Source organism: Paraburkholderia elongata (assembly GCF_013177735.1).
GTDB lineage: Bacteria > Pseudomonadota > Gammaproteobacteria > Burkholderiales > Burkholderiaceae > Paraburkholderia > Paraburkholderia elongata.
This window is the reverse complement of sequence record NZ_WOEZ01000094.1, coordinates 1-57,671: the sequence shown is the minus strand read 5'-3', so window position 1 is coordinate 57,671 and position 57,671 is coordinate 1. Positions and strand designations below refer to the sequence as shown.

Below are 57,671 nucleotides of genomic sequence, written 5' to 3'. Positions count from 1 at the left end.
CTTTTTTTTGTGCCTCTAAAGCGCACTCACTTAAGCGTCCCTTAAGCGGCGAGCGGGTAGTTTCCTTTGGCTTAGCAAAAAGAGAAAATCCTGCGATTCGGCCAACAGAAAAGTCTCTTTCAAGGTGCACCTGCATTTCGCAACGTCATTCGATTGACATATCCAGCCGCTAAAGTGAAACCGCCGGTTTATACGGTTTTTACTGTACTGGTGCGGTAGAGGGATGTTGCTTACTTGACAAAAAAGAAATGCATTTAATCAGGACACCTTTAAAATGAAAAAGACTTCCATTGCTTTGATGATTTCGGCTGTGATGGCACTTTCGGCGTGTGGCGGAGGCGTTGACAATCCGAGCCCGGCAGCAACAACGGCAGCGGCTACGCCGGTTCCGAACACGGCAACCGCCACCGGTTACTCGCTCGCGGTATTCGCAAAAGCACCCTCGGCAACACAGAAGCCGGATTCGATCGTGCAGATGGGTTCCAGCATATTCATCGGCTATCAGAACGCCGGCGAAGTGAAGGATGGCTCGGTGCCCGGCATCACCAACCAGGTCGTACAGTACGACTTGAACGGCAACGCTCAGAAAACCTTTACGGTGCCGGGCCATGTGGACGGTCTGATGGCGCGCAGCGACACGAATACGCTATGGGCGATGGCGAATGAAGACGGCAATCCTGAGCTGACTATCATCAACCTTGCCACAGGCGCGCAGAAAACCTATCAGGCGACGGTCAATCCCACCGTGCACGGCGGTGGTTACGACGATATGCAACTCATCAACGGTGTCGTGTACGTGAGTGCTTCGGCGCCCACCACGCCAGGCGTAGGACCGACCGTCGTTGCGCTCACGCTGAACGCCAATGGTTCCACCTTCGACGTGACGCCGGTACTGGCCGGCAACGCCCAGGCTATCGACTTGACGCCATCGGTGGGCGGCGCGGCGAACCCGACGTTCAATCAGCCGGTGACGCTGACCCTGACCGATCCGGATTCGTTGGCCATCGACCCGTCGGGGAAGCTCGTGCTGGATAGCCAGGCGGACGGCAAGCTCGTGTTCATCAGCAATCCTGGGCCCAGCCAGAGCGTGAGTGTCCTGACGCTCACGCTGTACAGCGATAAGGATGGTCCGATCTACCCGGTGGACGATACGCGCTTTGTCCCGGCGCCGGGTTCGACGGGCAAGACATTCATGCTGTTCACCGACGCAAACAACACGACGTACCGCGTCGATGCGCCGTTTAAGCAGGGTGATGCGTACAGCGCAGGCCAGGGGCAGGTGATGCAACTGGACGTGAAGTCCGGTCACCTCACGCCCGTCGTGGCGGGTATCGGCAGCGCATCCGCGCTGCAGGATCCGCACGGTATGCTCTTCGTCGCTCAGTAAAGGGCACGCATGAGTAGCACGCAATAAGCAGCACGCACGGCCGCCTCAGTGAGTTTCCTGAGGCGGCCGGCCACACAACGGGCCCGCTACCGGCGGGACGTCACCGCCACTTCGCTTGTCTCAATCCCCTTCCCAGCCATGGCGCTCGTGCCATTCGCGCTCGTGCTCCTCATGCTCATGGTGGCGCCACTGCCGCTCACGCCATTCCTGCCGCTCATGCCATTCGCGGGCACGCCAGTCGTCGCCGTAGCCGTAGCCATATCCGACGACCGGCGGGGGCGCATAGACGACTGGAGGAGGCTCAACGTAGACCGGCTGGGCAGGCACGAAAACCGGCCCGGGAATGCCAATGCCGATGCCCACGTCGACGTGGGCGGAAGCGACTGTGGAAGCCACTAGTATCGCGCCGCCGAGAATCACTGATAATAGGTTCTTGCGCATGTTTTTCTTTTCGCCCGATGGTTGCAGGCGATGACAGTGAAGATGCTGCGCAGTTTAGGCAGGGCCGCGGTTTGCAGGTGCAAGAGGGATGCTAGATTGGTAACACGGAGTAACGGCGAGCAGCCTTAAGGTTGCCCTAATGATTTCTGTGCACCATGAGCCGGCTAGACCTCCGGTTTCCCTCCGCGGCGTGCAACCCGCGACGCTGTTTTCGGCTCGAACCGGCAATCGATAGCCAGGTCGTGCCGTTTCAAATTTTGCCGACTGGCATCCACGATGTAGCGGGGGACGCAATGGGTATTTTCGCTGGTATTTCTGCTGGTTTTTCTGCCGAGGTTTGGTCGCTCGCGCGCCTGTGTTGCATGTATCCACTACTGGCCGGCCTTGCGATCTGGTATTTTGCGCGGGCGGACCGTCTGTTGCAGGTTGTTCGCGCGCGATATTGAGCATCGACCATTGAGTATCGGGTCCAACCCGCGGGTGCGTAATGGCGCCCGCTGAACGACGGTGTGCTTGCTGCACCGCCGCAAGTTTGCCTGCCGCTTCCCCCACACAGCCGTTTTTTCCGCCGGATCACCGCCACTTGCTCTGGCGCGACACGCCCGGCTGACCACCCCAACACCCCGCAAACCCTTGTCCAACAGGGCTTTGCCTGCCGCCTGCCGGCACCCGTGCGACGACGGTGTCGCATTTCCACATGTGGTTGTCGCAAATAGTCGGCTAGGCGTACTTTTTTCTGGCAACTATGTATGCACAGCGCGGACGGACGTCCGCCACTGCAGCAACTGTCTTGCATGGGACCGGAGTAAGCACTAAAGCGCTAACTCCGGTCGACAGCTTTGCATGGGACCGGAGTAAGCACTAAAGCGCTAACTCCGGTCGACAAAGGAGAGCATTCAATGAATTCCCCCAAGGTCGTGGTCGAAGGGCTGTGCAAGGTGTTCGGCACCAACCCGAAACAGGCGATCGGCATGCTGGCAGGCGGCGCAACGAAAGAAGAAGTTTTCGCGCGCACCGGTCAGATAGTCGGCGTCCATAACGTATCGTTCGAAGTCAAGGAAGGCGAGATCTTCGTGCTGATGGGCCTGTCCGGCTCCGGCAAGTCGACGCTGATTCGCCTGATCAATCGTCTCGTCGAGCCAACGGCCGGCAAAGTGCTGATCGACGGCCGCGACGTGGCCAGCGTGCCGCGCGCGGAACTGACGGCGCTGCGCCGCAAGGACATGAGCATGGTGTTCCAGTCCTTTGCGTTGATGCCGCAGCGTACGGTGCTGTCCAACGCGGCGTTCGGGCTGGAAGTGGCGGGCATCGGCAAGAAGGAGCGCGAGAAGCGCGCCATGACGATGCTGGAGCAGGTCGGTCTCGCGCCGTTCGCGGAAAAGCTGCCGGCCCAGCTGTCCGGCGGCATGCAGCAACGCGTGGGACTTGCGCGGGCGCTGGCAGTCAACCCGTCGCTGATGATCATGGACGAGGCGTTCTCCGCGCTCGATCCGCTCAAGCGCAAGGAAATGCAGAACGTGCTGCTCGATCTGCAACGCGAGCAGCAGCGCACCATCCTGTTCGTCTCGCACGATCTGGAAGAGGCGATGCGCATCGGCACCCGGATCGCGATCATGGAAGGCGGCAAGGTGGTGCAGGTCGGCACGCCGCAGCAAATCATCACCAATCCCGCCGACGACTATGTGCGCGCGTTCTTCGAGGGCATCGACACCAGCCGCTATCTGACGGCCGGCGACCTGATGCAGACGGACGCGGTGCCGCTCATGCAGCATTCGCCGCAGATCGACGCCTCGAGCGTGGCCGCGACGCTCAACGGCAGCGCTGATTACGCGTTCGTGCTTGACGCCGAGCGCAAGATTCGCGGCTTCGTGTGCCGCGATGCGATGGGCAGCGCGTCGCCGCAGCTCAATCACATCGAGTGCATCCGCCGTACCACGCCTTTGGACGACGTCGTCGAACGCGTGGTGGCGAGCCGTGCGCCGCTCCCAGTCGTCGAAGCGGACGGCTCCTACTGCGGTTCGGTCAACAAAACGAACGTGCTGAACGTTCTCACGCGCCATCGAGGTTCCCATGTCTGAAGTCATTCCACTTGGCGCCTGGGTCGATCACGGCGTTCACTACCTGCTCGACCACGACGCACAAACCTTCGATTCCATTGGCAAGGTCATCGAGAGTTTTGCCGCGCTGATCGAGCACGGGCTGCAAGCGGTCCCGATGTGGGCGCTGATGGCGTTTTTCGTCGGCATTGGTTTGTGGCGGGTGGGCTGGCGTTTCGCGCTGTTCACGTTGCTGGCGATGCTGCTGATCTACGGCACCGGTTTCTGGGATCAGATGGTGATCACGCTCGGTCTCACGCTCTCGGCGACCTTGATCAGCCTGCTGCTTGGTGTGCCGCTCGGCATCTGGACAGCGAAGAGCCGTACCGTCGAAATGATGGTGCGCCCCGTGCTCGACTTGATGCAGACCATGCCCGCGTTCGTCTACCTGATTCCGGCCGCGATGCTGTTCGGTCTCGGCCGTGTGCCGGGGATTCTCTCCACGGTGATCTTCGCGATGCCGCCTGCTGTGCGCCTCACGTCGCTCGGCATCAAGCATGTGAATCGTGAAATCGTCGAAGCAGGGCAGGCGTTCGGCTGCACGCCCTTGCAATTGCTCTACAAAGTGCAGTTTCCGAACGCGCTGCCGTCGATCATGACCGGCGTGAACCAGACCATCATGATGGCGCTTTCGATGGTGATCATCGCCTCGATGGTCGGCGCGGGCGGCCTCGGCAACGACGTGCTGGCGAGTATTCAGCGGCTCGATATCGGTCTCGGCTTCGAAAGCGGCCTCTCGGTGGTGATGCTTGCGATCATTCTCGACCGCATCACGGAAAGCTTCGGCCGCTCGCCAGGCACGGCGCGCGCGCCGCTGCTGTCGGGCTTGCGCAGCTTAATGAAGGTGCGGAAGGTGCGCCGGGCGCCGACGGCGCAGCACAGCTGAGCTGCGTATGAAGCGCGACGCGTTTCCCCCTGTCGAGGCCCCATCCGAATCGCCGCTGTCCGGGCTCGCGCACTACGGCTTTCTGACGCTGCCGAACTTTTCGATGATCGCTTTTACGAGCGCGGTCGAGGTGCTGCGCATGGCCAACTACGTGGGCCGCGCGCAGCACTACAGGTGGTCGGTGATTACGCCGGACGGCGAGCCGGCGCGAGCGAGCAACGGCATCACCGTGAAGCCGACCACGACGCTGGCCGAAGCGGGCATGCCGGACGTGCTGATCGTCTGCGCCGGCTGGCATGTGCGCGATTACGTGGACGATACGGTCGTTACATTGCTGCAGGACGTTGCGTCGAAAGGCATTCCGCTTGGCGGCATTTGTACGGGACCGTACGCGCTGCTGGCTGCAAACCTGCTCGACGGTTATCGCTGTACCGTGCATTGGGAAGATATGTCGCCACTGCACAAGAGTTACCCGCACGTGCGTTTCGCCGATGAACTGTTCGTGATCGACCGTGACCGGATGACCTGCACCGGCGGCACCGCGCCGCTCGATCTGATGCTGAATCTGGTCGGCATGCGCCTCGGCCATGCAGTCGCGGCGCAAGTGTCCGAGCAGTTCATTGTCGAGCGGATTCGCGGTTCGACGGATTATCAGCATATTCCCGTCGACGCGCGCGTTGGTTTCTCGCGAGCGGAATTGATCGAAGTGGTGCGGTTGATGGAAGCGAATATCGAAGAGCCGTTGTCGCTCGATGAACTCGCGCGGCTCGTGCATCTGTCGCAACGTCATTTGCAGCGCATGTTCAAGATGTTTCTGAGCGTATCGCCGACGCACTATTACCTGACCCTGCGTTTGCGTCGTGCGCGCGAACTGTTGCGCAATACGGATGCGTCGATCGCGCGGGTAACGGCTGTGTGCGGTTTTCATTCGCCGTGTCATTTCAGTAAGGCCTATCGCGCGCAGTTTGGTCACGCACCGAGCGTCGAGCGGCGTTTATCTGCGTGAATGAGTTAGCGTAAATGAGTCTGTGTGAATGAGTTGTCGTCTTTGAGTTGGCATCAATGAAGTCCGTGTAAAAAATCGCGCCTTGCAAATCCGCTTAGTAAAACCAGTCAAGCTTCAATCACCCTGAGGGAACGCCATGAAACGTTTGTGGGCTGCGTCGTTGTGCGCGCTGTCGGTGTCGTCTGTCTTTGCCACGGAACCTGCCACCTGCCGGGACGTCCGGTTCGCCGACGTCGGCTGGACCGATATCGCGGCAACCACCGGTCTCGCCTCGACGGTGCTCGAAGGGCTCGGCTACAAGCCGACCAAAACCATCGCCTCGGTGCCGATCACCTTCGCGGGTGTGAAGAGCAAGCAAATCGACGTGTTTCTCGGTTACTGGTCGCCGACCATGGATCCGATGATCGATCCGTTCAGGAAGGCTGGCCAGCTCACCGTGCTGCCCACGCCAAACCTGACCGGCGCTAAATACACGCTGGCCGTGCCGGACTACGCGTACCAGGCAGGCATCAAAACCTTCGCCGACATCGCGAAGAACTACGACAAGCTCGACGGCAAGATCTATGGCATCGAACCGGGTAACGACGGCAATGCGTTGATCAAGAAGATGATCGATAGCAACCAGTACGGGCTTGGCAAGTTCAAGATGGTGGAGTCGAGCGAGGCGGGCATGCTGGTCGAAGTGAATCGCGCGATTCGCGAGAAGAAGCCGATCGTGTTTCTCGGCTGGGAACCGCATCCGATGAACGTGCAGATGAAGATCGATTATCTGTCCGGTGGCGACGACGTGTTCGGCCCGAACTACGGCGAAGCCAAAGTGATGACGGTCGTGCCGACCGATTATTCGGCACGTTGCCCGAACGTCGCGAAGCTGGTGTCGAACCTGCACTTCACGACCGATATCGAGAACCACGTGATGCTGCCGATCATGAACAAGACGGATCCGAACAAGGCGGCGCGGGATTGGCTGAAGGCGAATCCGGGGGTGCTCGACAAGTGGCTGGCGGGCGTGAAGACCTTTGATGGGAAGGATGGATTGCCGGCGGTGAAGGCTTATGTTGCCGGGCAGTGAGGTCTGAGGGTTTAGCTTTCGCGCCGTTTCGGCGGCGCGAAAGCGGGGCTGCTAGAGCTGCCCTGCAAAAGTTGACCGGTAAACTCAGCCATCAAACCAGGGCTGCAAAACCCGGACAACAAACACCGCGCTCAGATCGCCTGAGCCCGCCCCGGAAAGGTTTCGTCATAGCCTGAACCGTCATCCACTTCCGCCGCCGTACCACGTTGCTCACGGTACATCATCGGCGGCAAGCCGAACTGCTTGCGGAATTCACGGCCCAGATGCGAGGCGTCGGAAAAGCCGCAACTCGACGCGATATCCGCCACGGTCTTATCCGAACTCGTCAGCAGCCACGCGGCGGTGCGCAAACGCACCTGCTTTGCATAGGCCTGCGGCGCCTTACCGGTTTGCGCCTTGAAGAGCCTTTCGAGCTGACGCGGCGACAGATCGAGCTTGCGCGCCAGTTCATCGAGCGACAACGAACGCCCCACATGCTGCTCCATTAGCAGAATCGCGCGCTTCACCTTCGGATGCGCGGCGGGCGCCAATCCCGGCGGATGCGGTTGCGGCGCATTACCCTTCTGCATATCGTCCACCAGCAGAATCCGCAGCGCCTTTTGCACCGTGGCCGTTTCAAAGTGGCGCAACAGAATCGCGGCCGCCACATCGATCGACGCCCGTCCACCCGAGCACGTAATGCGCCGACGGTCGATCACGAACAGCCTATCTGCCACCAGTGCTTCCTCATTGACCGCCGGAAAGCGCTCGATGAAATCCCAGTAGTGAAACCAGCTCACGCAGATGCGGTGGCCTTCCAGCACGCCCGCGCGCATCAGCGAAAACACGCCGGTGCACATGCCGACCAGCGTTGCATCGGTGGCGGCGGCGCGGCGGATGAAGGCCAGCGTCGCGTCGCTCGCGGCCGGCCCGGAATGCAGCAGGCCGCCGACCACGACGACGTAATCGAACGGCTCGGCGTTTTCGAACGTCTCCCACGGCGTGATCTGGATCCCGCAACTCGCGCGTACCGGGGCGAGGGTTTCCCCTATCACGCTCCACGAACAACGCACGGGCTTGCTGAAGTCGCCTTCGTCCGCGGACAGGCGCAACAGGTCGACGAAGCCCGAGAACGCCGTCAGCGTGAAGTTCGGCAGCAGGATGATGCCGAAGCGGATGCGCTGCTTCGACGGGCCGTCGATCGATTGAAGGGGAAGCGGTTCAGCGGAATTCATGCATGCAGCCAGCAAGGGAAGGGGTTAAATCAAGCATAGCACCGGGGATAGCGACCGATTCAGCGGTAGCACCAGCATCGCCAGCCGCAACATCCGCGCCTGTCGCAAATGCGTCAGAAGTCGTCGCAAATCCGCCGCCGTGCTTGGCCGGCGGCCTGATTGACGCCACTATCCCACTGTCATGCCGTTTTTATTCTATCGGTCCAATTTGACGTGCGGTGCAATAGGGGCTAGTTGAAGCCAAACCCGGCAACCTAGGCATCGCAACGTATAAGGCACGCCATGAACGTCAGCGTCTTCGATCTGTTCAAGATCGGTATCGGTCCTTCCAGCTCGCACACCGTCGGGCCGATGATCGCCGCTTGCCGCTTCGCCTCGCATATCGAAGACGCCAATCTGCTGGGCTTCGTGCGCCGCGTCAAGGTCGAACTGTTCGGCTCGCTCGGCGCGACCGGCAAGGGACACGGCACGGACAAGGCGGTGCTGCTCGGCCTCGAAGGCAATCTGCCCGATCTGATCGACCCCGACGTAATCGAGCCGCGTCTGCAGGCGATTCGCGAAACGAAGCAACTGGTGCTGCTCGGCAAGCACCCGGTCAAATTCGACGAGCGGGAACAACTCGGCTTCTTCCGCAAGCTGATGCCGGGTGCGCCGGGCTCGAGCATCGTGCATCCGAACGGCATGCGTTTTCAGGCTTTCGATGAAAACGGCCAGCTGTTGGTGGAGAAAGAGTATTACTCGATCGGCGGCGGCTTTGTGATCAATCGTGAAGGCGACCGCGTCAATGGCCTGCGCGCCGGCGCGGAAGTGCCACATCCGTTTCGGACCGGCGACGATCTGATGCGTGTGTGCCGTGAAACCGGTTTGTCGATCGCAGAGGTGACGCTGCGCAACGAATGCGCGTCGCGTACCGAACAGGAAGTACGCGAGGGGCTGCTGACGATCTGGCGCGTCATGTCCGCCTGCGTCGAACGTGGCTGCAAGGTGCGTGGCGAGCTTCCCGGCCCGATGCACGTGAAGCGCCGCGCCGCCGACCTGTGCGCGCAATTGCGTTCGCGTTCGGAAGAGTCGCTGCGTGATCCGCTGTCGATGCTCGACTGGGTCAATCTCTACGCGATGGCCGTGAACGAAGAAAACGCTGCAGGCGGCCGTGTCGTCACGGCACCGACCAACGGCGCGGCCGGTGTGATTCCCGCGGTGCTGCATTACTACGTGAAGTTCATGCATGCGTCGAACGATGAGGGCATCGTCACGTTCCTGCTGACGGCTGCCGCGATCGGCATCATCTACAAGGAAACCGCCTCGATCTCGGGCGCCGAAGTGGGCTGCCAGGGCGAGGTGGGCGTGGCCTGCTCGATGGCTGCAGCGGCGCTCGCCGCCGTGATGGGCGGCACGCCGACGCAAGTGGAAAACGCCGCCGAAATCGGCATGGAACACAACCTCGGCATGACCTGCGACCCGGTGGGGGGCCTCGTGCAGATTCCCTGCATCGAACGTAACGCTATGGGCGCGATCAAGGCGCTGAACGCCGCGCGCATGGCGATGAAGGGCGATGGCCAGCACTACGTGTCGCTCGACAACGTGATTAAGACCATGCGCGAAACCGGCGCGGATATGAAGACCAAATACAAGGAGACGTCGCGCGGTGGCCTCGCCGTGAACGTCATCGAATGCTGATCGAGTCAGGAAGCAAAGAGTATCAACAGTACCCAAAGGACCAACAATGAGCCGCTATTCGATATTCAGCCTGTTGCGCAACGGGATGTCGTATCACGAGAACTGGGAGCGTCAATGGAAGAGCCCGGAGCCTAAGCGTGAATACGACGTCGTGATCGTCGGCGGCGGCGGGCATGGTCTCGCCACTGCCTATTACCTCGCGAAGGAGCATGGCGTGCGCAATATCGCCGTGCTGGAGAAAGGCTGGATCGGCGGCGGCAATACCGCGCGCAATACGACTATCGTGCGCTCGAATTATCTGTGGGACGAATCGGCCGCGCTCTACGAAAAGGCGATGAAGCTGTGGGAAGGTCTGTCGCAGGACCTGAACTACAACGTGATGTTCAGCCAGCGCGGCGTGATGAACCTTGCGCATACGTTGCAGGATGTGCGCGACACCGAACGGCGTGTGAATGCGAACCGGCTGAACGGTGTGGATGCCGAATTCCTGACGCCTGAGCAAATCAAGGAAATCGAGCCGACCATTAATCTGAATAGCCGCTATCCGGTGCTCGGCGCGTCGATCCAGCGTCGCGGCGGTGTGGCTCGGCATGATGCGGTGGCGTGGGGTTTTGCGCGCGGCGCGGATCAACATGGTGTGGACATCGTTCAGAACTGCCAGGTCACCGGTATTCGCCGCGACGGTAGTCAGGTGGTCGGCGTGGATACCACGAAGGGGTTCATCAAGGCGAAGAAGGTCGCGGTGGTCGCGGCAGGCAATACGTCCACGCTCGCCGATATGGCCGGCATCCGCTTGCCTTTGGAGAGTCATCCTTTGCAGGCTTTGGTCTCAGAGCCGATCAAACCGGTCGTCAACACGGTGGTGATGTCGAACGCGGTGCACGCCTACATCAGCCAGTCCGACAAGGGCGATCTGGTGATCGGCGCGGGCGTCGATCAATACACAGGCTTCGGTCAACGCGGCAGTTTCCAGATCATCGAAGGCACGCTCGAAGCGATTGTCGAGATGTTCCCGGTGTTCTCCCGCGTGCGGATGAACCGCCAGTGGGGCGGCATCGTCGACGTGTCGCCGGATGCGTGCCCGATTATCAGCAAGACCGACGTAAAGGGGCTTTATTTCAACTGCGGCTGGGGCACGGGCGGCTTCAAGGCGACACCCGGATCGGGCTGGGCCTATGCGCACACGATCGCGAGGGACGAGCCTCATCCGCTGAATGCGCCGTTCTCGCTGGACCGTTTTTACACCGGTCACCTGATCGACGAGCACGGCGCCGCCGCCGTCGCCCACTAACGCTGAGGAGAACCAGATGCTGCTGATCGAATGCCCGTGGTGCGGGCCACGCGCCGAAACCGAATTTTCTTGCGGCGGCGAAGCGGACATTGCACGTCCGTTCGATACCGACAAGCTCACCGACAAGGAATGGGGCGACTACCTGTTCATGCGCAAGAATCCGCGTGGCGTGCATCGCGAGCAATGGATGCACACGCAAGGATGCCGCCGCTGGTTCAAGGCGCAGCGCGACACGGTGAGCTACGAGATTCAGGGCTACGAGACGTTCGAACGTCCGCTGCTCACGATGGACAGCAATGAGGCTAACGCACAAGGCAAGGCACACGAGGGCAAGGCACCATGAGCCAGAAAGACCGACTCCCCAGCGGCGGGCGCATCAACCGCGCGATCGTACTGAACTTCACGTTCAACGGGCGCAAGTATCAGGGCTATCAGGGCGACACGCTCGCCTCCGCGTTGCTCGCGAACGGTGAGCACTTCGTGGCGCGCAGCTGGAAATACCACCGGCCGCGCGGCATCGTGACGGCGGGTGTGGAAGAACCGAATGCGATCGTCCAGCTCGAAACCGGCGCGTACACGGTACCGAACGCGCGTGCGACTGAAGTGGAGTTGTATCAGGGACTCGTCGCGACCAGCGTGAACGCGAAGCCGAGTATCGAGAAAGACCGCATGGCGATCAACCAGAAGTTCGCGCGCTTCATTCCGGCTGGCTTCTACTACAAGACCTTCATGTGGCCGCGCAAGTTCTGGCCGAAGTATGAAGAGGTGATCCGCGACGCAGCCGGCCTCGGCAAGGCGCCCGAGCAAACCGATGCGGACCGCTATGACAAGTGCTTTGCGCATTGCGACGTGCTGGTGGTCGGCGGTGGCCCGACGGGTCTGGCGGCCGCGCATGCGGCGGCATTGTCCGGTGCACGCGTGACGCTGATCGACGATCAGCCGGAACTTGGCGGTTCGTTGCTGTCGTGCCGCGCGGAAATCGACGGCAAACCGGCGCTGCAATGGGTCCACAAGATCGAGGACGAGCTGCGGCAGATGCCCGATGTGAAGATCCTGTGCCGCAGCACCGCATTCGGTTACCAGGACCATAACCTCATCACCGTCACGCAGCGGCTCACGGAACATCTGCCGGTATCGCAAAGAAAGGGCACGCGTGAACTGATGTGGAAGATCCGCGCGAAACGCGTGATTCTCGCAACAGGCGCGCATGAGCGGCCGATCGTGTTCGGCAACAACGATCTGCCGGGCGTGATGCTGGCTTCGGCTGTGTCGACATATCTGCATCGCTACGCGGTACTGCCGGGCCGCAATGCTGTCGTGTTCACGAACAACGACGACGGTTATCAATGCGCGCTCGATCTGAAAGCGGCCGGTGCCCAGGTGACGGTCGTCGATCCGCGTGCGGGCGAATCGAAGGGCACGCTGCCCGCGCTCGCACGGCGCTACGGCGTCAAAGTGATGAACGGTGTGGCCGTGACGGCGGCGCACGGCAAGCTGCGGGTTGCATCGGTCGATGTGGCGTCGTATTCGAACGGACAGGTCGGTGCGAAGCGGAGCGAGCTGCCCTGTGATCTGCTCGCGATGTCCGGCGGCTGGAGCCCGGTGCTGCACCTGTTCGCCCAGTCGGGCGGCAAGGCGCACTGGCATGACGAGAAGGCTTGCTTCGTGCCGGGCAAGGCGATGCAGGCGGAAACGAGCGTCGGCGCGTGTGCCGGCGACTTCACGCTGGGACAGGGTATTCGCTTTGCCGTCGACGCCGGTGTCGAGGCGGCGCGCGCGGCTGGCCACATCGTTGCGCGGCCAAATCCGGTGCAGGTGGCTGAGATTGCCGAAGCGAAGATGCAACCGCTATGGCTCGTCGGCGGCCGCGAACTCGCGACGCGCGGGCCGAAGCAGTTCGTCGACTTCCAGAACGACGTGTCGGCGGCCGATATTTTCCTGGCAGCGCGCGAAGGCTTCGAATCCGTCGAGCACGTGAAGCGCTATACGGCAATGGGTTTCGGCACCGATCAGGGCAAGCTCGGCAATATCAACGGCATGGCGATTCTCGCGCAGGCACTCGGCAAGACGATTCCCGAAACCGGCACGACGACGTTCCGTCCGAACTACACGCCGGTCACATTCGGCACGTTTGCCGGCAGCGAGCTCGGAGAGTTTCTCGACCCGGTACGCAAGACAGCGGTGCACGAATGGCACGTGGGAAACGGTGCGGCGTTCGAGGACGTCGGCAACTGGAAGCGCCCCTGGTACTACCCGAAAGCTGGCGAAGACATGCATGCCGCGGTGGCGCGTGAGTCACTGGCGGTGCGCACGAGCGTCGGCATCCTCGACGCCTCGACGCTCGGCAAGATCGACATTCAGGGCCCCGATTCCGCGAAGCTGCTGAACTGGGTCTACACGAATCCGTGGAGCAAACTGGAAGTCGGCAAATGCCGCTATGGCCTGATGCTCGACGAAAACGGCATGATTTTCGACGACGGCGTGACCGTGCGTCTCGCCGACCAGCACTACATGATGACCACCACCACCGGCGGCGCAGCGCGTGTGCTCACGTGGCTCGAACGCTGGCTGCAAACCGAGTGGCCAGACATGCGCGTGCGGCTTGCTTCCGTGACGGATCACTGGGCGACCTTCGCCGTGGTCGGTCCGAACAGCCGCAAGGTCTTGCAGAAGGTCTGCCCGGACATCGACTTTGCGAACGCGGCGTTCCCGTTCATGAGCTATCGCGAAGGCACCGTGGCGGGGGCGGCGTCGCGCGTGATGCGGATCAGCTTCTCGGGCGAGTTGGCTTATGAAGTGAATGTCCCCGCGAACGTCGGTCGCGCGGTGTGGGAGGCGCTGATGGCCGCTGGCGCGGAATTCGACATCACGCCGTATGGCACGGAAACCATGCACGTGCTGCGTGCAGAGAAGGGCTACATCATCGTCGGGCAGGATACGGACGGATCGATGACGCCGTATGACCTCGGCATGGGCGGGCTGGTCGCGAAGTCGAAGGACTTCCTCGGCAAGCGTTCATTGACGCGAACGGACACGGCGAAGGCGGGGCGTAAGCAACTGGTCGGGCTGCTTTCGGATGATCCCTCGTTCGTGATTCCCGAAGGCTCGCAGATCGTGGCCGGTCCGTTCCAGGGCGATACCGCACCGATGCTCGGCCACGTCACGTCGAGCTATTACAGCCCGATCCTGAAGCGCTCGATTGCGATGGCGGTGGTGAAGGGCGGTCTCGACAAGATCGGCGAAACGGTCACGATTCCGGTCGCGAGCGGCAAGCAGATTGCAGCCAAGGTCACCAGCTCGGTGTTCTACGACAGCGAAGGAGCACGTCAACATGTGGAATGAAACAAAAGAGACGGTGTCGGCGATGAATCGCGCTGTCGGCAAGCAAACCGGTGTGTGGCAGGAGTCGCCGCTGGTGGGTGCGGATGCGCTGCTGAAGAAGCATCAGGCGACGGCGTCGGCGGCGTTCCGATTGAGCGAGCGGCCGTTTCTGGAACTGGTGAACGTGCGTGGTGACACGCGCGACGCAGCGTTCGTGAGCGCGGTGGAAAGCGTGATCGGCTGCCGGCCGCCCGAGAAGGCGAACACCATTGCGCGCGGCAATGGCTACGACATGCTGTGGCTCGGTCCCGACGAGTGGCTGGTGCGCTCGGCTATGGCGCACGATGCGACCCGTACCGCGCCGTTGCAGACGAAGCTCGGCGCGGCATTTGCGGGCGTGTTCGCGTCGGCGGTGGATATCGGCAGCGGCTATACGGTGCTCGAAATTAGCGGCACGCGCACGCGTGAAGTGCTGGTGCGCGGTTGCCCGCTCGATCTGCACCCGAAATTATTCGGTGAAGGGCAGTGCGCGCAGACCCACTATTTCAAGGCATCGATGACGCTGTTGCCGACCGGCGCGGACAGTTTCGATATCGTCGTGCGCCGCAGCTTTGCGGACTACTTCGTCAAGATCATGCTCGATGCGGCCGAGCCGCTGATGTCGTGAAGCGCGGCGAGCGGTGTCTTGCTGAGGCACTGCTCGCGGCTCTTCCGGCCGCTGACTGACATGACGTCGACACGTCTAGCCACTGCGCGTCTTACTGAACGCGCGTGCCAACAGGGCGATGCCCACGCCGCGCTTGCGCTGCTCGATCAGAGCATCGTGTTGCGACACCGGCGCATCGCATTGATCCGCTATCTCCTCGCGCAGCAGTTGGGCGCACCGCTGCAGTCGCGGCATCACGAATACGTTGAGAAGATCGCCGCTCGTTTGAGTGCGGATGCGCTCGCGCGCATTGCTGGTGCTGCGCGTGCTCGGTTGCGACCGTAAAGCTCGATTTCGTACATGCACCGCTTCGATCATGAAGCGCTGTTTCGCCCTTACACGGCTTCGACCCGAAAGTGCGCCTCTCGCGCGTATGCGTGCGCGCGCGAAAGACTGGAACGACGGCCCCGTTCCATCCCGATGACGTATTTCTTCTATGTGGCCGAATTATGTCGGCGTCTACTGAAATGCACTGATCGGAACGTCCACGCGGCAGCCGCCGCATCAACGAGGGCATAACATGTCTACCGCTTTTCAGCCTCGCGCGAGCGCAGCCGCCAGACTCGAGCGACTGCCGTTCTCCGGATATCACCGGACCATCTTCATCATCATCGCGATCGCATTCTTTTTCGACTCGGTCGATCTCGGCACAATGACCTTCGTGCTCGGCTCGATCAAGAGCGAATTTCATTTGTCGAGCGCGACGACGGGGCTGGTCGCGAGTGCGAGCTTCTTCGGCATGGTAATCGGCGCGGCTGTGGCTGGATTGCTGGCTGATCGCTTCGGGCGGCGCCCCGTGTTTCAGTGGAGCATGGTGCTATGGGGCCTCGCGTCGTATCTGTGCTCGACCGCGCAGAGTGTCGAAGCGCTCATTTTCTTTCGCGTGCTGCTCGGTTTCGGCATGGGCATGGAGTTTCCCATCGCGCAGACGCTCTTGTCCGAATTCGTGCCGGCAGCGTCTCGAGGACGACTGATCGCGCTGATGGACGGCTTCTGGCCGCTCGGTTTCATCACGGCGGGCGTGGTGTCGTATTTCGTATTGCCGGCGTTCGGCTGGCGCACGGAGTTCGCGTTGCTGGCGATTCCTGCCGTGTTCGTGCTTATCGTGCGCCGCGTCGTGCCGGAATCGCCGCGCTGGCTGGAACATCGCGGACGCCTCGCGGAAGCGGACAAGATCCTTGCCGAGGTCGAAGTGAAGGTCATGAAAGCGGCCGGCCTGAGCCAGTTGCGCGCGCCTGTGACGCTGCAGGAACCACCGGCCGCGAAGGGCACGAGCGCGTTTCGCGAGATCTGGAGCGTGGCCTACCGGCGCCGCACGATCATGGTGTGGACGCTGTGGTTCTTCGCGTTGCTCGGATTTTATGGCCTGACGTCCTGGCTCGGCGCGTTGATGCAGCAAGCGGGTTTTGCGGTGACGAAGTCGGTGCTGTATACGGTACTGATTTCGCTCGGTGGGATACCCGGGTTTATTTGCGCAGCGTGGCTGGTCGAACGCTGGGGACGTAAGCCGACGTGCATCGCGTCGCTGGCCGGCAGCGCGGTGATGGCCTATGTCTACGGACAAACCGCGCTGCACGCACAAACGCCGACGTTGCTGATCTGCGCCGGACTTGCGATGCAGTTTTTTATGTTTGCGATGTGGGCGGGGCTTTACACCTATACGCCTGAGCTTTATGGCACGGGTGCGCGGGCTACAGGATCAGGCTTTGCATCGGCGATTGGCCGCGTGGGCTCCTTGATCGGCCCTTACGTGGTCGGTGTGGTGTTGCCGATGTTCGGGCAAGGCGGCGTGTTTTCGCTCGGCGCGATGTGTTTTGTGATCGCTGCTGCGGCGGTGTGGATCATGGGGATCGAAACGCGTGGGCTGGCGCTGGAGACCTTGGTGTCTGAAGCGGTTGAGCCGGACGCGCAGGGGGTGTTGAGCCCTGCGCGTGAGTGAATGCTCGGCGGGTATTACACCGCCGCTGGTTCACGTTTCCTTGACGCCGCTCCGTGTGCCACGAAGTAAGGCGTCTCCACCCGCGCCAGCGCCTCCCGTCCGCGAATCCGATCGGCGATCTTCTCCGCCAGCATGATCGTCGGTGCGTTCAGATTGCCGGTTGTGATCTGCGGCATGATCGACGCATCGACCACGCGCAGCGCTTCCATGCCATGCACGCGGCCCTCGCTATCCACCACCGCCATATCGTCATAACCCATCTTGCATGAGCACGACGGATGAAACGCCGTCTCCGCACGGTTGCGCACGAAGGTGTCGAGTTGTTCGTCGGTTGTGAGTTCAGCGCCCGGATTCAGCTCACGCCCGCGATAACGATCGAGCGCCGGCTGCCGCATGATCTCGCGCGTAATGCGGATACCGTCGCGGAATTCGCGCCAGTCGAGCGGATCGGCCATGTAATTGAACAGGATGCTCGGATGCGCGGCAGGATCGCGTGACGTGAGCTTCACACGGCCACGGCTTGGCGAGCGCATCGAACCGACATGCGCCTGGAAGCCGTGCATTTTGATCGCGTTCGACCCGTTGTAGTTGATCGCGACGGGCAGGAAGTGATACTGGATGTTCGGCCACAGATCATCGTCGCGGGTACGGATGAAGCCGCCCGCTTCGAACTGATTGCTCGCGCCGATACCCGTGCCGTTAAGCATCCATTCAAGTCCGATGGCAGGTTGATTCCACCATTGCAACGCGGGATACAGCGAAACCGGCTCCTTGCATTCGTACTGGATATACATCTCCAGATGGTCCTGTAGATTCTCGCCGACGCCTGGCAGATCGTGCACGAGTGGCACGTCGAGTTCACGCAGCCACGTCGAGCGGCCAACGCCTGAGCGTTGCAGCAATTGAGGCGAGGCAATCGCGCCGCTGCACACCAGCACTTCGCGGCGTGCATGCGCAGTCACCGCATTGCCATGATGCTGATACGCGACGCAAACCGCACGCTTGCCCGAGAACAGCACGCGATCGGTCATGGCATGCGTCACGATGGTCAGATTCGGACGCGTCTTCGCGCGATCCAGATAACCGCGCGCGGTGCTGGCGCGTCTGCCGTTCGCCGTGACCGTGCGATCCATCGGGCCGAAGCCTTCCTGCTGATAGCCGTTCAGATCATCGGTGCGCGGAAAGCCCGCCTGCACGCCGGCCTCCACCATCGCGGCGAACAAGGGATTGTTGCCGGGCTTGCTCGTCGTCACATGAACCGGGCCGTCGCCGCCGTGATACGCGTTCGCGCCGACATCGCGTGTTTCGGCTTTGCGGAAGTACGGCAGACAATCCAGATAAGTCCAGTTTTCCAGACCAGGACGCCCGGCCCAGCCGTCGTAATCGAGCGCATTGCCGCGGATGTAGCACATGCCATTGATCAGCGACGAACCGCCGAGCCCCTTGCCGCGTCCGCACTCCATGCGACGGTTGTTCATATGCGGCTCCGGGTCGGTTTCGTACGCCCAGTTATAACGCCGCCCTTGCAACGGATAGGCGAGGGCCGCGGGCATCTGCGTGCGAAAATCGAAACGGTAGTCGGGGCCGCCTGCTTCGAGGAGCAGCACGGTCACGTCCGCGTCTTCGGTCAGGCGCGAAGCGAGCACGTTGCCCGCTGAACCCGCACCGACGATGATGTAGTCGTATTCGTTCGAAGCCATCGCCACCTCTCCTTAGAACACCGGTTGATACGGGCCGAGTTCGACCTGCACGGACTTGATGCGCGTGTAGTGTTCGAGCGTGGTGATGCCGTTCTCACGGCCGACGCCCGATTGCTTGTAGCCGCCCACCGGCATTTCCGCGGGCGACTCACCCCACGTATTGATCCAGCAGATACCCGCTTCGAGACGATGAATCACGCGATGCGCGCGCGCCAGGTTCTCGGTTACGACGCCCGCGGCAAGACCGTAAGCGGTGCTATTCGCGCGAGCGATCGCTTCGTCTTCGTCGTCGAAAACGAGAATGCTCATCACCGGGCCGAAAATTTCTTCGCGCACGATACGCATGTCGTCATGGCAGCCGGTGAAAACCGTCGGCTCGACGTACTGGCCGTTGCGGAAGTGGCCTTCCGTCAGCCGCTTGCCGCCGGCAATTAGCCGCGCGCCTTCCTGCACGCCGCTTTCGATGTAGCCGAGCACTTTCTGCAATTGCGCGGCGCTGACCAGCGGGCCAAAGTTGGTGTCGGCGTCAGTGGGCGCGCCGACGCGAATCCGCTTTACGCGCTCCAGCACCAGCGTTTCGAACCGTTCCAGCACGCTACGCTGCACGAATACACGTGTGCCGTTTGTACAAACCTGACCGGAGCTGAAAAAATTGGCGCTCATCGCAATGTCGGCGGCGCGTTCGAGGTTGGCGTCGTCGAAGACGAGCAGGGGGGATTTGCCGCCCAGCTCCATCGTCACTTCTTTCAGCGACGATGCGCCTGCCAGCGACATGACCTTCTTGCCCGTTTCAACGCCGCCGGTGAACGAAATCTTCTCGATGTCGGGATGCGCGGCGAGCATGGCACCCACGCGTCCGTCGCCTTGTACGACGTTGAACACGCCGGCCGGCACACCGGCTTCGGTATAAATCTCAGCGAGTTTCAAAGCGGACAGTGGCGTGATTTCGCTCGGCTTGAAGATCATCGCATTGCCGGCCGCCAACGCGGGCGCCGATTTCCAGCACGCGATCTGGATCGGGTAATTCCACGCGCCGATACCTGCGCACACGCCCAGCGGTTCACGCCGCGTATAAACAAACGACGAGGGTCGCAACGGAATCTGTTGTCCTTCGATGGCAGTCGCAAGTCCCGCGTAATACTCGATCACGTCCGCGCCGGTGACGATATCGACCGCCCGGGTCTCCGCGATCGCCTTGCCCGTGTCGCGTGTTTCGAGCGCGGCGAGTTCGTCATTGCGGTCGCGCAAGATCTCGACCGCGCGGCGCAGAATGCGCGAGCGCTGCATTGCCGTGAGCGCGGCCCACTCGCGTTGGCCGTCACGTGCGGATTGCACCGCGCGATCCACGTCGGCCGCCGAGGCTTGCTGCACGGTTGCGAGCGTTTCGCCGGTGGCGGGGTCGAGCGTGTCGAAAGTCTCGCCACTGGTCGCGTCGACGTAGCCGCCGCCTATATAGAGACGTTGCGTTGCGAATACCGCCATGACTTGCTCCTTTTCTGAAAATGTCGCTGCTCTGGTTGCGTTCTAGTTGCGTGCTTCCAACAGCAGATCGATGTAGTCGTTTGCCACGCGCAGTGCAGCCTTCGTATCGAAGGGCTCACCGGACAAAGCGCCGCGCAGCCATAGCCCGTCGATTAGCGCCGCCAGGCCGCTTGCCGCACGGCGTGCCGCAGCACGCGGCAGTGCTTTAGAAAAATCCGCGCACAGGTTCGAGTTCAAGCGCCGCGTGTTCACGTATTGAAGCCGCCGCAATTGCGGCTTGTGCATGCTCTCGGACCAGAAGGCGAGCCACGTTTTCATGACCGGGCTGCTGGTCTGCTCCGCGTCGAAATTCGCTGCGACGACCGCGCGCAGTTTCGAGCGGGGATCCGCCTTCGCCGCACGGCGCCGTCTTGACGTGGCTTGCCACAGATCGCGCAGCACGTGGCGCATGGTGGCTTCGAGCAAACCGTCCTTGTCGCCGAAATAGTGGCTGACGATGCCGGTGGAAATGCTCGCGCGCTGCGCGACCGAAGCGAGCGTCGCACCGGCGAGACCGGTCTGGTCGATGGTCAGCAGGGTTGCGTCGATCAACTGGGCGCGGCGGATTTCGCGCATTCCAAGTTTGGGCATGGTGCTAGAGGCGGCAGGCGCAGGCAGGCCACCCAAGTGTTCGATGGGCCATGTTAGTTTTTTTATGTTGAACGGTCAATCAATAAAAAATTGGCGGCATCAACGTGCGCGCGGGTTGCACCTTGCGTGTCGGTTCCTGCCAAACCGGTGTCGTGTTCGGTACATGTCCTTTGCTTCAGCGGGCGCTACGCTCGTTAAACGGCGTGCCACATCGAGTCGGGCGCGTCGCTCACAGGACATGGAGACAGGCAAATGAGCAGCAATCGCGGCGTCGTGTATCTAGGGCAGGGCAAGGTGGAAGTGCAGTCGATCGACTTTCCGAAGATGGTCGATCCGCGTGGCCGGTCAATCGGCCACGGCGTGATCCTGAAGGTGGTAAGCACGAATATTTGCGGCTCCGATCAGCACATGGTGCGCGGCCGCACGACCGCCGAGGTCGGCCTCGTACTCGGCCATGAGATCACCGGCGAGGTGATCGAGGTGGGCCGCGATGTTGAAACGTTGAAGATCGGCGACTTGGTGTCGGTGCCGTTCAACGTCGCCTGCGGACGCTGCCCGACCTGCAAGGCGCAGCATACCGGCGTGTGCCTGAACGTGAATCCGTCACGGGCGGGTGGGGCTTATGGCTACGTCGACATGGGCGGCTGGATCGGCGGTCAGGCTGAGTACGTGCTGGTGCCGTACGCCGACTTCAATCTGCTGAAATTCCCCGACCATGCTCAGGCGATGTCGAAAATCCGCGACCTGACGTGCCTGTCCGACATTCTGCCGACCGGCTATCACGGCGCGGTGATGGCGGGCGTGAAGCCCGGCGCTACGGTCTACATTGCAGGGGCGGGACCGGTGGGGATGGCGGCGGCCGCTTCCGCGCGCTTGCTGGGCGCGGCCTGCACGATCGTCGGCGATATGAATGAGGCGCGACTCGCGCATGCGCGCAAGATGGGTTTCCAGACTATCGATTTGTCGAAGGACGCCACGCTCGGCGAACAGATCGAACAGATTCTCGGCAAACCCGAAGTGGACTGCGCGGTGGACTGCGTCGGCTTCGAGGCGCACGGTCACGGCAGCAGCGGCTCGCATGAGGAAGCGCCGGCCACGGTGCTCAATTCGCTGATGGAAATCACCCGGGCCGCGGGCGCGATCGGGATTCCGGGCCTTTACGTGACGGACGATCCGGGCGCTACCGATGCCGCCGCCCGCAAAGGCAGCCTGAGCATTCGCTTCGGTCTCGGCTGGGCCAAATCACACTCGTTCCATACCGGGCAGACGCCGGTGATGAAGTACAACCACAATCTGATGCAGGCGATCCTGTGGGACCGGCTGCCGATTGCGGACATCGTCAACGTGACCGTTGTCTCGCTCGACGAGGCCCCGGACGGTTACCGGCAGTTCGATGGGGGCGCGCCGAAGAAGTTTGTGATCGACCCGCACGGGCTGTTGAAGGCGGCTTGATGCGCGAAGGGACCGCGTTCGCGGTCCTGTCTGAGACTGTCACGCAAGGCTGAACAGCGTGATCACAACGCACGCGTTGAGCGGGTTCCAGTTCAACGCGTTGTGTTTTCAGGCGGTGAAGTTGTCAGTGAGGCAATCGACTCAAGCGGCCATCACCGGCGCCGCAGCCAGCGACGGCGCCTGCCTGCGCCGTTCGCGCGTGGGCGCGGTGCCGAACGCGTCGCGATAGCTCTTCGAGAAGTGGCAAGCCGACTGGAAGCCGCAAGCCATCGTGATATGCATGATCGACATGTCGGTCTGCAGCAGCAACTCGCGGGCGCGCCGCAAGCGCAGCGTCAGATAGTAATGCGTGGGCGTCATCCCCAGGTGCTCGCGGAACAGGCGCTGCAATTGCCGTTGCGACATGCCGGCGAGCCGTGCGAGCTCCTCGCGTGAAAGCGGCTCTTCGATGTTGTTCTCCATCAGCGAGATCACTTCGAAGAGCGACTTGTTGGCCGACCCGAGCCGCGCCACCAGCGGCATTTTCTGTTGTGCGCTCGTATCGCGCACGTGTTCGACGATGAACTGCTCGGCGATCTGCGTGACCCGTGCCGTGCCGACACGCGGCGCGATCAGGTTGAGCATCATGTCGAGTGGGGCGACGCCGCCCGTGCAGGTGACGCGATCGCGATCGACCACGAACAGTTCTTTCAGAAAGCGCGTGTCGGGAAACTCTTCTTTGAGCGCCGACATGTTCTCCCAGTGAATTGCACACGCGTAACCGGCCAGCAAGCCGGCACGCGCCAGCGCATAGGTGCCGGTGCACAGGCTGCCGAGCACACAACCCATGCGGGCGAAGCGGCGCAACGCGACGAGGTGAGCGGGGGTGGTGGCGCGCTGCACATCGATGCCGCCGACCACAAACACGATATCCGGCTGATCGACGCATTCAACTGGACCGGTATCGACCGCAAGACCGTTGCTCGCCGTCACCGGGCCGCCTTCGGGGCTCACGATCGACCAGCGGTAAAGCGTTTGTCCTGTCAGGTAGTTCGCCATGCGGAGGACTTCGATCGCGTTGGTGAACGCGATCATCGTGAAGTTCGGAACCGGCATGAATGCGAAATGCGACAGCGACGCCGTGCGATCGGTGGACATGGGGGAAATGAATCCTTCGAATCTGTAATGTCGCGTCGCCGTGGGGAGCGGCGACTCCTGCAATTTTGAGGACGAGCGCAACTAACGTGCCATCAGGCTAAACCCTCGGTTGCCCATCAATAAAGTTGGATAGCTAAACGAACGGCACCAGAACGGAGCCACCAGCGCTCACATTCGCACCCGAAGTGCGCACAGCGATCAGCTGCAGTGCAGCATGAGCGCGAATAGCTAACGATCGTTCGCAACCCGTTATCGCGACTTGTCGAAAAAGGACGCGGATGGCGGAAAAGGCAAAGAACGCGTCTGAATTCGTAAATTGGCGCGCGGGGCGAACGTCAAGAATAGACGCAATGCAGACGGGTACTAGCGGGCCTTCAGGGCCGCTTCCGGCACTCCGTCAACGCCCGTTTCCTGAACCCAAGGACCTTCCATGTCGAACCCGAATCCTTTCTTCGAAGAATCGCTCGCCACGCGTGATGCGGCGGTGCGCGGCGCCATTTTGAAAGAGCTGGAGCGCCAGCAGTCGCAAGTCGAATTGATCGCGTCGGAAAACATCGTGTCGCGCGCGGTGCTCGAAGCACAAGGCTCGGTGCTGACCAACAAATACGCGGAAGGGTATCCGGGAAAACGCTACTACGGTGGTTGCGAATACGCCGACGTGATCGAAACGCTGGCCCTCGACCGGATCAAGCAACTGTTCAACGCGAAATTCGCCAACGTGCAGCCGCACTCCGGCGCGCAGGCGAACGGCGCGGTGATGCTCGCCCTGGTGAAGCCGGGCGACACGGTGCTCGGTATGTCGCTCGACGCGGGCGGCCACCTGACCCACGGCGCCAAGCCGGCGATGTCGGGTAAGTGGTTCAACGCGGTCCAATACGGCGTTAATCGCGACACGATGCTGATCGATTATGAGCAGATCGAGGAACTCGCGCAGCAGCACAAACCGGCGCTGCTCATCGCCGGCTTCTCGGCTTATCCGCGCGCATTGGACTTCGCACGGTTGCGCGCGATCGCCGATGGCGTGGGCGCGAAGCTGATGGTGGATATGGCGCACATCGCTGGGATTATCGCGGCCGGGCGTCACCAGAATCCGGTTGAGCACGCGCACGTCGTCACGTCGACCACGCACAAGACGCTGCGCGGTCCGCGCGGCGGCTTTGTACTGACGAATGACGAAGACATCGCCAAAAAGATCAACTCTGCCGTGTTTCCCGGCTTGCAAGGCGGCCCGCTGATGCATGTGATCGCCGGCAAGGCGGTGGCGTTCGGCGAAGCGTTACAACCGGGCTTCAAGACCTACATCGATAACGTGCTGGCCAATGCGCAGGCGCTAGGCGAAGTGCTGAAAGCGGGCGGCGTCGATCTGGTGACGGGCGGCACGGACAACCATCTGCTGCTGGTCGATCTGCGTCCGAAGGGCCTCAAAGGCAATCAGGTCGAGCAGGCGCTGGAACGCGCGGGCATCACCTGCAACAAGAACGGCATTCCTTTCGACACCGAGAAGCCGACGGTCACGTCCGGCATTCGCCTCGGCACGCCGGCGGGCACGACGCGTGGCTTCGGCGTGAGCGAGTTCCGCGAAGTGGGGCGGTTGATCGTCGAAGTGCTCGACGCGCTGCGCGATCATCCGGAAGGCCATGCCGCAACCGAACAACGCGTGCGCCGCGAAATTTTCGCGCTGTGCGAACGCTTCCCCATCTACTAAGCACGCCTGGAGCAAATGATGAGCACTCTGCACGACAACAGCATCATCATCGACGGTCTGAACATTTCGAAGTTCGAGCGCTCGGTGTTCGAAGACATGCGCAAGGGCGGCGTGACCGCGGTGAACTGCACGGTGTCGGTTTGGGAAAGCTTCCAGAAGACCGTCGACAACATCGCCGAGATGAAGCAGCAGATCCGCGAATACGGCGAGATCCTGACGCTCGTGCGCACCACCGACGACATCTTGCGCGCGAAGAAAGAGAACAAGACCGGCATCATTTTCGGGTTCCAGAACGCGCATGCGTTCGAAGACAACCTCGGCTATATCGAGACCTTCAAGGATCTCGGCGTGAACGTGGTCCAGCTTTGCTACAACACGCAGAATCTGGTCGGCACGGGCTGTTATGAGCGCGATGGCGGGCTGTCAGGCTATGGCCGTGAAGTGATTCAGGAGATGAACCGCGTCGGCATCATGGTCGATCTCTCGCATGTGGGCGGCAAGACGTCGTCCGAAGCGATCGCGGCGTCGAACAAGCCGGTGTGCTACTCGCATTGCTGCCCGTCGGGGCTGAAAGAGCATCCGCGCAACAAGAGCGACGAGCAACTGAAAGAAATCGCCGATGCAGGCGGTTTTGTCGGCGTGACGATGTTCGCGCCGTTCCTGAAGCGCGGCCCGGACGCGACGGTCGAAGACTATATCGAAGCAATCGACTACGTGGTGAATCTGATCGGTGAAGACCAGGTCGGTATCGGCACGGACTTCACGCAAGGTTACAGCACCGAGTTCTTCGACTGGATCACGCACGATAAGGGTCGTTATCGCCAACTGACGAACTTCGGCAAGGTGGTGAATCCGGAAGGCATTCGCACGATCGGCGAGTTTCCGAACCTGACGGCCGCGATGGAGCGTGCCGGCTGGAGCGAGACGCGCATCAAGAAGATCATGGGTGAAAACTGGGTACGGGTGTTCGGCGAAGTGTGGAAAGTTTGATTTCCACCTTATTTTCCACATTATCGAACGTAACCCCATAAAAGAACGGAGCCTCCACATGCAACCCCAACTGCCTATCGACGTCGATCCGAACACCGGCGTCTGGACGACCGACGCGCTGCCGATGCTCTACGTGCCGCGTCACTTCTTCACGAACAACCACACTGCCGTTGAGGAAGCGCTCGGCATCGACGCGTATGCCGAGATTCTCTACAAGGCCGGCTACAAGTCCGCATATTTCTGGTGCGACAAGGAAGCAAAACAGCACGGCATTGCCGGCATGGCGGTGTTCGAGCATTACCTGAACCGGCTGTCGCAACGCGGCTGGGGCCTCTTCACGATTCCCGAAGCCGATCCGTCCAGCTCGCGTGCTCGCATCGAATTGCACCACTCGTCGTTCGTGCTCGCGCAGCCGGGCAAGGAAGGCAAGCTTTGCTACATGTTCGCCGGTTGGTTCGCGGGCGCGATGGACTGGGTCAACGACACTGCGCCGGATGGACAGCGCAAGGGTCCGCCGTCCCATTCGAAGGAAGCGCGCTGCGCGGCTGAAGGCCACGATCACTGCGTGTTCGAAGTGTCGCCGCTCGCATCGTAACTGCAACGCACACAGCCGCATACAGCTATTAATTCCGAGGTCGATCGCGATGCGTTACCCGAACCTTTTCAAGCCTCTCACGCTAAACAAACTGACTTTGCGTAACCGCATTGTCAGCACCGCGCACGCGGAGGTGTATGCGGAGCCGGGTGGTCTGCCCGGCGACCGTTATATCCGTTACTACGAGGAGAAGGCCAAGGGCGGCGTCGGCCTCGCCGTGTGCGGCGGCTCGAGCCCGGTGTCGATCGACAGCCCGCAAGGCTGGTGGAAGTCGGTGAATCTCTCGACCGACAAGATCATCGATCCGCTCGCGCGGCTCGCCGAAGCGATGCATCGGCACGGCGCGAAGATCATGATTCAGGCCACGCACATGGGCCGCCGTTCGGCGTTTCATGGCGAGCATTGGCCGCATCTGATGTCGCCGTCAGGCGTGCGTGAGCCGGTTCACCGCGGCAATGCGAAGATCATCGAAGTGGAAGAGATTCGCCGCATCATTTCGGACTTTGCCGCGGCCGCGAAGCGCGTGAAGGATGCCGGGATGGACGGCATCGAAATTTCGGCGGCCCACCAGCATCTGATCGATCAGTTCTGGAGTCCGCGTACGAATTTCCGCAACGACGAATGGGGCGGCTCGCTCGAAAACCGTCTGCGTTTCGGCACGGAAGTGTTGAAGGCTGTGCGCGAAGCGGTGGGCGCGGATTTCTGCGTCGGTCTGCGCATGTGTGGCGACGAATTCCATGAAGACGGTCTCGATCACGAACAACTGAAAGAGATCGCCCAGGCGATGAGCGAAACCGGCCTGATCGATTACCTCGGCGTGATCGGTTCCGGCGCGGATACGCACAACACGCTGGCGAACTGCATGCCGCCGATGGCGCTGCCGCCTGAACCGTTCGTGCACCTCGCGGCCGGGATCAAGTCGGTGGTGAAGCTGCCGGTGATGCATGCGCAAAGCATTCGCGACGCGGGCCAGGCGGAACGTCTGCTGGCGAGCGGCATGGTCGATCTGGTCGGCATGACGCGCGCGCAGATCGCCGATCCGCATATGGTCATCAAGATCCGCGACGGCCGCGAAGACGAGATCAAGCAATGCGTGGGCGCGAATTATTGCATCGACCGCCAGTACAACGGGCTGGACGTGCTGTGCGTGCAGAACGCCGCAACGTCACGTGAAGAAACCATGCCGCACGTGATCGCAAAGACACGTGGACCGAAGCGCAAGGTAGTCGTGGTCGGTGCGGGTCCGGCGGGACTGGAAGCGGCGCGGGTGGCGAAGTCGCGTGGTCATGACGTGGTGCTGTTCGAGAAGAACGATTACGTCGGCGGTCAGATCATGCTGGCCGCGAAAGCGCCGCAGCGCGAGCAGATGGCGGGCATCGTCCGCTGGTTCGATATGGAGACGAAGCGCCTCGGCGTCGATCGACGTCTCGGTGTTGCCGCCGACGAAAAAACCATCATGGCCGAGAAGCCGGACATCGTCGTGCTGGCCACGGGCGGTTCGTCGTTCACGTCGCAAGTCGCGGCGTGGGGCGTCGAAGAAGGGCTCGCGGTCAGTTCGTGGGATGTGCTGTCGGGCAAGGTCGAGCCGGGCAAGAACGTGCTGGTTTATGACGGCGTCAGCACACACGCCGGCACGGGCGTCGCGGATTTCATGTCGAGCCGCGGCTCGAACGTCGAGATCGTGACGCCTGACGTGAAGGTTGCCGACGACGTCGGCGGCACCACGTTCCCGATTTTCTATCGGCGCCTCTACGCGCAAGGCGTGATTCACACGCCGAACTACTGGCTCGATAAGGTCTATGAGGAAGACGGCAAGAAGATCGCCGTGATCCGCAACGAGTACACCGAAGAGCAGGAAGAGCGCGCGGTCGATCAGGTGGTGATCGAGAACGGCAGCACGCCGAACGACCAGCTCTACTGGGCGCTCAAGCCCGAGTCGGTGAATCGCGGCCAGGTGGACGTGCATAAGCTCTTCGCGTCCGAGCCGCAACCGTCGCTCAGCGAAGAACTCGGTAACGGTCGCTTCCTGCTGTTCCGCGTCGGCGACTGTATTTCCATGCACAACATTCACGGCGCGATCTACGACGCGCTGCGCCTTTGCAAGGATTTCTGACGATGAGCCCCGTGTTTGTCATCACCGTCCTGCTGTGGTTGTCGGTGGCGGGTCTGGCGTTCGCGCTCGCCAAGCGCGCTGCGTACTGGCGCGAAGGCCGCGCCACGGCAGCGGGCGCGTACGGCTGGGCCAATCTGCTGGCGATTCCGAAGCGCTATTTCGTCGACCTTCACCATGTGGTTGCGCGTGACCCGTACATCGCGAAGACGCACGTGGCGACGGCGGGCGGTGCGATCCTCGCGATGGCGCTAGTGTTCGTCAACTACGGCCTCGCCATCTACTCGCCGTGGCTCGACAAGCTGATCTTTCTGGCAGCGCTGGTAATGCTGGTCGGCGCGGTATTCGTCTGGCGTCGGCGGCATGGTGCGAAGGCGGTGCCGACACGGCTCTCGCGTGGGCCTTGGGATCATCTGCCGCTATTGCTTGGCTCGTTCGCGCTCGGTTTGGCGCTGTTCATCGCGCTGCCGGCAGCGGCGATGTCGGGTGCGCTGGCCATCATCGTCGCACTGCTGATCGCGGTGGGCGCGTTCACGATGACGTTCGGTGCGGCTCGTGGCGGTCCGATGAAGCATGCGCTCGCCGGTCTGCTGCACCTCGCGTTTCACCCGCGTCAAGAGCGCTTTGCCGAGCGTAACGACAACGATGTTGTGCCGCCGACCGCGCTGAAAGCGCCGCTGCTCGACGCAAAGGAATACGGCGTCGGCAAGCCGGTCGAGTTTCGCTGGAACCAGTTGCTGAGCTTCGACGCCTGCGTGCAGTGCGGCAAGTGCGAAGCGGCGTGCCCCGCGTTTGCCGCCGGGCAGCCGCTCAATCCGAAGAAGCTCATTCAGGATCTTGTCACGGGCATGGTTGGTGGCACGGACGAGGCGTATGCCGGCAGCCCGACGCCAGGCATTCCGGTCGGCAAACACGGCGGCGCGCCGGACAAGCCGCTCGTGTCGAGCCTGATCGAAGCGGACACGCTGTGGTCCTGCACCACCTGCCGCGCCTGCGTGCAGGAATGCCCGATGTTGATCGAGCACGTCGACGCGATCGTGGATATGCGCCGCAACCAGACGTTGGTCGAAGGCAGCGTACCCGGCAAAGGTCCGATTACGCTCGCGAATCTGCGTGAGACCGGCAGTTCGAACGGTTATGACATCGGTGCGCGGTACGACTGGGCGGTCGATCTGCAAGTGCAGGTCGCGCAACCGGGGCGCCTGGTGGACGTGCTGTTGATCGCCGGCGAAGGTGCGTTCGACATGCGCTATCAGCGCACGCTGCGAGCGTTGATCAAAGTGCTGAACCGGGCGGGGATCGACTACGCGGTGCTCGGTGGCGTCGAAACCGATACCGGCGACACGGCGCGGCGCTTGGGCGATGAAGCCACCTTCCAACAACTCGCGACCAAACTGATCGGCACGCTGTCGCAGTACTCATTCCGCAAGATCGTTACCGCCGATCCGCACGTGCTACACAGCCTGCGCAACGAATATCGCGCACTCGGCGGTTTCTACGAGGTGCAGCACCATACGGCGCTGATCGAAGAACTGGTATCGAGCGGCAAGCTGTCGCCAAAGGCGGTCGCCGCGTTCGCGGACCGCAAGGTCACGTATCACGATCCGTGCTATCTGGGCCGCTATAACGGCGAGACGGAAGCGCCGCGTCGGTTGCTGAAAACCATCGGCATCAAGGTAGTCGAAATGGAACGCAACGGTATGCGCGGACGTTGTTGCGGCGGTGGCGGCGGGGCGCCGTTGACTGACATTCCCGGGAAAAAACGCATTCCGGATATCCGTATCGACGACGCCCGCAGCATCGGCGCCGAGATCGTTGCGGTGGGTTGCCCGAATTGCACGGCGATGCTCGAAGGCGTGGTCGGCCCGCGCCCGGAAGTGCTGGACGTCGCCGAACTGGTTGCCGCGGCGCTGGAGTAACGCGATGAATAATCTCAAACGAATCGACCCGCGCCGACCGTTCACGATCACGGCCGAGGGCCTCAAGCGCATCACGCTCGGTATGACGGGTGTCGCAGGCTCGATGGAATTCGCGGCGCATGACTCCACGGGGTCGGCGCATCGCGAGCACGCGAAACCGCGCCGCACGACGGCCGCCGCGCAGCGTGTGCTGCTGGTGGCGGCTCACGCGGACCGCGGCGCGCTGGATGATCACGCGCGCCAGACCCTGGCCGCCGCCGCGCTGATCGCGGACACGACAACCGAAGTCCTACTGCTCGTATTCGGCGAGTTCACTGGCGACGCCGCCGCGCTCGGCGCCGACAAGCTGATCGAGTTGCCGATGTTTGACCGCCGCGTTTTCGCGCCGCTGGACGAATTGAACGCACTGGCCGCATGCGTCGCGGCCTATGCGCCGGCGCACATTTTCCTGCCCGACAACGCCACCGGCGACGGCGACCTCGGCCGCCGTTATGCGGCAGCTGCGAACGCGAGCGTCGCGACGCATGTCGTCGAGATCGATGCGGCGCATGTCGCGGCTTATATTCAGACGAATACGGCGTTCGCCGTGCGTGCACTGCCTGAAGTCATTTTGCTTGCACCGAATGCGGTCGATCCGAAGCTGCCGTTTGTCGGCGCGGGTGAGCGAGTGGTGTGGCGTTTCGATGGCGAACCGGCCTCGCCAAAAAGCATCGTGCGCGATCTGGGCATCGAGGAAATCGACGCTGCCCAGCTCGCGCTCGAAGAGGCGGATTTCATCGTCTCGGCAGGCAATGGTGTCAGCGATGTCCCCGCGTTCGAGCGTCTGGCAGCCACGTTAGGCGCCGCGATCGGCGCAAGCCGCGTTGCGGTGGACGACGGCAAGTTCACCCGCGACAAGCAGATTGGTGCCACGGGCAAGACCGTCGAGGCGAGCGTCTACATCGCGTTCGGCATTTCCGGTGCGGTTCAGCATCTGCAGGGCATCAAGGATTGCCGGCACGTGATCGCCGTGAATCTAGACGCCAGCGCGCCGATCGCCAAACGCGCGAATCTGACCGTCATCGCCGATGCGCAGGAGACCATCGCGGCGCTGAACGAAGCCGCGGAGGCTGCGCGTACGGCACGCGGCACCGGTGCTGCGCTATTGAATTCAAAGGCTGTTGCGGAAGGAGCGCTTGCATGAAGATCGCCGTACTGGTTTCCGTGGGGCGGCACCCGGTCAGCGGCACCGCGCGTTACAGCCGTAACGACGCTGCCGCGCTGACGATAGCGCTTTCGCTCGCCAAAACGCACGGCGCGACGCTCGACGTGTTGCATGCGGGCGATCCGTCGAACCCGGCGCTGAAGGAGTATCTCGCGCTCGGCGCGCGCACTGTCGAGGTGCTCGAAGTGCCGGCGACGCCTGAATTGCAAGGCGATGCGATAGCGCCGCTCGCGGCACGTCTGCGCGGTTACGACCTTGTATTGACCGGCACCCGCGCCGAAGGCGCCTTCGATAGCGGCATGCTGCCGTATCGCGTCGCCAGTGCGTTGGACATGCCACTGGTCGGTGCAGCCGTCGATCTGACGCTGCGCGACGGTTGCGCCGAAGTCCGGCAATTCATGCCGAAGGGCTTGCGCCGGCGTGTCGAAGTGCAGTTGCCGGCTTTGATCGCGGTGCATCCGATGGCCAACACGGCACCGAGCTACGCCTATGCAAGGCTGCGCGAAGGCACGATCAGCACGATCCGCCCGGTCGCGACAAAAACGCCCGGGAGGCCGGACGCCGGAAGCCCGCACGCAGCCAACCCCGACGACCTCGCCTGGACGACCCGTCCCGCGACCGCCAAACCGGTGCGTCTCGCCGCCGCCGAGAAGCGCTCGGGCCATGCCCGCATGCTCTCGGCGACGACGACCGAAAGCCGCGGCGGCAGCGTCGTAATTGAAGGGAGTTCCGTCGAAAAAGCACAAGTGATCCTCGCGTATTTGCGCGAGCATCAACTCGTGGATTACTGAATTCCGGTTCGGGCCAGCATGCGACCAGGAGGGCCTGGCGCGGCGCCAGACGTGACATGCAACGGAGCACACTATGAAAGTTTCGGCAGACGTTCGCGCAATGATCGAACGCCGCAAAAGGAATCACACACTGGAAGCGCCGTTCTATACGGGCGAGGATATTTTCGCGCTCGATATGGAGGCGATTTTCCGCAAGCACTGGATTCAGGTCGCGGTGGAACCGGACGTACCGGAGCCGGGCGACTACATCACAGTGGAAATCGGCAACGATTCGATTCTGATCGTACGCGACGACGACATGCAGGTACGGGCGTTCCATAACGTTTGCCGTCATCGTGGCGCGCGTTTGTGCAATACGGACAAAGGTTCACTCGGCAATATCGTCTGCCCGTATCACAGCTGGACCTACAACCTGAACGGCGATCTGATGTTCGCCGAGCACATGGGCGACCAGTTCGACCGCTGCAAACACAGCCTGAAAGCGGTGCACCTCGAGAATCTCGCCGGCCTGATCTTCATCTGCCTCGCGGACGAACCGCCCGCCGACTTCGCCGTGATGCGCGCCGCGATGGAGCCGTATCTGTTGCCGCACGATCTCGCTAGCTGCAAGGTCGCGGCGTCGATCGACATCATCGAAGAGGGTAACTGGAAGCTCACGATGGAAAACAATCGCGAGTGCTACCACTGCGTCGCGAACCATCCCGAGCTGACGATTTCGCTTTACGAATACGGCTTTGGCTATCAACGCACGCCCGCCAACGAAGAAGGCATGGCCGCGTTCGAAGCGACCGTGGCGCGGCGTACCGCGCAATGGGAAGCGATGAACCTGCCGTCGGCGGAAATCGACCGCCTGGCCGATCTGGTCACGGGGTTCCGCACGCAACGCCTGCCGCTCGATCGCGACGGCGAATCGCAGACCATGGACGCGAAGGTGGCATCGAAGAAACTGCTCGGCGGTTTCGAGCAGGCCGATCTCGGTGGCCTCTCGTTCTGGACGCAGCCGAATTCGTGGCATCACTTCATGAGCGATCATATCGTCAGCTTTTCGGTGATTCCGCTGTCGGCGGGTAAAACGCTGGTGCGCACCAAGTGGCTCGTCCACAAGGATGCACGCGAAGGCATCGATTACGACGTGAACAATCTCACGGCCGTGTGGCGCGCCACCAATGACCAGGACCGCGCGCTTGTGGAGTACTCGCAACGCGGCGCAACCAGCAGCGCCTACGAGCCGGGCCCGTATTCGCCGTTCACCGAAGGTCTCGTCGAGAAGTTCTGCGAGTGGTACATCGGCCGCATGGCGGAGTACAGCAATGCGCCCCAAACCCATGATGCCGGCGACGCGCCGACTTCTCACGGCGAAAAAGTCGTGTCTTTCATGCGCTGAGCGCGATACCGCAACCAGGAGCGGGAGAAAATAATGATGCGCGATCAGGCGACGCTTCAGCTCAGCCCCGAGCCAGCTCCAAACCGCGAGACTGCAAACCGTGAGACTTTAAGCCGAGTAACGCAGCCTCGGTTCTGGGAGACGTTGCCGGCGCGCTGGAACAGCGATACCGACGACACGCTGGTGTGCTGCCAGGTCCGCCAGGAAACCCACGACGTCAAGAGCTTTTTCTTTCGCGCGCCGTCCGAGCGGGCGTTCGTGTTCGAGCCGGGGCAGTTCATTACGCTGGAGCTGGAGATCGACGGCGAGGCGGTGAATCGCTGCTATACGATCTCCTCGCCACCCACGCGTCCACACACCATCTCCATCACCGTGAAGCGCGTGCCGGGTGGCAAGGTGTCGAACTGGCTGCACGACAAGCTGCACGCGGGCATGCAGGTTCGTGTGCTGGGGCCGTCCGGCGAGTTCACCTGTGCGCGGCATCCGGCGCGTAAGTTTCTGTTTTTGTCGGCAGGTTCGGGCGTTACGCCGTTGATGTCGATGAGCCGTGCGCATCACGAACTCGGCGAAGATAGCGACATCGTATTCGTGCACAGCGCCCGCACGCCCGACGACATCATCTTCGCGCGCGAGCTCGATCTGATTGCGTCGAATCAGGCCAATTTCCGCACGGCGTTTGTCTGTGAACGGCTTGGTGCACGGACCAATTGGCCTGGCGTCACTGGCTTTCTGACCTTGCCCTTACTTAAACTCATCGCGCCGGATTTTCTGGATCGCGAGATTTTCACCTGCGGTCCCGCGCCGTACATGCAGGCAGTCCGGAATTTGCTGGCTGAAGGCGGCTTCGATCGCAGCCATTATCACGAGGAGAGCTTCTCGTTCGAGACGATCAGCGAGGTCGCCGCGCAATTGACGACCGCGCATGTCGCCGATGCGTTGCACGCGCCGACAGCCAATGCTGAGAGCTTTGTCGAAACGCGCGAACAGGCGGCGGGGTTCACACCCGCACTGGTGCCGCTCGAGACGGAAACGAAGTTCAAGGTGAGCTTCGCCAAAAGCAATCGCGAGATCGAATGCGGCAGCGGCCAGCATGTACTCGACGCCGCAAAGAAGGCCGGCGTGCGGCTCCCGGCCTCGTGCACGCAGGGCATGTGCGGCACTTGCAAAGTGAAGCTGGTGTCCGGCGAAGTCGCCATGAAACACGCCGGCGGCATTCGTCAGCGCGAAATCGATCAGGGCATGGTGCTGCTGTGCTGCAGCAAGCCGTTGAGCGATCTCGTCGTCGATAAGTAAGACAAGAACGGAACCCGGACTCGCGGTCGAGGTCGCCTGCGGACAACTGGATGTCGGAAAACAACGCTACCTGGTAATTCTGGCTGGCGATTCTAAATGCTCAATGGGTAGTTTGGACGGCGAACGGGAGAACGGCGATGAGACTGGTCAAGAAGGTACTGATGTTGAGCGTATTGAGCGCGGCGCTGGCGGCAAGCAGCGTGAGCGTGTCGGCCGATACCAAGCCGACCATCAAGATCGGCTATGTGGAGGGTTGGGACGACAGCGTCGCAACGGCGAACGTGGCCGCGCGCGTGATCGAGAAGCGCCTCGGCTATCAGGTGCAGCTCGTGCCCGTCGCGGCCGGTGTGATGTGGCAAGGTGTGGCGCGCGGCGACCTCGACGCGACGCTGTCCGCGTGGCTGCCGGTCACGCATGGCGCGTACTGGAACAACTTCAAGGATAAAGTCGTCGACCTGGGTCCCAACTTTAACGATGCGAAGATCGGTCTGATCGTGCCGGATAACGCTGACGTGAAGAGCGTCGGCGATCTCGAAGCGAAGAAGGCGGAATTCGGCTCGCGTATTGTCGGTATCGATGCCGGCGCGGGCGTGATGCAGAAAACCAGCGAAGCGATCAAGGCATACGGACTAGACTATCAGTTGATGCCGAGCTCGGGCAGCGCGATGACCGCGGAACTGGCGCGTTCGGAAGCGGCGAGCAAGCCGATTATCGTGACCGGTTGGAAGCCGCATTGGATGTTCGCGAAGTACAAGCTCAAATTCCTCGACGATCCGAAGAAGGTGTTTGGCGAATCGGAACACGTGGATAGCGTCGTCAATCCTGGACTGGAGACGAAGGCGCCGCCGGTTGTCGCGTTCCTCAAGAAGTTTCAATGGAAGCCGGGCGAGATCGACAGCGTGATGCTGGCGACGCAAAACGGTGAGAAGCCTACGGCCGCCGCCGATGCGTGGATCAGCGCGCATGGGGATCGTGTGGATAGCTGGGTGAAGTAAGTTCGTGCTTCGCGCGAATGAGTTGCCGCTTCTTTTGAGCGGCAACTTCCACAAAGAACGCCGCTTTTTCAAGCGGCGTTTTTTTATTGCAGGACGACCGTCCGATCGCCGTTGATGAACACCCGTCGCTCGATAAACGCCTTCACGGCCCGCGCAAGCGTGATGCATTCGACGTCGCGTCCTGTCGCAAGCAGCCGCTCCGGGCTGTACGAGTGATCGACGCGCTCCACGACTTGCTCGATGATCGGACCTTCGTCGAGATCGTCGGTGACAAAGTGTGCGGTTGCGCCGATCAGCTTCACGCCGCGGGCATGCGCCTGGTGATAAGGCTTTGCACCTTTGAAGCCGGGCAGAAACGAATGGTGGATGTTGATCGCGCGGGCCGCGAGGGCACGGCTCGTTTCGCCGGAGAGAATCTGCATGTAGCGGGCAAGGATCATCAATTCGGCGCCTGATGTCTCGAACAGGTCGAGCAAACGCGCCTCCTGTTGCGACTTGGTATCGGCGCTGATCGGCAGATGATGGAACGGCAGGCCGTGCTGTTGCGCGAGCGGTTCCAGATCGCGATGGTTCGAGGCAATGCCGACAATATCCATCTTCAACTCACGCATGCGCCAGCGGAACAGCAGATCGGCGAGACAGTGTTCGAGTTTCGACACCATGATCAGCACCTTCGGCCGCGTGCCGACGTCATGCATCGCCCACGTCATCCGAAAACGCTCGGCGATCGATTCGAATTCGCGCTTGAGTGCCGCGATATGCAGGGTCTCGTTGGTGTCGACGCCATGAAACACGCAGCGTACGAAGAAGCGCTCGCTGAGGTCGTCGTCGAAAACGGTCAGTTCGTCGATATAGCAATGATGCCGGTCGAGAAAGCCGACGACGGCGGCAACCTGGCCCGCCGCGCTCGGACAGGCGACCGTGAGAACCAGTTGATCGGGACGGGAATCGGCGGACATGCGCTCTCCACTTAGGCAATAGGGCAACGCCGCGGGGCGCGGCATGCATCATCGCAGTAGAGCAAATCAGTGGGTCACGGGGATAGAAGCTAACCGCCGTCGCGTTGGAATGGGAACGTCAGGTGAGGCTGGGGCGGGAGACTGAACGCAACGGAACGCGACGCGAGACGTCGACTTTTGTCGCGCTCATTCGGCGTCGAGCCCGCATTCGCCGAGCAGCCATTGCCGGAATGCGCTGACCGCCGGTGTCGCCGCGCGCTGCGTGACGAGCAGATAGCCGCGTTCTGTGACCACGGGTGTATCGAACGGTTCGACGAGTTGCCCAGTGGCAAGCAGTTCGTCGACCAGAGGCGCCCAGCCGAGCGCGACGCCCTGGCCCATGATCGCTGCGTGGGCCACGAGCGTAAAACTGTTGAACGTGATGCCGCCATGCGCGGCGGGCGCATCCAGACCCTGCGCCGCGAACCAGTCGGCCCACGACAGCCAGCGTGCCGGCTGGGTGGGTTCGAGATGCAGCAGCGGCAAGCTCATCAGGTCGGAGGGCGTACGCAACTGCGGATGCGCCGTCAGAAACGCCGGACTGCACACCGGCGTGACACGCTCTGGAAATAGCTTGAGCGCACCTCGCGCGGTCCAGTCCGCGTCCTCATCGCCGAACGCAATCGCAATGTCCGCCTGATCGTGCGATGGATCGAATACGTTCTGCGACGTGATGATCTTTACATCGACATCCGGCATCAGCGCCTTGAATTGCGACAGGCGCGGCATCAGCCAGTAGGTTGCGAAACCGAAGTCGGTGGAGAGCGTGAGGGTTTGGGGCGTGCGCCGCGCGCGGATTTCGGCGGTGGCGAGGCGGATGGTGTCGAGGGCGTTGCGCACCGCTTCGAAGAGGCGCACTCCGTCTTCCGTCAGCGTGACGCCGCGATGGCCGCGTTCGAACAGCGGTGCGCCCAGTGCTTCCTCGAGTTGCACCACGCGCTGGCTGACCGCCGGCTGCGTCGAGCCCAGTTCGCGTGCTGCCGCCGTGAAGCTCGCGAGACGCGCTGCGGATTCGAACATCGTCAACGCCTGCATAGGCGGCAAGCGATCCTGCCTCGACATAAGTCCCCCTTATAGGCACATAACGATTTGCCGTCTTCACAGCGGCGAATTGGACAGCAATAGTGGTGTTCATGCGGGCCCGGCACGCCAGTTATCCCACTTGCAACGACACCCGCCCCCCCTATCTGCGATTCTATTCGAGGCGCGCTCCAATGCTTGACACGAAACAGAATATTCTTATTCTTATGGCCGACCAGATGACGCCGTTTGCGCTTGCCAAATACGGACATCGTCTAACGAAGACCCCCAATCTCGATCGCCTCGCGAAGCACGGCGTGGTATTCGACTCGGCGTATTGCGCCAGTCCGCTGTGTGCGCCATCGCGCTTTTCCTTTTTATCGGGCAAGCTGCCGTCGGCGATCGGCGCCTATGACAATGCAGCAGAATTTCCGTCGCAAACGCTGACATTCGCGCATTATCTTCGTGCCGAAGGGTATCGCACGATCCTGTCCGGCAAAATGCATTTCTGCGGCGCTGATCAGTTGCATGGTTTCGAAGAGCGGCTCACAACCGACATCTATCCCGCCGATTTCGGCTGGACGCCGAACTGGGACGATTTCGAAACGCGCCCCACGTGGTACCACAACATGAGTTCGGTGATCGACGCGGGCCCTTGCGTGCGCACGAACCAACTCGATTTCGACGATGAAGTCACGTTCACCACGCGCCAGAGGCTCTTCGATATCGCGCGGGAGCGACATGCCGGCAAAGATGCCCGACCGTTCTGCCTGGTCGCTTCGCTGACGCATCCGCACGACCCGTACGCGATTCCGCAGAAGTACTGGGACATGTATGCGGATGAAGATATCGAACTGCCCGTGCATCGCGATTCGCTCGATGAAGCCGATCCACATTCGAAGCGTTTGCGGCGTGTGTGTGAAACCGACCGCACGCCGCCGACCGACCAGCAGATCCGCAATGCACGGCGCGCTTATTACGGCGCGATTTCCTACGTCGACGATCAGTTTGGTGCGATCCTCGAGGCGCTCGAACAGTCAGGGCTCGCAAAAGATACCGTTATCGTGGTGACGTCGGACCACGGTGAGATGCTCGGAGAACGCGGGCTCTGGTACAAGATGACGTTCTTCGAAGGCGGCTGCCGGGTACCGCTGATCGTGCATGCGCCGCAGCAATTCGACGCGCATCGTGTGCACGAGTCGGTCTCGCATCTCGACCTGCTGCCCACGCTGGTGGAAATGGCGCGCGGCGAACAGCCCGCCGTCTGGCCGGATTCGCTCGATGGTCAAAGTCTCGTCCCGCATCTGCGTGGCGCCCACAGTGGCCACGACGAAGCAATTGGCGAATACCTGGCGGAAGGCGCTATTGCGCCGATCGTGATGCTGCGGCGTGGGCGCTTCAAATTCATTCACACGCCAGCCGATCCCGACCAACTCTATGACGTGACAGCAGACCCGCTCGAACGCGAGAACCTCGCAGCGCGCGCCGAATATACATCACAGGTCGCGGCATTTCGTGAGGAGGTCGCACGACGCTGGGACCTCGCCGCACTGCACCACGAAGTACTGAGAAGCCAGCGCCGCCGTCGTTTCCATTTCGAGGCCACGACGCAAGGCACGGTCGCGTCATGGGACTGGCAGCCGCATGTCGATGCAAGCCAGCGCTATATGCGCAATCACATCGACCTCGACACCCTCGAAGCGATGGCACGTTTTCCCGCCGTGACGCGTTGATGTCTCCGTTTACGATTCATCCCACTTACCATCCCACACCCAGGAAGCCGACATGATGATTAAGTTCTTCAAACAGGCGGTATCCGGCGTCGCGCTGCTGTGCGCGGCGGCCACCTTTGCCGCGGCCGCCGAGCCGCAGTCCTGTACGCAGGTCAACATGGCGGGGCCTGGCTGGACCGACATCGACGCGACCAATGCGATGACCGGCGTGCTGTTGAAGGCGCTCGGCTACCATCAGAACGTGGCGAACCTGTCGGTGCCGATTACCTATCAAGGCCTGAAGAAAGGGCAGATCGACGTGTTTCTCGGCAACTGGATGCCGGCGCAAGCACCGGTCGTCAAGCCGTTCGAAGATGAAAAGTCGATCGAGGTCGTGCATCCGAATCTGAGCAACGCGAAGTTCACACTCGCGGTGCCCGACTACGTGGCGGCTGCGGGCGTGCATTCATTCGCGGATCTCGCGAAGAACGCAGACAAGTTCGACAGCAAGATCTATGGCATCGAACCGGGGGCGCCGGCCAATCAGAATATCAAGAAGATGGTCGACGACAAGGCGTACGGGCTCGGCAACTGGAAGCTCGTCGAATCGAGCGAGACGGGCATGCTCACGCAGGTCGAGCGCGCCGTGCGAGCAAAGAAATGGATCGTGTTCCTTGCATGGGAGCCGCATCTGATGAACACGAAGTTCAAGCTGACCTACCTGGATGGCGGCGACAAGTACTTCGGGCCGAACTACGGCGGCGCTACGGTCAATACCGTTGCGCGCAGCGGGTACGCCGAGCAGTGTCCGAATGTCGGCCGCCTGTTCAGGCAACTCACGTTCAATGTCGATCTGGAGAACGGCGTGATCACCGAGGTGCTGGAGAAGAAGACCGGCGTCGATGCGGCTGCTACCGAAGCACTCAAACGCCACCCCGAATTGCTGAAGTCATGGCTTGACGGCGTGAACACCGCCAGCGGCGCCAACGGATTGCAAGCAGTGCAAACCGCACTCGGTGTGAAATAGTCCCGGCATTCCAGATTTCGAGGTCGCTACTCGACAGATTTATGTCGCATCCGGTCGAATCCTTATAAATATGGACCCGTATTCTTGATCCGTCGATGCAGGCATGGCAGATGATCGTATGCATTGCCGATAGCTTCAATCCGCTTAGCTGGCTTATTCAGATCTAGTCGCTGTGGTCAGCTTTAGCGAGCTTCAATCCGTTTCAACCAGTCTCAGCCGGTTTCGAACTGCCCGTCATGCGAGAAGCGCCGCGCGTTGGAAGACAGCGCGCAGCAGGGATCGCTTTATCCAACGAAATACGCAGGCAAAGAGCAGGGGAGCATTAGATGAAGAAAAGAAATGCCGTTAGCCTTTCGGGACTCGCTCTCGCGGCAAGCGCTATATGCGCACCGACGGTGGTCCATGCGCAAAGCAGCGTCACCCTGTACGGGATTCTGGACGCCGGCATCACCTACGTGAACAACGCCGGCGGCGCACACCAGTTCAAATTCGACGACGGCGTTTCGTACGGCAACCGGATCGGCTTCAAAGGCGTGGAAGATCTCGGCGGCGGCTTGCAAGCGGTGTTCGTGCTCGAATCGGGTTTTCACCTGAGCAACGGGCAATTGGGATTCGGTGGCGCTGAATTCGGACGCCAAGCTTATGTCGGCATCAAGAACGGGTGGGGGACTTTCTCGTTCGGCAACCAGCTCGATACGACCGAAGAGTTCGTCTATCTGTACAACATCTCCGCATGGGCGAGCGGCTATGCGATTCACCAGGGCGACTTCGACCGGATGAACGGCGACCGTCTGCCGAATTCGGTGAAGTTTCTGTCGAACGATTTTGCCGGCTTCACCTTCGGCGGTATGTACTCGTTCGGCAACACCGCTGGCGACTTCCATCAGAAGAGCGCATGGAGCGTGGGCGCGCATTATGACCACGGTCCGTTCAACATGGGCGTGGCGTATACGCAGTTGAACAATCCGTTCGGCATTTATGCTTTCGACCCGTACGCGATGATCGGCACGCGCACCTTCCTCGGCAAGCCGACCGTTTCCGTCGATCCGGCCACCGGCGCGGTGACCGATCTGTATAGCTCGTCGGCATTCCCGGTGGATAAGCAAGGCGCGTTTGCCGTTGGTGCCGCCTATACGATCGGCGACCTGATGCTCTCCGGCGACTTCACCTACACGACGATCAAGGGCTTCGGTCAGACCTCGCATATGCAGGTTTATGAAGCGGGCGCGTCGTATAACTTCACGCCTGCGTTGTCGCTGTATGGTGGCTATCAGCATACGAGCTTCGAAGGCAATCACTGGAACCAGGGCTCGCTCGGGCTTCACTACCTGCTGTCCAAACGTACCGATGTGTATGTTTCCGGCGACTACCTGCGTGCGTCGAATGGCGTGAATGCGGTGATCGGTTACAGCTTCGCGCCGTCGACGTCGAATACGCAGTCCGATGTGCGGATCGGGATGCGGCATTCGTTCTGAGGCATTGTCAGCGCATTGACGCGGGCGGGTTCCCAGGCTGCGGGGGCCGCTCGCGTGTGGTCGGATCAGAACGGATAGGCGGGAATCCGCGACCGGGTCGTGATCCATTGCCACTCGCTGAATTGATCGGCATTGGTCAGCGTGCTGTGATTGAAGCCGTTGCCCGAGGCGCCGACCCCACCGATCGGGCCATATACCTCGTGGAGCACCGTCTGATCGTTGATGTGGATGACGCCCGAGTGAAGGCGGTCGGCAATGCCTTGCGCGCGGGCGAGATTGGCCGATGCCACGGCCGCTACGAGACCATACTCCGTCGCATTGGCGAGCTCGACCGCCTCGTCGTCGGTGCGGAATGTGGTGATCGGCGCCACGGGGCCAAAGATCTCCTCGTCGAACGCGGCCATGCCACGTGTCACGCCAGTGATCACGGTCGGTTCGAAAAAGAGCCCGTTGCGCGAGCCGCCGGTCAATGCCTTTGCGCCTTTGGCGAGTGTCTCGGCGACAATGCGCTCCACATTGGCGGCCTGACGCTCATTGATGATGGGGCCGAGTTGAACCCTCTCGTCAAAGGGATCGTCGACGATCAGCGCCTTGGCTTTTCTTGCCAGCGCTTCGGCGTACGCGTCGGCGATTCCCTCGTGAACGAGGTGACGGCCGGCGGTGAGGCAAATCTGTCCCTGATGGAAAAACGCACCCCACGCTCCGGCGCTCGCCGCTGCCTCGATATCCGCGTCGTCCAGCACGATATAGGGATTGTTGCCGCCAAGCTCGAGTGAGACGCGCTTGAGCTGACCACCCGCAATCGAGCCGATCTGCCGCCCCACGCGGGTCGACCCCGTGAAGCTGATCATATCGACGAGCGGCTCCTTGACGAGTGCCGCGCCCGTGTCGGCGCCGCCGGGCAGAACATGGAAGAGTCCGGCAGGCAGACCGGCTTCTTCGAACAGACGCGCGAAACTTACGCCGCCCGCCACCGGTGTTTGCGAATCGGGCTTAAGTATCACCGCATTGCCGATTGCGAGGGCCGGGCCGATTGCTCGCGAGCCCAGAATGAACGGCGAGTTCCAGGGCGTAATGACGCCGATCACGCCGATCGGGATGCGCCGCGCAATGCTCTGGCGACCGGCCTCCGCAGTGGACGTGAGCACGCCCGCCGGCTGACTGCCAAGCGCCGCGGCTTCCAGAACTTCACGGGCGGACATCTGAACTTCCCACAATGCTTTCGCCCTGATCGAGCCGGTTTCCCTGACGATCTGATCGGCGAGTTCATCGGCGTGCATCATTACCAGCCGGGAAAACTCCCTGAGTACATCGCCGCGCAGCGGGCCCGGGTTTTTTGCCCAGTCCTTTTGGGCCTCGCGTGCAATAGCGGCCGCTACCGACACATCCTTCGGCGAAGCGATACCGATTTCGCCGAGCTTCGCGCCCGTTGCCTTCTCGATCACATTTTCGGCACCGAGGCCGGGGTTCTTCCATCCATTGCTGTAGATTTTCGCGCTCCAGACTTCTGTCGGAGCGAGCAGTGCTTGGGTCGTCATATTCAGTTCTCCAGGATGCCGAAACAGTTCGAATTTGCGCTGATTCACGCGGACAATTTCGCGGCGATGCGCTCGGCCACCATGATGGTCGTGACGTTCGTCGGCGCCGACGGGATGTCGGGAATAATCGATGCGTCGACGACCCGCAGCGCTTCAACGCCGCGTACCTTGCCCCACGCGTCGACCACAGCGGTGGGATCGGCGTCGGCGCCCATTGGCACGGTCGAGGTAGGGTGCAGATAGGCGGCGACATTCGAAACGATGTTCGCTCTGAGCGCTTTGACATCGTCTACGGTGTTGCCCGGCGCCATCTCGTGATCGATCACGTCAAGGAACGGTGCGGTTCGGCCAATCTGGCGGGACAACTGCACGGCTTCGACTAACCGGTCGAGATCATTCTGGTCATCGAAAAAGTTGTAGCGTATGTCCGGTGCGGCGCGTGGATCGCGGCTCGAGAGTCGCAACTGACCGATCGAGCTCGGCAGTGTCACCGCGCATGCCAGAACGATCGCGCCACCGGTGGGGCTCACCTTCGGGTCGATCAGATGCGTGCCCGAGATGTGCAGGTCGAGATCGCCGGGTGCCGCGCTCTGCGAGCGTGTCCACACTAGCGCGCCGGCGGCGGGCTTCATCGCATTTGCTTCGCGCTTGAGTGCGTAGACGTTGTAGAAAAACGGGTGATCCTGCAGCCGAGTCCCCACCGGCAGATCGGCGACGGTTGCAATGCCGAATTCGGATAGATGCTCGGCAGGTCCAATACCCGAGCGCATGAGAATCGCGGGGCTGCCGAAAGCCCCCGACGCCAGAATGACTTCGCCCGCGGACAGGATCTGGCCGTCAATCAGCTTGACGCCCACGGCACGCTTTCCTTCGAAAACCACGCGGTCCACTTCGGCGCCGCCCTGGATCGTGAGATTCGGGCGCGCACGCGCGGCGGCAGTGAGATAGGCCATGCCCGTATTGATCCGCACGCCATCGACAACGTTGAGCGTGTAGGGTCCGGCGCCATGCTGGTCCGCGCCGTTGAAATCCGATACGTGCTTCAGCCCCAGCGCTCGCGCGCCGTCAACGAAGGCTCGCATCGACGGCGTGTTTTCCGAAGCTTTACGCTGCCGGATCGGAAATGGTCCAGTACGTCCGTGCCAGGCGTCATCGCCGGAGGGCGTATTTTCCATAGCCTTGTAGGCGGCGAGCACGTCCTCCCACGACCATCCTTCGATGCCCCGTTTGGCCCACCGGGCGAAATCGGCCGGTCGAGCGCGCATCGCGACGGCGGCATTGACTGCCGAGCTGCCGCCGACCACGCGGCCTCGGGGCACGGGTATGTCGTGGCCGAGACGGGCGGCGTCATCGGTATGGTAGTGCCAGTCATAGGCTGGCGAGCCCGCGACGATATTGGCGTCTTTCAATACCTGAGGGTAGTCGTTGGGCGCGAAGTTCGGTCCGGCTTCCAGCAATAGAACGCGGCGCCGCGAGTCCGCGCTCAGGCGTGCCGCGAGAACGGCGCCGGCCGAGCCGCCGCCAACGATAAGGATATCGAAGTGCTTTGTTGATTTTGGAGGCCGACCAGCTCCGCCATTCCCGGATTGTGTTTCCACACCCGCCGCCGATGCGGTGCCGGCAATCGTTGCGACTGCGGCGACTGCGGCGGCCGCGCCGGCAACGAGGACTTCACGTCTGGACATCTTCATTGTCGTACTCCTGAACACGTTTGCGGCGCTCCAAGCGCTCGATGACCGTTCGATCGTTGTCGACCGGTTGTGTGCTCAGAATGGGCCCGCTTCAGAGAGACAACAAGATGGCTTGCCTGGAACCTATGTCCAATGAGATGGACGATTCGACATTACGTGACGACCAGTGGGATGCGCTCAACCAGAAAGTCTAGAAATGCGCGAACGGAGGGCAACATGCCGTGGCGAAACGGAATGACCGCGGTGATACTGGCCTCGGCGGCCAGCCAGTCGGGCAAGACCCGCTGGAGTGAGCCGGATCGCATGTCTTCATTGCAGACGTAGGCGGGCAGGGCAACGATGCCGAGGCCGTCCTGCGCGGCCTGCTTGAGAGTAACAATGTCGTTGCCCGCCAGCCGGGGTTTGAGCGGCACGACCATTTCTCCGTGCACAGGGTGTTTGAGCTTCCAGGTCATTGGACTGTTGGGTCTCAGCATAACCAGCGTCTCGTGTCCGGCGAGGTTCTCCGGCGCGAGTGGCATGCCGTGGCGTTCGAGGTAGCGGGGCGCGGCGAACAGGAACCAGGGCGCCGATGCAAGCGTGCGCTGCACCAGTGTCGAGTCGGACAGTGGACCGGTGTGCGAGCGCAGCGCGAGGTCATAGTTGCCGCCCGCGATGTCGACCTGCTCATCGCTGATGTACTGGATCACATTGATCTTCGGATAGCGTTCAATGAAATCCGGAAGTACCTGCCGCATGGCGAACAGCGAGGTCGCCACCGCGGTGGTGAAGCGGATCGTGCCGCTCGGTTCGGCAAGGCGTTCGCGCACAGCGCTTTCGGCGAAGTCCGCGCGCTCCAGCATCGCGGCCGCATGCCGGTAGAACACGTCGCCTGCATCGGTCATGCTGAGTCTGCGTGAGGTCCGGTTGACGAGCCGGACGCCGAGGGCTGTCTCGAGCTGCTGGAGGCGATGACTGACCGTCGACTTCGGTACGTTCAGGTTGCGGCTGGCAGCGGTGAGTCCTCCGCACTCCACGATGCGAACGAAATAGCGGAAGTCGTTGAGATCTAGCATGGGCGCACCTTGCGAATCCAGCGTGATAGACGGCGCCACTTTATACCGTTTGCCGATCTGCCGGACTTTTATCAAAGATTTGACGTTATCGTCAAAAAAGCTATACTTGCGTCAACGGATACGGAGACATTGATATGAGCAACATGCCAGCCGGTGCGGTTCTCGAACGTCCTCACGTGTTGACGATTGACTGGTTTCCTGACGCACTGCCGCATGCCACGCAACAGACCAGTGCAACGCTGCGCACCGAAGACGGCGCGGCCACCTGTGGTGTTCTGTACCGGGGCGCATCGACGAAAACAGTCGTTTGTCTGATGCACCCGCGCGAGAACTTCACGTTTCACTATCTGATTCCCGGATTGCTGCGAGCGGGTGCGTCGGTCTGGGCGCAAGCGGCCCGCTCGGTCGGCAACGACCTCAGGCTCGAGCATGAGCTTGCCTTGCACGACGTCGCGGCCGGCCTGCGTTATCTACGCGAGGCAGGCTTCGAGCGCATCGTGTTGCTCGGCAATTCGGGCGGTTCCGGGCTATATAGCTTCTACATCCAGCAATCAGCGCTTTCCGCGCAGGACCGGATCGCAAGGACGCCTGGCGGCCGTGCCACACATCTGGCGAGCGCGACGATGCCGATGGTGGACGGCATGATCTATCTGGCGCCGCATCCGGGGCAGGGTCGTTTATTGATGGGTTGTATCGATCCGTCGGTCACCGACGAAGGCGATGCGCTATCGATCGACGATACGCTGGACCCGTTCAACCCCGAGAACGGCTATTCCCGCGATCCGGGGGCGACGCGCTATAGCGCTGAGTTCGTTTCCCGCTATCGCGATGCACAGCGGGACCGCGTAGCGCGCCTTGACCGGATGGCCCGGCAATTGATCGCCGTGCGCCAGGACGCGCGGCAAGCCGTGAAGAACAAGCTGGCGACTCGCCGGCAGAAGCTCGAGGCCAACCACACGCCGGTCATGACGGTATGGCGGACGGACGCCGATCTGCGCTGTCTGGACCCGTCGCTCGATCCCTCCGACCGCAAGCCAGGTTCGCTATGGTCGCCAAATCCGGTGATCTCGAACTATGGTTCGGTCGGGTTTGGACGCTTGTGTTCTCCTGAGTCCTGGCTCTCGACATGGTCCGGCCTTATGTCGAATGCGGCACTGGAAGCAACTGCACCTTCGGTCGCCGTGCCCTCGTTGCTGGTCGAATACACCGGCGATCAAACTACTTTTCCACTAGCCATTGCCGACATTTTTGCCGGTATCGGTTCGAACGATAAGACCCACATTCGCGTGCGTGGCGATCACCACGGCAGACCGCTTGAGGCCGGGGACGAACCGGGCCGGGCCATCGTCGCGCGCGCGGTCGGCGAATGGCTGCATGAACGGTCTTTCTTATAACTCGGGAGTTGACGAATGAATCAATCAGTACCGCTCAGGTTGTCGGGGGTCGATCACACGGCGCGCCCGACGTGGAAGCTGCGCGAAACCATCGAGTTCTATCGTGACACGTTGGGTCTGCCGCTCGTCCACACAATTTCCGCGCGAGGTTGGGGCCCAGAGAGCCACCCGGACTTTCTTCACTTTTTCTTCGATAGCGGCAACGGCAGCTCGATCGCCTTTTTCTACTATCTGGGCGAACCTCGGCCGCAAGAGCGCCCTTCGATGCCGCCCACGCCAGACGACCATGTATTCGATGCGACGCACACCGCATGGCTGACTGACAGCGCAGAACAGTTGCTCGCCTGGAAGGACATGCTCGAGGCCAAGGGTGTCGAAGTATCGTCGACCACCCAACACGAAGTGATCGAATCCATCTATTTTCGCGACCCCAATGGCTACTTCATCGAGATCACGGTCAAGCTGCGTGAACTGCAATCGCTGGACGCTCGGGATGCGGCGCTAACACTTGAAGCCGCGATCATGGCGGAGCAGACCGCGAGCGACCATGCAGGACAACTCCGGCAGATTGATACTGTATGGCAGGAAAAAGGCAGGCTATTGAGTGGGCAATTCGGCGTAAAGAGCGAAGGCCCAGGCATTTTCGTGCCGGCGCTGGCGGAGTTCGCGAGCGTGGTTGATGCAGCGCGGCGCAATCCGGGGTATCGCGTCTCGCAACCGTCGCCAGGCTACTTTCTGATTGAATCGAAAGAGGTACTCGAATTCAACCGCAAGGAACTGGGTTTGAAACCGGCCGTCTGGCATGGCCTCTTCACCGGCGGTTTGTGCGGGCGCATCGATACGTTTGACAAAGACCGCGTTCGCATCGTCGAACAATAAGAACGGGTCGACTGGAGAAGACAGACATGGCAGGCATCCATTATCCGCTCGAAGGCGTCGCGTATTGCGAGCCGTCGGTTGTTCAGCACTATTTTCAGGTCGGGGCATGGGTCGACAAGACTTTCGGTCAGGCGCTCGCAGAGACGGCGCAACGCCTTCCCGACAAGCTCGCCTTGATCAGCGACGAACGCAGCATCACGTTTCGGGCGCTGGATGAACAAAGCGACCGTCTGGCCGCGGCATTGCTCAAACTCGGACTCGAGCCCGGAGCACGCGCGGTGTTCCAGATGGGGACGACGATCGACACCGCGCTGGCATTGTGTGCGTGCTACAAGAGCGGCATCGTCCCGGTTTGTGCGTTGCCGCAGTACCGCGAGGTCGAAATCGGCAAGCTGGCGGGCCTGTCGTTGCCGCAAGCTTATTTCGTGCAGGCCGACGTGGGACAGTTCGACCTGGTCGGCTTTGCGCAGAAGATGTGCGCCGGGCATCCGTCATTCAAACACCTGGTCGTCGCGCGCGGCGACGCGCTGGCGGGGACGCATTCGATGTCTGCATTGCTGGAGTCGATCTCGCTGGATGATGCGAGGACAGTACTGAGCGGTGTGCATATCGGCTCGGAAGACGTTCTGAGCTTCCAGCTCTCGGGCGGCACGACCGGGGTGCCCAAGATCATCCCGCGTTTTCACGCGGAATACCTCGCGCATGCCGAAGCGTGGTCCAGGCACGTGGAGGCGGGGGAACACGCCACGTTGATCTGGTCACTGCCTTTGCTTCACAACGCCGCGCATCTGTATGCGCTGGTGCCCACGATATCCCTCGGGCAAACCACCGTACTGATGCCGAAGGTCGATATTGTGCGGATGGCGGAATTGATCCACCAGCATCGCGTGACCCATGCTGTTTCGATTGGGCCGGTCGCGCCGCAGATCATGGCTTGTGCCGAAGTGCTCGACTACGACCTGTCGTCGTTGAAACTGTTTTTCTGTCTCACGCGTGCCGATAGCCTCGAGGCCTTTCTCGGTGTGCCGAGTTCGAATATGTACGGCACGACCGAGGGATTGCTGATCGGCTCCGGTCCGGCAGCCGACGTATTCGTCCGTCATCGCACGCATGGGCGGTCTGGCTGCGAACATGACGAACTCGTGCTGCTGAATGCCGACAACGAATCGCCAGTCGCGCCCGGCGAAATGGGTGAGCTGTGTTTTCGTGGCCCGTCCAGCCTGAGGGGCTACTACAACGCACCCGAGGCCAACGCCACGGCCTTTACGTCGAACGGTTTCTTCCGGACCGGGGACATGATGCGCGCGCATGTCATCGACGGCGTGACTTACTTCTCGTTCGAAGGGCGCCTGCGCGACAACATCAATCGCGGTGGCGAGAAGATCGGCGCCGAGGAAGTCGAGGCGTTTCTGAGCCGCCATCCCGCTGTTCTGGACGCGAAACTGGTGGCAATGCCGGATCCATTCTACGGAGAAAAGGGCTGCGCGTTTCTAATCATCCGTGAAGGGCATGCCGCGCCCGATATCCCGCAGATGATCGAATTCCTCTCGTCGCAGGGGCTCGCGAAGTTCAAGTACCCGGAGCGGATTGAAATCGTGGACGCGTTTCCGGTGACGCGAGTCGGCAAAGTCGACAAACCGGCGATGCGCCGGATCATCGCCGAAGCTATCGAAGCTGAAACCACCGCGAATATTTCACCTTCCCGACAGGATCAATGACATGAGCAAGATCGCCACCGGATCAGACGCAGGAGACTAAGGATGGACATCAATATTGTAGGAGGGGGACCGGGCGGGCTGTTTTTCTCGTATCTGGTCAAACGACGCTTTCCGGAATGGACGGTCCGGGTCTTCGAACAAAATGACGCCAGCGCAACTTACGGCTGGGGTGTGGTGTTCTCGGATGTCGCGCTGTCGTTTCTCGAGAAATCGGATCCCGAGTTCTTTCGTCGGTTTACCGCCGGCCACGTGCGTTCGGAGTACATGGAAATCGTCCACCGCGGCGTGCACGTGCCGATCCATGGCAACTGCTTTTCGCGGGTCGCCCGCATTGCATTGCTGCAGTTTCTGCATGCGGAATGCGGATCGGCAGGCGTCGATCTACGGTTCAACGCTCGCGTGGATGATCTTGGTGCATTGCGTCAGTCAGATCTCGTGGTGGTGGCAGATGGCGTGAACAGCCAGACTCGAACGCAGTATGCGGATGCCTTCAAACCGTCGTTCGTGCAGCGCCGCAACAAATTTGCCTGGTACGGAACCAGCAAGCCGTTTCATGCTGTCTCGCTGATCTTTCGCGAAACCGAATTCGGTGTGTTCATCGCCCATAGTTACGCGTACAGCGACCGGATGAGTACGTTTCTGATCGAAACGGATCCGCAGACGTGGGCACGTGCCGGATTGGGCGAGATGAGCGATGCGGACAGCCGCGCCTTCTGCGAACGGGTTTTCGCCGACGACCTGGACGGACACGGTCTGTTGTCGAACAAGTCCACCTGGTTCGAAGCCGTGACAGTCAAAAACGAGAACTGGTATCACGAGAACATGATTCTGATCGGCGACGCGCTGCGTTCGGTGCACTTCTCACTCGGCTCCGGTACGCGTATGGCGATGGAAGATTCGATCGCGCTGTACGAAGGTCTGTGTGCTCACGCGACCAATCTCAAGGCCGCATTCGAATATTTCGAAGCGTCACGCCGCTCCGCGTCGGATCGCTTCCAGTTGGCCGCGGCAAAGAGTCTTGATTGGTATGAAAACGTCGGCGACAAGCTGCATCTCGATCCGATCAGCTTCACTTACGGCTATATGCGCCGTACCGGACGTGTTACGCATGATGATTTGCGCAAGCGCGACCCCGAATTCGTTCGCCAATACGAACTGCTTCATGGTGAGCCGGCGAACTGAGGCTTCGACCGCAGACCTCATTTTTTTGTCCGCTATTTGTCAATCCCGTCAAATAAAAGATGTGAAAGTCAATTGAATGACGGGTAACTGGTGCGGTCGCGACGCGTCCGTTTACGCGAATCCGCACCGACTATAGAAATCAGGTTTGGAGACAGCCATGGCATCGCTTGGGGAAGAGACCGCTTTTTCGTTGTTCGACGGCAGGCCTGTTACCGCCATGCAGTGGCGCGTGCTCGGCTTGTGCGCGTTGTGCATGGTGATCGACGGCTTTGATGTTCAGGCTATGGCTTATGCCGCTCCAGCCTTGATAAAAGCCTGGGGCGCCAGTCGCTCCGTGTTGGGACCAGTGTTCGCGGCCGGGTTGCTGGGCATGTTCGCAGGATCGCTGGTGCTCGCGGGATTTGCTGATGCGATCGGCCGCCGTCCGATGCTGATCGCGGCGACCGCCTGGATTGTGATTTGCATGGTGTTTACGCCTTTCGCCACCTCGATCGACGCACTGATCGGCATTCGTTTTGCCGCCGGTATTGGAATGGGCGCAATCGTTCCGAACGCGATGGCCCTCGCGGGGGAATACAGCCCGGCACGCATCCGCGTGAGCTTGATGATGGCGGTATCGTCGGGTTACATCGTCGGCGGTGTGGTGGGCGGCGGGATTGCGGCTCTGGTGATTGCGCCGTTCGGCTGGGGTGGAGTTTTTTACGCGGGCGCATTGCTCACAGCGCTGCTATCCCTTGCGATGTTCGCCGCACTGCCCGAATCGCTGCAATTTTGCCTGCTTCGCCAACCGCAGACTCCACGTACGTTGCTACTGCTGCACAGGGTGGCTCCCGGGGCCGCCATGCCCACCGTGCCGCCCGCCAACAAGGCGCTCAGCGGTAACGCGCTGGCGATGCTGCTGGGCGAGAACCGTCGAATCGTTACGCCTCTGCTCTGGGCCGCGAACTTCGCCAACATGCTTTGCGCGTACTTCCTCGCCGCATGGATTCCCGTGCTCATGAGCGGCGCAGGCGATTCGTCCAATAAGGCGGTGTTGGTGGGCACGGCGCTTTGGCTTGGCGGGCTCGTGGGCAATTTCGCGCTCGGCATGCTGATAGATCGGCGCGGTTTTGCTGCGGTGTTGTTCGCCAATTTCGCCCTCGGTGGCATCGCGATAGTGGGCATCAGCTACTTTCATACGGTGCCGCTGGCCGCTGTTTCGTGTATCGCATTCGCCGGATTCTGCATTCTGGGCGGTCAATCCGGCCTGAATGCACTGGCGGTCGCGATCTATCCGACAAGAGCGCGCGCTACCGGCGCGGGCTGGGCACTCGGTTTCGGCAGGCTCGGCGCGGTGCTCGGGCCGCTAGCCGGCGGGCAGTTGATGGCGCTCGCGTGGAGCGTCGATCGAACCTTGCTCGTGTCGGCCGTGCCGACTGTGTTAGCCGCTGTGGCTGTCGGCAGTCTCGGCCGCCTGCATGAGCGGCGCATCAAGCAGATCCCGGCTTCCGCAGAGAAGTTGCCGGTCCATCACAGCACGTCCAATCCGCTGGACGAAAAGGCATAGCCGAAGACAGGGCGGGTCGCGGAATCTGGGCCCATCGTGAGCGTTACAATCACGCAAACACAACATTGCGGTAGGGCGGCAATCTGGCCGTCGACCGATATCAGGAGTGGTTTCGTGGCAAAGGTGAATGCTGAGGGACAAAAAGAACAGATCCTGAACGCCGCGGCCGCGCTCTTCATCGAGAAGGGTTTCGGCGGTGCGTCGATGCAGGAAATCGCCGAGGCGCTCGGCGTGACGCGCACCGCGGTCTACTACTACTTCAAGAACAAGGACGAAATACTCACGGCGCTGGTCGAAGAGGTCACGTTAAGAGCGAGGCGGCTGTCGAGCCAGGCGGTTGCCGAGCCCGATGCGGATCCGAAAGAGCGCCTGCGTCTCTTGGTTCATCAGCATACGATGCTGATTCTGAGCCACTACAACGAATTTCGCGTGATCCATCGCACCGAGCAGCAGTTGCCCGAACGCGCGTATCGCGCGAACGAAGAGGCGAAGCGCGCGGTGCTGAACAACTTTACCGCGGCGATCGAAGCGGGGGTGAGCGCCGGCGTGTTCCGTGTCGTCGATGCCAAGGTCACGGCGTTCACGCTAATCGGCATGTGCAGCTGGCCCGCGTTCTGGTACAAGCCGGAGGGGGCGAGCAGCGCGATCGAGATTGCCGACACGATCGCGGAACTCGCAGTGCAATCGGTAGTGCGGCCGGCCAAGCGGCAATTGAAAGGCAGCAGCGCCGTGAGCGAAGCGTTGGCGCTGCTGCGCGAGGATCTGGATCATCTGTCGCTGATGATCGATAAGACGCCGAAGGCAGGCTAGTTATTTATCCACCTACGGTTTGACGCTCTCGCTGCCTGCAACCGGTGTCCAGTTGGCGAGCGGTGTGAGGAAATGAAGGTCGAAGCGGCGTTCGACGAACGCCCAGCGACCGTCGCGACGTTCAAAACGGTCGTGGTAGAGGCCACTGATTTGCACCGGACCCATCTCGACGTGGGTGCACAGGCAGTCGACGGCAACCTGGGCGGTCGCTGTATCGCCGTCGATATCGATCAATGGGTTGGCCATCCAGTGATGCATGTGTGGCATTTTCTGCCAGTTCTGCCGGGCTGATCCGAGAATCGCCTCGATGCCTTCGAAGTTACCGAACGCGTCGCCGAGCGACAGAAGTGCGCCTTCATGCCAAATGCTGCGCAGCAGGGCTTCGTCATGGCTATCGAAGGCGTGGGCGTATTCAGCGATCAGCCGTTCAAGAGCAAAGCGGCTCTCCAGCGCATCGAGCCGTGAGGCCAGAACTTGAAGATTCATGAAATGTTTCCTGTGATGGACGATTTAAAAGTCGGTGGATCGTGAAAGTTCGCGCCAGCGTTCAACTTCACGGCCAACGTATTCCAGCTTGTCGTTCACGACCTTGAGTGCATCGGCGCCAGCGACGAAGCGCAGCGGCGGGTCGGTTTCGCTAGCGATCTGGACTAACGCATGGCCAAGCTTGTCGGGGTCGCCGACCTGGTTGTGATTGCGGGCTTCGAACACCGCGTTGGCCTTGGGCCGGAAATCGGCATAGTCATTCAAGTCGCGCGTGCCGCGTTTTAGCGAACGGTCGTCGAGAAAGTCGGTACGGAAGGCGCCTGGCTCGACGATGGTGAGCTTGAGACCGAAGTCCGTGATTTCCTGCGCGAGAGCCTCCGAGAATCCTTCGATGGCGAACTTGGTGGCCGAATACATCGAGGCACCGCGGACACCTTTGAAACCGCCATTCGAAGACATGTTGATGACGTGCCCGGCCCGTTGTCGGCGCATCACCGGTAATACCGCCCGGGTGACGTTGAAGGTGCCGAAGACGTTGGTGGCGAACTGGCGCTCAATCGCCGCGGGCTCAATTTCCTCGAATGGTCCGAATTGACCATAACCCGCGTTGTTGACCAGCACATCGATGCGGCCAAAACGGGCGAGGGCGGCTTCCACGACGGCCTCGGCCTGCGTGGCGTCGCGAATGTCCAACTGCATTGTCAGAACGTGCGCTGCGCTCGCTGCATAAACGTGTTGCAGACGTTCAGAATCGAGATCGGTGGCGACCACGAGGTCCCCCGCAGCCAACGCTGCCCGGGCAATGCCGGCGCCGATGCCGCCGGCGCTTCCAGTGATGAACCAGACTTTGCTCATAGCGAGCGGCGGGCAATAGTGCCGCCGACGAAACCGCTAGCGCCGGTAATGAAAATGCTCACTATCAGTTCCTTGAGATTACGTAGTTAGCCGTTCAAGCTGGCAGCGCGTTAACATCGGCATTCAGCAGTAACTGCCATCGTGTGTCTTCGAGTTTGCGCGCGAGATCGAAAAGGTCTGGTCCGGTTGTCATCATGAGTTCCTGCTCAGGCATTGGTTTTGCCGCTGCACATTCGTTACAACGGGAATAGAGGTCGTTATCGCGTAAGAGGCAAAGGGTCCGCGCCTTCTCCACGACGCAAAAGTACCGGCTTTTCAGGCTTGAATTAAGTAGGGTAGAGTTCCCGATAGAGTGGACAATGTGTCCGCGCAATGGATGCTGCGAGACTATGGATAGCGTTGCGCTTATGTTTTTGTTCAGGCCGCCGAGACGCGCAGCTTTGTCGCTGCCGGCCGCATCCTGGGTATTTCCGCTTCTGGTGTGGGTAAAAACGTGACGCGTCTCGAGCGGAGCCTCGGCGTCAGGTTGTTTCATCGAAGCACACGCAGCGTCACGCTGACGGCCGAGGGCGAGATGTTTGTCGAGCGCGCGCGCCGTATTCTGGCGGAGTTCGACGCGGCGCAAGCAGAGTTGTCCGAGGCCTCGGCAGTCCCCAAAGGGCGGCTGCGCATCGGATTACCAATGATCGGCGAGCCGTTTCTCCCTGTACTTGCCGAATTTCAGCGGCGTTATCCCGAGGTGGAACTGGATCTCGATTTCGACAACCGGAATGTCGATGTCATCGAGGAGGGCTACGATGCCGTTGTGCGTAGCGGCGACGTCGGGGACTCCCGTTTGACCTCGCGGCGATTGGGATCTTTCCGGATGCTGCTCGTCGGCGCGCCGGACTATTTCGAGCGCCGCGGGAAGCCGGCGCATCCAAGGCAACTCGCTGAACACGCTTGCATTCAATTCCGCATGCCGAACACCGGAAAGCTGCAGGTCTGGCAACTGTGGCGCGATGCCGACGAACCCGATGCACAACTCACCGCAGCGGTGACATGCAATACAAACGAGGCGCGCTTGTGCTTCGCGCTTGAAGGTCTCGGTATTGCCTACATGTCGGACTTCACGGTACGCAATGCCCTTAGTGACGGCAGGCTGGTGACGGTTCTGGATGAATACACGACTGACCACAACACCTTCCAGCTGTTGTGGCCGTCCGGCAGACATATCACTCCGAAGCTACGAGCGTTCATCGATTTCATCAGCGAGCACGTGCCGCTGAAGAGGACGCGTCAATAGCTGGCGAGTGGCATCCAGATCCAGCGGCGTCCGTGGTCACGTCGGCGACGAAAACTCAACATGGAAAAGACGATGATAGAACGACAAATGGTTACGACAGCGTTTGAGCTTCCGGGGCACAGGATAGAGCGTTCTTTCGGCATCGCTCGCGGGATCATCGTTCGGTCCCGATCGGTCGTTGGCGCGCTTGGCGCATCGCTGCAGACGATTTTCGGAGGCGACATCACGCTTTACACGTCGCTGTGTGAGCGAGCGCGACAGGACGCATACGAACGCATGATTGCGCAGGCTGCGGACCTGGGCGCAAACGGCATCATCGGCATGCGGTATGACGCAACCGAGATAGCGAGAGGCATCACAGAGGTGCTGTGCTACGGGACGGCGGTTCACGCAACGTCGCTGGTTTGAGGAGCGCGTGCTGATTCTGGCGGTAGCAAACTACCCGGCTAGCTTAGCCCGACTTTCGCTATTCGCGCCTGAAAGCCACCGTTTTTCGCCATTTTCTGACCCGACCGCAGTCGTAAGTCCTTGATTTGTTGTGTGGTGGTGCGCGGGGGACGGCGAAAATCGCTTGTAG

48 protein-coding genes are annotated in these 57,671 nt (G+C 61.3%); 34 read left to right on the top strand and 14 right to left on the bottom strand.

The genetic code is table 11. From position 1 onward, the window contains the following. The first annotated feature begins 274 nt into the window (after positions 1–274). Complete coding sequence (locus tag GNZ13_RS18645; protein WP_172166990.1) at positions 275–1,387, top strand: hypothetical protein; 1,113 nt, start codon at positions 275–277, stop codon at positions 1,385–1,387. A gap of 120 nt (positions 1,388–1,507) precedes the next feature. Here the strand turns inward: GNZ13_RS18645 and GNZ13_RS18640 are convergent, their stop codons facing one another. Beyond that, on the bottom strand, positions 1,508–1,828 hold the full coding sequence (locus GNZ13_RS18640; RefSeq protein ID WP_172166988.1) for a hypothetical protein: 321 nt from the start codon (positions 1,826–1,828) through the stop codon (positions 1,508–1,510). An 899-nt stretch (positions 1,829–2,727) separates the two neighbouring features. On the opposite strand from GNZ13_RS18640, the gene GNZ13_RS18635 reads away from it, so the two are divergent. The 4 genes from GNZ13_RS18635 to GNZ13_RS18620 all read left to right on the top strand — a co-directional run bounded on the left by GNZ13_RS18635 (position 2,728) and on the right by GNZ13_RS18620 (position 6,888). Then, positions 2,728–3,906 (top strand): quaternary amine ABC transporter ATP-binding protein, encoded by a 1,179-nt coding sequence (locus GNZ13_RS18635; protein ID WP_172166986.1) that lies wholly within the window; start codon positions 2,728–2,730, stop codon positions 3,904–3,906. Continuing rightward, entirely contained in the window at positions 3,899–4,810 is a 912-nt protein-coding gene (choW, locus tag GNZ13_RS18630; protein WP_172166984.1) for a choline ABC transporter permease subunit, read from the top strand. The genes GNZ13_RS18635 and choW overlap by 8 nt, the downstream gene beginning before the upstream one ends. A 7-nt stretch (positions 4,811–4,817) precedes the next feature. Then, positions 4,818–5,816, top strand: a complete 999-nt coding sequence (locus tag GNZ13_RS18625) for a GlxA family transcriptional regulator (protein WP_172166982.1) — start codon at positions 4,818–4,820, stop codon at positions 5,814–5,816. Positions 5,817–5,952: 136 nt separating this feature from the next. Continuing rightward, positions 5,953–6,888 (top strand): choline ABC transporter substrate-binding protein, encoded by a 936-nt coding sequence (locus tag GNZ13_RS18620; protein WP_172166980.1) that lies wholly within the window; start codon positions 5,953–5,955, stop codon positions 6,886–6,888. Positions 6,889–7,019: 131 nt separating this feature from the next. On the opposite strand, the gene GNZ13_RS18615 is transcribed toward GNZ13_RS18620, so the two are convergent. After that, positions 7,020–8,102 (bottom strand): GlxA family transcriptional regulator, encoded by a 1,083-nt coding sequence (locus GNZ13_RS18615; protein ID WP_172166979.1) that lies wholly within the window; start codon positions 8,100–8,102, stop codon positions 7,020–7,022. Positions 8,103–8,384: 282 nt separating this feature from the next. On the opposite strand from GNZ13_RS18615, the gene GNZ13_RS18610 reads away from it, so the two are divergent. The 7 genes from GNZ13_RS18610 (at position 8,385) to GNZ13_RS18580 (ending at position 17,036) form a co-directional block, all read left to right on the top strand. After that, positions 8,385–9,779 carry an L-serine ammonia-lyase gene (locus GNZ13_RS18610; RefSeq protein ID WP_172166977.1) on the top strand — a complete coding sequence of 465 codons (1,395 nt, stop codon included), beginning with the start codon at positions 8,385–8,387 and terminating at the stop codon, positions 9,777–9,779. Between the two features lie 46 nt (positions 9,780–9,825). Continuing rightward, positions 9,826–11,070 (top strand): sarcosine oxidase subunit beta family protein, encoded by a 1,245-nt coding sequence (locus GNZ13_RS18605; protein WP_063499000.1) that lies wholly within the window; start codon positions 9,826–9,828, stop codon positions 11,068–11,070. Between the two features lie 16 nt (positions 11,071–11,086). Next, the gene (locus GNZ13_RS18600; protein ID WP_172166975.1) at positions 11,087–11,413 is read left to right on the top strand and encodes a sarcosine oxidase subunit delta; all 327 of its coding nucleotides are present in this window, start codon (positions 11,087–11,089) and stop codon (positions 11,411–11,413) included. Continuing rightward, positions 11,410–14,412 (top strand): sarcosine oxidase subunit alpha family protein, encoded by a 3,003-nt coding sequence (locus GNZ13_RS18595; RefSeq protein WP_172166973.1) that lies wholly within the window; start codon positions 11,410–11,412, stop codon positions 14,410–14,412. Before GNZ13_RS18600 ends, GNZ13_RS18595 begins: the two co-directional genes overlap by 4 nt. Continuing rightward, on the top strand, positions 14,402–15,058 hold the full coding sequence (locus GNZ13_RS18590) for a sarcosine oxidase subunit gamma (RefSeq protein WP_172166972.1): 657 nt from the start codon (positions 14,402–14,404) through the stop codon (positions 15,056–15,058). Before GNZ13_RS18595 ends, GNZ13_RS18590 begins: the two co-directional genes overlap by 11 nt. 60 nt (positions 15,059–15,118) lie before the next feature. After that, a complete protein-coding gene (locus tag GNZ13_RS52415; RefSeq protein WP_063499004.1) occupies positions 15,119–15,382 on the top strand; it encodes an SET domain-containing protein in 264 nt (87 codons plus the stop codon). Positions 15,383–15,617: 235 nt separating this feature from the next. Then, on the top strand, positions 15,618–17,036 hold the full coding sequence (locus GNZ13_RS18580; protein WP_172166968.1) for an MFS transporter: 1,419 nt from the start codon (positions 15,618–15,620) through the stop codon (positions 17,034–17,036). A 14-nt stretch (positions 17,037–17,050) separates the two neighbouring features. Here GNZ13_RS18580 and betA read toward each other — a convergent pair whose 3' ends face one another. From betA to betI, 3 genes are read right to left on the bottom strand one after another with little or no spacing between them, the layout of a single operon-like run. Beyond that, complete coding sequence (gene betA, locus GNZ13_RS18575; RefSeq protein WP_172166966.1) at positions 17,051–18,736, bottom strand: choline dehydrogenase; 1,686 nt, start codon at positions 18,734–18,736, stop codon at positions 17,051–17,053. A gap of 12 nt (positions 18,737–18,748) precedes the next feature. Continuing rightward, positions 18,749–20,218, bottom strand: a complete 1,470-nt coding sequence (gene betB, locus GNZ13_RS18570; protein WP_172166964.1) for a betaine-aldehyde dehydrogenase — start codon at positions 20,216–20,218, stop codon at positions 18,749–18,751. A 42-nt stretch (positions 20,219–20,260) separates the two neighbouring features. Further along, complete coding sequence (gene betI / locus GNZ13_RS18565; RefSeq protein ID WP_074287574.1) at positions 20,261–20,848, bottom strand: transcriptional regulator BetI; 588 nt, start codon at positions 20,846–20,848, stop codon at positions 20,261–20,263. A 252-nt stretch (positions 20,849–21,100) separates the two neighbouring features. On the opposite strand from betI, the gene fdhA reads away from it, so the two are divergent. After that, the gene (gene fdhA, locus GNZ13_RS18560; protein ID WP_172166962.1) at positions 21,101–22,300 is read left to right on the top strand and encodes a formaldehyde dehydrogenase, glutathione-independent; all 1,200 of its coding nucleotides are present in this window, start codon (positions 21,101–21,103) and stop codon (positions 22,298–22,300) included. Positions 22,301–22,441: 141 nt separating this feature from the next. Here the strand turns inward: fdhA and GNZ13_RS18555 are convergent, their stop codons facing one another. After that, complete coding sequence (locus tag GNZ13_RS18555; RefSeq protein ID WP_172166960.1) at positions 22,442–23,437, bottom strand: GlxA family transcriptional regulator; 996 nt, start codon at positions 23,435–23,437, stop codon at positions 22,442–22,444. 430 nt (positions 23,438–23,867) lie between these two features. On the opposite strand from GNZ13_RS18555, the gene GNZ13_RS18550 reads away from it, so the two are divergent. The 10 genes from GNZ13_RS18550 to GNZ13_RS18505 all read left to right on the top strand — a co-directional run bounded on the left by GNZ13_RS18550 (position 23,868) and on the right by GNZ13_RS18505 (position 36,423). Beyond that, entirely contained in the window at positions 23,868–25,142 is a 1,275-nt protein-coding gene (locus tag GNZ13_RS18550) for a serine hydroxymethyltransferase (protein WP_172166958.1), read from the top strand. 18 nt (positions 25,143–25,160) lie between these two features. Continuing rightward, positions 25,161–26,132, top strand: coding sequence for a dipeptidase (locus GNZ13_RS18545; protein ID WP_172166956.1), 972 nt, complete (start codon positions 25,161–25,163; stop codon positions 26,130–26,132). 58 nt (positions 26,133–26,190) lie between these two features. Next, complete coding sequence (locus tag GNZ13_RS18540; protein WP_172166954.1) at positions 26,191–26,727, top strand: DUF5943 domain-containing protein; 537 nt, start codon at positions 26,191–26,193, stop codon at positions 26,725–26,727. 49 nt (positions 26,728–26,776) lie between these two features. Beyond that, on the top strand, positions 26,777–28,840 hold the full coding sequence (locus tag GNZ13_RS18535; RefSeq protein WP_172166952.1) for an NADH:flavin oxidoreductase: 2,064 nt from the start codon (positions 26,777–26,779) through the stop codon (positions 28,838–28,840). 2 nt (positions 28,841–28,842) lie between these two features. Next, positions 28,843–30,756 (top strand): (Fe-S)-binding protein, encoded by a 1,914-nt coding sequence (locus GNZ13_RS18530; RefSeq protein ID WP_172166950.1) that lies wholly within the window; start codon positions 28,843–28,845, stop codon positions 30,754–30,756. Positions 30,757–30,760: 4 nt separating this feature from the next. After that, a complete protein-coding gene (locus GNZ13_RS18525) occupies positions 30,761–31,939 on the top strand; it encodes an electron transfer flavoprotein subunit alpha/FixB family protein (protein WP_172166948.1) in 1,179 nt (392 codons plus the stop codon). Next, positions 31,936–32,751 (top strand): electron transfer flavoprotein subunit beta/FixA family protein, encoded by an 816-nt coding sequence (locus GNZ13_RS18520; RefSeq protein WP_172166946.1) that lies wholly within the window; start codon positions 31,936–31,938, stop codon positions 32,749–32,751. The genes GNZ13_RS18525 and GNZ13_RS18520 overlap by 4 nt, the downstream gene beginning before the upstream one ends. A 73-nt stretch (positions 32,752–32,824) precedes the next feature. Then, on the top strand, positions 32,825–34,135 hold the full coding sequence (locus GNZ13_RS18515; RefSeq protein ID WP_172166944.1) for an aromatic ring-hydroxylating oxygenase subunit alpha: 1,311 nt from the start codon (positions 32,825–32,827) through the stop codon (positions 34,133–34,135). A 33-nt stretch (positions 34,136–34,168) separates the two neighbouring features. Then, positions 34,169–35,428, top strand: a complete 1,260-nt coding sequence (locus tag GNZ13_RS18510; RefSeq protein ID WP_407945646.1) for an FAD-binding oxidoreductase — start codon at positions 34,169–34,171, stop codon at positions 35,426–35,428. A 137-nt stretch (positions 35,429–35,565) separates the two neighbouring features. Beyond that, positions 35,566–36,423, top strand: a complete 858-nt coding sequence (locus tag GNZ13_RS18505) for a glycine betaine ABC transporter substrate-binding protein (RefSeq protein ID WP_172166942.1) — start codon at positions 35,566–35,568, stop codon at positions 36,421–36,423. 83 nt (positions 36,424–36,506) lie between these two features. On the opposite strand, the gene purU is transcribed toward GNZ13_RS18505, so the two are convergent. Further along, a complete protein-coding gene (gene purU / locus GNZ13_RS18500; protein WP_172166940.1) occupies positions 36,507–37,382 on the bottom strand; it encodes a formyltetrahydrofolate deformylase in 876 nt (291 codons plus the stop codon). Between the two features lie 186 nt (positions 37,383–37,568). Next, a complete protein-coding gene (locus GNZ13_RS18495) occupies positions 37,569–38,483 on the bottom strand; it encodes a choline sulfate utilization transcriptional regulator (protein WP_172166939.1) in 915 nt (304 codons plus the stop codon). 152 nt (positions 38,484–38,635) lie between these two features. On the opposite strand from GNZ13_RS18495, the gene betC reads away from it, so the two are divergent. The 3 genes from betC (at position 38,636) to GNZ13_RS18480 (ending at position 42,655) form a co-directional block, all read left to right on the top strand. Continuing rightward, a complete protein-coding gene (gene betC, locus GNZ13_RS18490; RefSeq protein ID WP_172166937.1) occupies positions 38,636–40,174 on the top strand; it encodes a choline-sulfatase in 1,539 nt (512 codons plus the stop codon). A 52-nt stretch (positions 40,175–40,226) separates the two neighbouring features. Further along, a complete protein-coding gene (locus tag GNZ13_RS18485; RefSeq protein WP_172166935.1) occupies positions 40,227–41,180 on the top strand; it encodes a choline ABC transporter substrate-binding protein in 954 nt (317 codons plus the stop codon). Positions 41,181–41,506: 326 nt separating this feature from the next. Next, positions 41,507–42,655, top strand: coding sequence for a porin (locus tag GNZ13_RS18480; RefSeq protein ID WP_172166933.1), 1,149 nt, complete (start codon positions 41,507–41,509; stop codon positions 42,653–42,655). 65 nt (positions 42,656–42,720) lie between these two features. Here the strand turns inward: GNZ13_RS18480 and GNZ13_RS18475 are convergent, their stop codons facing one another. The 3 genes from GNZ13_RS18475 to GNZ13_RS18465 form a co-directional block, all read right to left on the bottom strand. Then, entirely contained in the window at positions 42,721–44,193 is a 1,473-nt protein-coding gene (locus GNZ13_RS18475) for a benzaldehyde dehydrogenase (RefSeq protein WP_172166931.1), read from the bottom strand. 44 nt (positions 44,194–44,237) lie between these two features. Further along, positions 44,238–45,884, bottom strand: a complete 1,647-nt coding sequence (locus GNZ13_RS18470; protein WP_172166929.1) for a GMC family oxidoreductase — start codon at positions 45,882–45,884, stop codon at positions 44,238–44,240. 152 nt (positions 45,885–46,036) lie between these two features. Next, positions 46,037–46,939, bottom strand: a complete 903-nt coding sequence (locus tag GNZ13_RS18465; protein ID WP_172166927.1) for a LysR substrate-binding domain-containing protein — start codon at positions 46,937–46,939, stop codon at positions 46,037–46,039. A gap of 134 nt (positions 46,940–47,073) precedes the next feature. Between GNZ13_RS18465 and GNZ13_RS18460 the strand changes: the two genes are divergently transcribed. From GNZ13_RS18460 to GNZ13_RS18435, 6 genes are all read left to right on the top strand, one after another. Continuing rightward, the gene (locus GNZ13_RS18460; RefSeq protein ID WP_172166925.1) at positions 47,074–48,333 is read left to right on the top strand and encodes an alpha/beta fold hydrolase; all 1,260 of its coding nucleotides are present in this window, start codon (positions 47,074–47,076) and stop codon (positions 48,331–48,333) included. Between the two features lie 15 nt (positions 48,334–48,348). Next, complete coding sequence (locus GNZ13_RS18455; protein ID WP_172166924.1) at positions 48,349–49,212, top strand: VOC family protein; 864 nt, start codon at positions 48,349–48,351, stop codon at positions 49,210–49,212. Positions 49,213–49,238: 26 nt separating this feature from the next. After that, positions 49,239–50,930, top strand: coding sequence for an AMP-binding protein (locus tag GNZ13_RS18450; RefSeq protein WP_172166923.1), 1,692 nt, complete (start codon positions 49,239–49,241; stop codon positions 50,928–50,930). Positions 50,931–50,972: 42 nt separating this feature from the next. Beyond that, entirely contained in the window at positions 50,973–52,112 is a 1,140-nt protein-coding gene (locus GNZ13_RS18445) for an FAD-dependent monooxygenase (protein ID WP_172166922.1), read from the top strand. 157 nt (positions 52,113–52,269) lie between these two features. Continuing rightward, positions 52,270–53,658: an MFS transporter gene (locus GNZ13_RS18440; protein ID WP_172166921.1), complete on the top strand. Its 1,389-nt coding sequence runs from the start codon at positions 52,270–52,272 to the stop codon at positions 53,656–53,658. A gap of 114 nt (positions 53,659–53,772) precedes the next feature. Beyond that, positions 53,773–54,468: a TetR/AcrR family transcriptional regulator gene (locus GNZ13_RS18435; RefSeq protein ID WP_328807253.1), complete on the top strand. Its 696-nt coding sequence runs from the start codon at positions 53,773–53,775 to the stop codon at positions 54,466–54,468. A gap of 12 nt (positions 54,469–54,480) precedes the next feature. On the opposite strand, the gene GNZ13_RS18430 is transcribed toward GNZ13_RS18435, so the two are convergent. From GNZ13_RS18430 to GNZ13_RS53840, 3 genes are all read right to left on the bottom strand, one after another. Continuing rightward, positions 54,481–54,954 (bottom strand): nuclear transport factor 2 family protein, encoded by a 474-nt coding sequence (locus tag GNZ13_RS18430; protein WP_172166920.1) that lies wholly within the window; start codon positions 54,952–54,954, stop codon positions 54,481–54,483. A 24-nt stretch (positions 54,955–54,978) separates the two neighbouring features. Beyond that, positions 54,979–55,809 carry an oxidoreductase gene (locus GNZ13_RS18425; RefSeq protein ID WP_172166919.1) on the bottom strand — a complete coding sequence of 277 codons (831 nt, stop codon included), beginning with the start codon at positions 55,807–55,809 and terminating at the stop codon, positions 54,979–54,981. 94 nt (positions 55,810–55,903) lie between these two features. After that, positions 55,904–56,344: a hypothetical protein gene (locus GNZ13_RS53840; protein WP_328807252.1), complete on the bottom strand. Its 441-nt coding sequence runs from the start codon at positions 56,342–56,344 to the stop codon at positions 55,904–55,906. On the opposite strand from GNZ13_RS53840, the gene GNZ13_RS18420 reads away from it, so the two are divergent. After that, positions 56,267–57,094, top strand: coding sequence for a LysR substrate-binding domain-containing protein (locus GNZ13_RS18420; protein WP_328807254.1), 828 nt, complete (start codon positions 56,267–56,269; stop codon positions 57,092–57,094). The two genes, GNZ13_RS53840 and GNZ13_RS18420, sit on opposite strands and share 78 nt — an antisense overlap. Before the next feature lie 72 nt (positions 57,095–57,166). Further along, entirely contained in the window at positions 57,167–57,502 is a 336-nt protein-coding gene (locus GNZ13_RS18415; RefSeq protein WP_172166918.1) for a YbjQ family protein, read from the top strand. Positions 57,503–57,671: the final 169 nt, after the last annotated feature.

What these genes read in the sequence shown, in the direction of transcription:
- GNZ13_RS18600 (WP_172166975.1), top strand. Translation starts at nt 11,087, where the DNA reads ATGCTGCTGATCGAATGCCCGTGGTGCGGGCCACGCGCCGAAACCGAA.
- GNZ13_RS18635 (WP_172166986.1), top strand. Translation starts at nt 2,728, where the DNA reads ATGAATTCCCCCAAGGTCGTGGTCGAAGGGCTGTGCAAGGTGTTCGGC.
- GNZ13_RS18625 (WP_172166982.1), top strand. Translation starts at nt 4,818, where the DNA reads ATGAAGCGCGACGCGTTTCCCCCTGTCGAGGCCCCATCCGAATCGCCG.
- GNZ13_RS18450 (WP_172166923.1), top strand. Translation starts at nt 49,239, where the DNA reads ATGGCAGGCATCCATTATCCGCTCGAAGGCGTCGCGTATTGCGAGCCG.
- GNZ13_RS18480 (WP_172166933.1), top strand. Translation starts at nt 41,507, where the DNA reads ATGAAGAAAAGAAATGCCGTTAGCCTTTCGGGACTCGCTCTCGCGGCA.
- GNZ13_RS18445 (WP_172166922.1), top strand. Translation starts at nt 50,973, where the DNA reads ATGGACATCAATATTGTAGGAGGGGGACCGGGCGGGCTGTTTTTCTCG.
- GNZ13_RS52415 (WP_063499004.1), top strand. Translation starts at nt 15,119, where the DNA reads ATGACGTCGACACGTCTAGCCACTGCGCGTCTTACTGAACGCGCGTGC.
- GNZ13_RS18540 (WP_172166954.1), top strand. Translation starts at nt 26,191, where the DNA reads ATGCAACCCCAACTGCCTATCGACGTCGATCCGAACACCGGCGTCTGG.
- choW (WP_172166984.1), top strand. Translation starts at nt 3,899, where the DNA reads ATGTCTGAAGTCATTCCACTTGGCGCCTGGGTCGATCACGGCGTTCAC.
- purU (WP_172166940.1), bottom strand. Translation starts at nt 37,382, where the DNA reads ATGTCCGCCGATTCCCGTCCCGATCAACTGGTTCTCACGGTCGCCTGT.
- GNZ13_RS18415 (WP_172166918.1), top strand. Translation starts at nt 57,167, where the DNA reads ATGATAGAACGACAAATGGTTACGACAGCGTTTGAGCTTCCGGGGCAC.
- GNZ13_RS18475 (WP_172166931.1), bottom strand. Translation starts at nt 44,193, where the DNA reads ATGACGACCCAAGCACTGCTCGCTCCGACAGAAGTCTGGAGCGCGAAA.
- GNZ13_RS18545 (WP_172166956.1), top strand. Translation starts at nt 25,161, where the DNA reads ATGAGCACTCTGCACGACAACAGCATCATCATCGACGGTCTGAACATT.
- GNZ13_RS18580 (WP_172166968.1), top strand. Translation starts at nt 15,618, where the DNA reads ATGTCTACCGCTTTTCAGCCTCGCGCGAGCGCAGCCGCCAGACTCGAG.
- GNZ13_RS18610 (WP_172166977.1), top strand. Translation starts at nt 8,385, where the DNA reads ATGAACGTCAGCGTCTTCGATCTGTTCAAGATCGGTATCGGTCCTTCC.
- GNZ13_RS18485 (WP_172166935.1), top strand. Translation starts at nt 40,227, where the DNA reads ATGATGATTAAGTTCTTCAAACAGGCGGTATCCGGCGTCGCGCTGCTG.
- GNZ13_RS18460 (WP_172166925.1), top strand. Translation starts at nt 47,074, where the DNA reads ATGAGCAACATGCCAGCCGGTGCGGTTCTCGAACGTCCTCACGTGTTG.
- GNZ13_RS18595 (WP_172166973.1), top strand. Translation starts at nt 11,410, where the DNA reads ATGAGCCAGAAAGACCGACTCCCCAGCGGCGGGCGCATCAACCGCGCG.
- GNZ13_RS18470 (WP_172166929.1), bottom strand. Translation starts at nt 45,884, where the DNA reads ATGAAGATGTCCAGACGTGAAGTCCTCGTTGCCGGCGCGGCCGCCGCA.
- GNZ13_RS18425 (WP_172166919.1), bottom strand. Translation starts at nt 55,809, where the DNA reads ATGAGCAAAGTCTGGTTCATCACTGGAAGCGCCGGCGGCATCGGCGCC.
- GNZ13_RS18620 (WP_172166980.1), top strand. Translation starts at nt 5,953, where the DNA reads ATGAAACGTTTGTGGGCTGCGTCGTTGTGCGCGCTGTCGGTGTCGTCT.
- GNZ13_RS53840 (WP_328807252.1), bottom strand. Translation starts at nt 56,344, where the DNA reads ATGAAACAACCTGACGCCGAGGCTCCGCTCGAGACGCGTCACGTTTTT.
- betB (WP_172166964.1), bottom strand. Translation starts at nt 20,218, where the DNA reads ATGGCGGTATTCGCAACGCAACGTCTCTATATAGGCGGCGGCTACGTC.
- GNZ13_RS18515 (WP_172166944.1), top strand. Translation starts at nt 32,825, where the DNA reads ATGAAAGTTTCGGCAGACGTTCGCGCAATGATCGAACGCCGCAAAAGG.
- GNZ13_RS18455 (WP_172166924.1), top strand. Translation starts at nt 48,349, where the DNA reads ATGAATCAATCAGTACCGCTCAGGTTGTCGGGGGTCGATCACACGGCG.
- GNZ13_RS18430 (WP_172166920.1), bottom strand. Translation starts at nt 54,954, where the DNA reads ATGAATCTTCAAGTTCTGGCCTCACGGCTCGATGCGCTGGAGAGCCGC.
- GNZ13_RS18510 (WP_407945646.1), top strand. Translation starts at nt 34,169, where the DNA reads ATGATGCGCGATCAGGCGACGCTTCAGCTCAGCCCCGAGCCAGCTCCA.
- GNZ13_RS18640 (WP_172166988.1), bottom strand. Translation starts at nt 1,828, where the DNA reads ATGCGCAAGAACCTATTATCAGTGATTCTCGGCGGCGCGATACTAGTG.
- betA (WP_172166966.1), bottom strand. Translation starts at nt 18,736, where the DNA reads ATGGCTTCGAACGAATACGACTACATCATCGTCGGTGCGGGTTCAGCG.
- GNZ13_RS18440 (WP_172166921.1), top strand. Translation starts at nt 52,270, where the DNA reads ATGGCATCGCTTGGGGAAGAGACCGCTTTTTCGTTGTTCGACGGCAGG.
- betC (WP_172166937.1), top strand. Translation starts at nt 38,636, where the DNA reads ATGCTTGACACGAAACAGAATATTCTTATTCTTATGGCCGACCAGATG.
- GNZ13_RS18645 (WP_172166990.1), top strand. Translation starts at nt 275, where the DNA reads ATGAAAAAGACTTCCATTGCTTTGATGATTTCGGCTGTGATGGCACTT.
- GNZ13_RS18465 (WP_172166927.1), bottom strand. Translation starts at nt 46,939, where the DNA reads ATGCTAGATCTCAACGACTTCCGCTATTTCGTTCGCATCGTGGAGTGC.
- GNZ13_RS18615 (WP_172166979.1), bottom strand. Translation starts at nt 8,102, where the DNA reads ATGAATTCCGCTGAACCGCTTCCCCTTCAATCGATCGACGGCCCGTCG.
- GNZ13_RS18530 (WP_172166950.1), top strand. Translation starts at nt 28,843, where the DNA reads ATGAGCCCCGTGTTTGTCATCACCGTCCTGCTGTGGTTGTCGGTGGCG.
- GNZ13_RS18525 (WP_172166948.1), top strand. Translation starts at nt 30,761, where the DNA reads ATGAATAATCTCAAACGAATCGACCCGCGCCGACCGTTCACGATCACG.
- GNZ13_RS18535 (WP_172166952.1), top strand. Translation starts at nt 26,777, where the DNA reads ATGCGTTACCCGAACCTTTTCAAGCCTCTCACGCTAAACAAACTGACT.
- GNZ13_RS18550 (WP_172166958.1), top strand. Translation starts at nt 23,868, where the DNA reads ATGTCGAACCCGAATCCTTTCTTCGAAGAATCGCTCGCCACGCGTGAT.
- GNZ13_RS18590 (WP_172166972.1), top strand. Translation starts at nt 14,402, where the DNA reads ATGTGGAATGAAACAAAAGAGACGGTGTCGGCGATGAATCGCGCTGTC.
- GNZ13_RS18520 (WP_172166946.1), top strand. Translation starts at nt 31,936, where the DNA reads ATGAAGATCGCCGTACTGGTTTCCGTGGGGCGGCACCCGGTCAGCGGC.
- betI (WP_074287574.1), bottom strand. Translation starts at nt 20,848, where the DNA reads ATGCCCAAACTTGGAATGCGCGAAATCCGCCGCGCCCAGTTGATCGAC.
- fdhA (WP_172166962.1), top strand. Translation starts at nt 21,101, where the DNA reads ATGAGCAGCAATCGCGGCGTCGTGTATCTAGGGCAGGGCAAGGTGGAA.
- GNZ13_RS18555 (WP_172166960.1), bottom strand. Translation starts at nt 23,437, where the DNA reads ATGTCCACCGATCGCACGGCGTCGCTGTCGCATTTCGCATTCATGCCG.
- GNZ13_RS18495 (WP_172166939.1), bottom strand. Translation starts at nt 38,483, where the DNA reads ATGTCGAGGCAGGATCGCTTGCCGCCTATGCAGGCGTTGACGATGTTC.
- GNZ13_RS18605 (WP_063499000.1), top strand. Translation starts at nt 9,826, where the DNA reads ATGAGCCGCTATTCGATATTCAGCCTGTTGCGCAACGGGATGTCGTAT.
- GNZ13_RS18505 (WP_172166942.1), top strand. Translation starts at nt 35,566, where the DNA reads ATGAGACTGGTCAAGAAGGTACTGATGTTGAGCGTATTGAGCGCGGCG.